Raw genomic sequence first — 57,032 nt, 5'->3', positions numbered from 1 at the left:
TGGAACCCGAGCACCGCGCCCGCCCCGGCGACCGCGAGGTAGAAGCCGTAGTCGGCGATGATCTTCCCGTCGAGCGCGTCGGCCCACCAACGCGCGAGACTGCCCGGCTCCGTGCTGTCGACGGTCACCGCTTCCATACTCAAAGTCATGACCGTCACGGTAGCGAGCCCCTCCGACATTTTCCGTGACGGCACGTGCGCGCCCCGCGCACACGCGGAAAACGCGAGGACCCGGCCCCGTCAGACGGGTCCGGGTCCTCGCGGAACGCGCGGCGTGCGGCGGCTAGTTGCGCGCCGCCGAGGCCAGGGCGGCCTGGACGAGCCGGCGACGCTCGCGCAGCTTGCCCAGGGCCTCTTCGAGGATGGCCTGGCCGTCGGCGTCGGAGCGGCGCTCCTTCACGTAGGCGAGGTGGGTCTTGTACGGCTCGTTCTTCGGCGCGGCCGGCGGGTTCGCGGAGTCGGTGCCCGCGGGAAGGCCGCAGCGCGGGCAGTCCCAGGTCTCGGGAACCTGGCAGTCGCTGGCGAAGCTGGGCCGGGTCTCGTGCTTGTTGGCGCAGTAGAAGCTGACGATGACGCGCGGGGCGGCCTCGCCGCGCTCCGCCTCGCCCATCGGGCCGGCGCCGACCCTGCTACCGCGAATGGCACTGCCACTAGCCACGGACACTCCTCAAAGTGAATCATGCGCGCCGGGAGCGAGTGCCCCCGGCGCGTTTCGAAGGTTGTATGCAGCCGCTGCTGCGCTCAGTCAGAGGCCCTTGGCCTTGAACAGGAATCCGAGTACCACGATGGCGGCGAGCCAGATCACTCCGGTGCCGATCGTGAGACGGTCCAGATTGCGCTCGACGACCGATGACCCGCCGAGCGAGGAGGAGATCCCACCGCCGAACATGTCCGACAGCCCTCCGCCCTTGCCCTTGTGCAGCAGCACGAGCACCACCATGAGCAGGCTCGTGATGATCAGCACGATCGAGGTTGCAAGAATCACGGTTAGCGCCTTCTGAGCCGCCCCGCGGCCGCGGGGCTCGTTTGAATGTATAGGACGTCCGGCAGGGACGTTCGGTTTGCCTGCCGGTATGAAGGGTACGACGAACGCGCCGGTGGTTCAGCAGAACCCACCCCACGGGCGTCGAAGTTTGGCGTCAGCTCACCGCCGGAAGGTCCCGGTATCGGCAGATCTTGACGAATTCGTCCGCATCCAACGCCGCGCCGCCGACGAGTCCGCCGTCCACATCGGGCTGCGCCATGATCCCCGCCACGTTCGAGGACTTCATCGAACCACCGTAAAGCACCCGGACCGACTCGGCCACGTCGGTGTCGTAGAGCTTGGCAAGACGCCCGCGGATCGCCCCGCAGACCTCCTGCGCGTCCTCGGGGGTGGCGACCTCGCCGGTCCCGATCGCCCAGACCGGCTCGTACGCGATCACGATCGTCTTGGCCTGTTCGGCCGTCAGGCCGTCGAGCGCGCCGTCGACCTGCGCGAGCGTGTAGGGCACCTGCTCGCCCGCCTTGCGGACGTCCAGGCCCTCGCCGACGCAGACGATCGGGGTGAGCCCGTTCTTCAGCGCGGCCTTGGTCTTGGCGTTGACCAGGGCGTCGTCCTCGCCGTGGTACTGGCGGCGCTCGGAGTGCCCGATCGTGGCGAAGGTGCAGCCGAGCTTGGCCAGCATCGACGCGGCGATCTCGCCGGTGTAGGCGCCCTTGTCGTGCGCGGACACGTCCTGGGAGCCGTAGACGATCTTCAGCTTGTCGGCGTCGATGAGGGTCTGCACCGAGCGCAGGTCGGTGAACGGCGGCAGGACGGCGACCTCGACGGCCTCGAAGTCCTTGTCCTTGAGGCCGAACGCGAGCTTCTGCACCAGCGCGATCGCCTCGAGGTGGTTGTTGTGCATCTTCCAGTTGCCGGCCATGAGGGGCTTGCGGGGCATGGGGATCAGTCCTCCAGAGCTTCGAGGCCGGGCAGGGACTTGCCTTCGAGGTACTCGAGGCTCGCGCCGCCGCCGGTGGAGATGTGGGAGAAGGCGTTCTCGTCGAAGCCAAGGGTGCGCACGGCCGCGGCGGAGTCGCCGCCGCCGACGACGGTGAACGCGTCGGAGTCGATGAGGCCCTGCGCGACGGCGCGGGTGCCGTGCGAGTACGGCTCGAGCTCGAACACGCCCATCGGGCCGTTCCAGAAGACCGTCTTGGCGTCGGCGAGGCGCGCGGCGAACAGCTTGCCGGACTCGGGGCCGATGTCGAGGCCGAGGCGGTCGGCGGGGATCGCGTCGGCGACGACGACGTCGTGGTCGGCGTCGGCGGAGAACGCGGTCGCGGCGACGATGTCGACGGGAAGGACGAACTCGACGCCCTTGTCCTTGGCGCGCGCGAGGTAGTCCAGGACGGTCGGGATCTGGTCCTCTTCGAGCAGCGACTTGCCGACCTCGTGGCCCTGGGCCTTGAGGAACGTGAAGACCATGCCGCCGCCGACGAGGATGCGGTCGGCGGTCTCCAGCAGGTTGTCGATGACGCCGAGCTTGTCGGAGACCTTCGAGCCGCCGAGCACGACGGCATACGGGCGTGCCACGTCCTCGGTGAGCTTCTTCAGCACGCCGACCTCGGTGGCGATGAGGCCGCCCGCGGCGTGCGGGAGACGCTTGGGCACGTCGTAGACCGAGGCGTGCTTGCGGTGCACCGCGCCGAACGCGTCGTCGACGTAGACGTCGGCGAGGGCGGCGAGTCTGTCGGCGAACGCGCCGCGCTCGGCATCGTCCTTGCTGGTCTCGGCCGCGTTGAACCGCAGGTTCTCCAGCAGCGCGACCTCGCCGTCGCCGAGCGCCGCGACGACGGCCTTGGCGGACTCGCCGACGGTGTCGGAGGCGAACGCCACGCCCTGGCCGAGCAGTTCGGCGAGCCGCCCGGCGACCGGGGCGAGGGAGAACTCGGGCTTCGGCTCGCCCTTGGGACGGCCCAGGTGGGCGACGACGACGACGCGCGCGCCTTTGTCCACAAGCTGCCGGATCGTGGGCAGGCTCGCCCTGATCCGCCCGTCATCGGTGATCTTCCCGTCCTGCAACGGAACGTTGAGGTCCGTGCGGACCAGCACCTTCTTACCGCGTACGTCGAGCTCATCGACGGTCTTCATGCAAACCCCTCACACCCGGAGCGAACACCCGTGACCTCACCAAACAAACAGCGGGACCTTCCACAGCACCCGTGAAAAGCCCCGCCCGCGATCGGGCGCCCTGGCGCCTGCTCGGAGGCCCCCAGGGCCGGAGAGCAGGCGCCAGGATCTCAAAGCGCCCGATCACGTCGCGCCGGAGGCGCGACCTACAAGCCCGCGCCGACCAGCTTGACGAGGTCGACGAGGCGGTTGGAGTAGCCCCACTCGTTGTCGTACCAGCCGACGACCTTGACCTGGTTGCCGATGACCTTGGTCAGGCCGGAGTCGAAGATGCAGGAGGACGGGTCGGTCACGATGTCGGAGGAGACGATCGGGTCCTCGGTGTAGGTGAGGTAGCCCTTGAGCGGGCCCTCTGCGGCGGCCTTGAACGCGGCGTTGACCTCGTCCACGGTGGTCTCGCGCGCCAGCTCGACGGTGAGGTCGGTGGCCGAGCCGGTGGGGATCGGGACGCGCAGCGCGTAGCCGTCGAGCTTGCCCTGGAGCTCGGGCAGGACAAGGCCGATCGCCTTGGCCGCGCCGGTGGAGGTCGGGACGATGTTCAGCGCGGCGGCGCGGGCGCGGCGCAGGTCGCTGTGCGGGGCGTCCTGGAGGTTCTGGTCCTGGGTGTAGGCGTGGATCGTGGTCATCAGGCCCTTTTCGATCCCGAACGTGTCGTTCAGGACCTTGGCCAGCGGCGCGAGGCAGTTGGTGGTGCAGGAGGCGTTGGAGATGACCGTGTGCTTGGCCGGGTCGTAAAGGTTGTCGTTCGCGCCCAGGACGACGGTGATGTCCTCGTTCTTGGCGGGCGCGGAGATGATGACCTTCTTCGCGCCGTTGTCGGCGTGCACCTTGGCCTTGTTGGCGTCGGTGAAGAAGCCGGTGGACTCCACGACGATGTCGACGCCGACCTCGCCCCAGGGCAGGTTGGCGGGGTCGCGGTCGGCGAACACCTTGATCGCCTTGCCGCCGACGATGATCTCGCCCGCGCCGGCCTTCACTTCCTCGGGGAAACGGCCGAGGATGCTGTCGTACTTGAGCAGGTGGGCCAGGGTCGCGGTGTCGGTCAGGTCGTTCACGGCGACGATGTCGATGTCGGCGCCGCTCGCCTTGACGGCGCGGTAGAAGTTGCGGCCGATCCGGCCAAAGCCGTTGATGCCTACTCGGATGGTCACGACTCTCCTCATGCGTTGCGTCTTCAACCAGGACCGGGGTTACTTCCGCCCTGTTTCCACGCCGACCCTACCGAACGGGACGGGTGTGGCCCGTCACTGGTACGGGCTGAACGGCGGGGTGAACGCACCTCCCCGGAGCTGGGGAGACGCACTCACCCTCGCCTTGATCCCGGAGGTCTAGACCGAATTGGTATAGATGTCTGGTTTAGACCAGCGGCGTGAGCAGGCGGCCCACATTCCGACGCCGTCCGGGCCCGGCGGAGCGGGTCAGGGGACCAGCATGTCCGGCGTGAGATTCGCCTCTGTTCCGGGAAGTCCGAGATCGGCCGCCCGTTTGTCGGCCATCGCCAGCAGCCGCCGGATGCGTCCGGCGATCGCGTCCTTGGTCAGCGGCGGCGAGGCAAGCTGGCCCAGCTCCTCGAGGGACGCCTGCTTGTGTTCCAGCCTGAGCCGACCCGCGGCGATCAGGTGGTCGGGGGCGTCCTCGCCGAGGATCTCCATCGCCCTCGCGACCCTCGCCCCGGCCGCCACCGCCGCGCGTGCCGAGCGGCGCAGGTTGGCGTCGTCGAAGTTGGCGAGGCGGTTGGCGGTCGCGCGCACCTCGCGGCGCATCCGCCGCTCCTCCCAGGCCAGCACGCTGTCGTGCGCGCCGAGCCTGGTGAGCAGCGCGGAGATCGCGTCGCCGTCGCGGACCACGACGCGGTCGACGCCGCGCACCTCGCGGGTCTTGGCGTTGTTGATCCGCAGCCTGCGCGCCGCCCCCTGCAGCGCGAGCGCGGCCTCCGGGCCCGGGCAGGTGATCTCCATCGACATGGAGCGGCCCGGCTCCGTCAGCGAGCCGTGCGCGAGGAACGCGCCGCGCCAGGCCGACTCGGCGTCACACGCCGGCCCGGCCACCACGTGCCTGGGCAGGCCGCGCACCGGACGGCCGTTGTTGTCGATCAGCCCCGTCTGCCGGGCCAGCGACTCCCCGTCCCTGATCACCCGCACCACGTACCTGTTGCCCTTGCGCAGACCGCTCGGCGCGAGCACGATCACGTCCGAGGTGTGGCCGAAGACCTCGGCGATGTCCTTGCGCAGTCGGCGCGCGGCGGCCCCGGTGTCGAGCTCCGCCTCGATCACGATCCTGCCGCTCACCAGGTGCAACCCGCCCGCGAAGCGCAGGATCGTGGAGACCTCGGCCTTCCGGCAGCAGGGTTTCATGATGGGCAGCCGGCTCAGTTCGTCCTTCACCACGCCGGTCATCGCCATGCGCTACCTCTTCTCCCCCCGCCAGCTCAAAGACGGCTGACCCCGCGCGTCGGAATGTCCGCACCAGTCTCCCGGATTCCCGCGCGATCATGCGCCACTAGCGAAGATCTGTACGAAAGCTTGGGCCAGCAAGGCGGGATCGTGCCGCGGGGAGCCGTCCTGCATCGCCACCTCGGCGAGTTGCAGCTCTCCCCCGAGCCGCTGGACGGCCTTGCCCAGCGCCTCGGCGTCCTCGACCACGCCCGCGTCGGCGAGGACGACGTCGACCCGCAGGTCGGGGGCGTGCGCGTGCAGCACGTCGAGGTGGGCCTGCTGGGAGAAGTCGTCGGTCTCGCCGGGCTGCGGCGCGAGGTTCAGCGCGACGACGCGGCGGGCGCGGGTCTCGACCAGCGCGCGGCGCAGCTCGGGCACCTGCAGGTGCGGCAGGACGCTGGTGAACCACGAGCCGGGCCCGAACACCACCCAGTCGGCCTCGTAGACGGCTTCGACCGCCTCCGGGCTCGCCGGGGGGTCCTCCGGGACCAGCGAGACGCTCTGCACCTTGCCCGAGGTGCTCGCGCACTCGACCTGCCCGCGCACCCGCGTCACCTCGAGCGGACGCGACGGGTCCACGCCCAGCACGTCGGCGACGATGTCGAGCGGGACCGTGGACATGGGCAGCACCCTGCCCTGCGCGCCCAGCAGCCGCCCGACCCAGTCGAGCCCCTCGACGGTGTCGCCCAGCAGCTCCCACAACGCCACTATCAGCAGGTTGCCTACGGCGTGCTCGTGCAGATCGCCTTGACTGCGGAACCTGTGCTGGACCACCTCGCTCCACGTGCGGCCCCACTGGTCGTCGCCGCACAGCGCGGCCAGCGCCATGCGCAGGTCGCCCGGCGGGATGACGCCGAGCTCGCGGCGGAGCCTGCCGGAGGAGCCGCCGTCGTCGGCGACGGTGACGACGGCGGTCAGCCGGTCGGTGACCCTGCGCAGCGCGGACAGGGACGCGTAAAGACCGTGGCCGCCCCCGAGGGCGACCACACCGGGGTTCGTCACTTACTCCCTGCCGAGGTCTCGGTGGCTCACCTGGACGTCCACTCCCTCGTCTCTGAGTCTCTGGCCGAACTGCTCGGCCATCGCCACGCTGCGGTGCTTGCCGCCCGTGCAGCCCACCGCCAGCGTGACGTAGTGCTTGCCTTCGCGCTCATAACCCTCGATGAGCAGGCGCAGCACGTCGGTGTAGGAGTCGAGGAACTCCTTGGCGCCGCGCTGGCCGAGCACGTAGTCGCGCACCGGCTCGTCGCGGCCGTTCTGCGGGCGCAGCTCGGGAATCCAGTGCGGGTTCGGCAGGAAGCGGCAGTCGACGACGAGGTCGGCGTCGACCGGCAGGCCGTACTTGTAGCCGAACGACACGACGGTGGCGCGCAGGCTCGATTCACCGCCGGTGTCGCCGAACGCGTCGACCACCTTGGCGCGCAGCTGGTGCACGTTGAGGTCGGAGGTGTCGATCACCAGGTCGGCGGCGGCGCGGATCTCCAGCAGCTGGGCGCGCTCGCGCGCGATGCCGTCGGGGATGCGGCCGTCGGCCTGCAGCGGGTGCGGGCGGCGGACGCTCTCGAACCTGCGGACGAGCGCGTCGTCGTTGGCCTCGAGGAACACCACGCGGGGACGGACCCCGCGCGCCTCGAGCTCGCCGATCGCCGAGTGCAGGTCGGAGGTGAACGCGCGGCTGCGCACGTCGACCACGACGGCGATGCGCGGGACGGCGTCCTGGACGCGTCCGCCGAGGTCGGCCATGGTCGCCAGCAGGCCGGGCGGGAGGTTGTCGACCACGAACCAGTCGAGGTCCTCCAGCGCCTTGGCGGCCGTGCTGCGGCCCGCGCCCGACATGCCGGTGACGATCACGATGTCGGGGACGTGCTGTGTCATGTGGTGGTTCCCCCCTGGAGTGCCGCCGCGATGGACTCTGCAGTTCTCAACCCGATGCCGGGGACCTCCGCGATCTGCTCCGGCGTCGCGTTCTTCAGCCGCTGCACCGACCCGAAGTGCTTCAGCAGCGCGGTGCGGCGGGCCGGGCCGAGGCCGGGGACGCCGTCGAGCTCGCTCGCGGTCATCGCCTTGGACCGCTTGGCCCGGTGGAAGGAGATCGCGAACCTGTGCGCCTCGTCGCGGACGCGTTGCAGCAGGTACAGGCCCTCGCTGGTGCGCGGCAGGATCACCGGGTCGGGGTCGGACGGTAGCCAGACCTCCTCGAGGCGCTTGGCCAGGCCGCAGACCGCTATGTCGTCGATGCCGAGTTCGTCTAGGGCGCGTTGGGCGGCGGCGACCTGCGGCGGGCCGCCGTCGATCACCAGCAGGTTCGGCGGGTAGGCGAACTTGCGGGGACGGCCGGTCTCGGGGTCGAGGGGGCGGCGCGCGCCCTCGTCGTCGTCGCCGAAGCCGTAGGACGACAGCAGGCCCTCGGCGTCCTCGCCCGCGATGCCCTCGGGCGACAGCTCCCCCGCCTTCTGGCTCTCGGCGAGGTAGCGCTTGAAGCGGCGGGTGATGACCTCGTGGATCGAGCGGACGTCGTCCTGGCCCTGCACTGTCTTGATGGTGAAGCGGCGGTACTCGGACTTGCGCGGCAGGCCGTCCTCGAACACGACCATCGAGGCGACGACGTTGGTGCCCTGGAGGTTGGAGACGTCGAAGCACTCGATGCGCAGCGGGGCCTGGGTGAGCTCGAGGGCGTCCTGGATCTCCTGGAGGGCGCGGCTGCGCGCGGTGAGGTCGCCCGCGCGGCGCGTCTTGTGCTGCTTCAGCGCCTCGTGCGCGTTGCGCGCGACGGTGCCGAGCAGCTCCTTCTTGTCGCCGCGCTTGGGCACCCGGACGCGCACCTGGCTGCCGCGCGCCTCGCTCAGCAGCTCGTTCATCGCCGCTTCGTCCGGCGGGGCCTCGGGCACCAGGACCTCGCGCGGCACCGAGTCGCCGTCGCCGTAAGCCTGGATGAGGAAGTCCTCGACGAGCTCGCCGGTCGTGCGCTCCTCGACAAGGTCGACGACCCAGCCGCGCTGGCCCCGGATGCGGCCGCCGCGCACGTAGAAGACCTGGACCGCGGCCTCCAGCTGGTCGCGGGCGAAGGCGATCACGTCGCAGTCGGTGCTGTCGGACAGCACGACGGCCTGCTTCTCCAGCGCCCGCTCGAGCGCGCGGATGTCGTCGCGGCGGCGGGCGGCGGTCTCGAACTCCTCGTCCTCGGCGGCGGAGTACATCTCGCGTTCCAGCCGCTTGATGAACCTGCCGGTGTCGCCCGCCATGAACGCGCAGAAGTCCTCGGCGAGCTCGCGGTGCTCGGCCTCGTCCACCCTGCCGACGCAGGGGGCCGAGCACTTGCCGATGTAGCCGAGCAGACAGGGACGGCCGATCTGGCCGTGCCGCTTGAACACCCCCGCGCTGCACGTGCGCACCGGGAAGACGCGCAGCAGCAGGTCGACGGTCTCGCGGATCGCCCACGCGTGCGAGTACGGGCCGAAGTAGCGGACGCCCTTGCGCTTGGCCCCCCGCATCACCATGACGCGCGGGTAATCCTCGTTCATGGTGACCGCGAGGTACGGATAGGACTTGTCGTCCCGGTAGCGGACGTTGAAGCGCGGGTCGTACTCCTTGATCCAGGAGTACTCCAGCTGCAGCGCCTCGACCTCGGTGGACACCACTGTCCAGTTCACCGACGCGGCGGTGGTGACCATGCTCTGGGTGCGCGGATGCAGCCCCGCGTGGTCGGCGAAGTAGGAGTTCAGCCGCTGCCGCAGGTTCTTGGCCTTGCCCACGTAGACGACCCGGCCGTGCTCGTCACGGAACCGGTAGACCCCCGGCGACTCGGGGATCGCACCGGGGGCGGGCCTGTACGACGCGGGATCTGCCACGGTGTTCAGGTTAGCGGGCGGGACTGACGTTTCGGGGCCCCTGTGAAAGGACCGGTCAAACGACGACCACGGCTCCGTTCTTGACCTCCACGGGGTATTCGCGGAGTTTGGCCTTGGCCGGGGGCTTCAGGACCTCGCCGGTGGCGGCGTCGAACTCGCTGCCGTGGCAGGGGCAGGAGACCTTGCCGTCGCGGGGGGCGGTGACGCCGCAGCCCTGGTGGGTGCAGACCGAGCTGAACGCCTTGAACACGCCCTCCGACGGCTGCACCACGAAGATCTTGTGCTCGCCGATGATCTTGCCCCCGCCGACGGGCACGTCGGCGGCCTTGACGAGTTCCTTGCCGACGAGGTTCTGCGGCGTCTGGCGGCCCTGGCCCGCCCCGCAGGCGGTGACGCTCGCGAGCCCGGCCGCGCCGAAGGTGCCGAGCGCGGCCCGGCGACTCAGATTCTGGGACATGCAGACCATCATGGGCCCTGTCCGCGGGTGGTCGTGCCCACCCCCCGCCCAGGGCGGGGCACGCGATCGCGCCGCAGGTCAGGCCGTCTTCTGCGGCTCCTTCTCCCGCGCCGCCCCGGCCTCGGGGCGCGGCCTGACGGTGTAGCTCAGGGAGACGACGGCGTCGATCGCCAGGACGAGGGTCCACAGGCCGGCCAACTGGGTGAGGGAGCCGGTGCGGGCGGGGTCGTCGACGTACCAGACGGCGGTCGTGAGGAGCGCGGAGCCGACCGCCCAGGCGATCACGTGACGGCCGAACTGGCGGCGCTCGTGGGCGGCGTGCGCCCTCCCGCGTTTGGGCTTGGGGGCGGGAGCGGGCGCGCCGTCCCAGCGGTGCGCGGCCCTGGCGTCCAGCGCGCGGATGATCTGGTGGCCGAACCCGACCGAGACGCCGAGGTAGATCGCCGCGAGGCCGTGCGCGAGGGACGCCTGGCCGCCGTCCCTGAGGTCGAGTGCCGTCGCGGTGAGCAGCGCGAGGTCCACGAGCGGCGTGCTGAGCAGCAGCGCGCCGCCCAGGCGCGGCATCCGCAGGCCGTAGCGGACGAGCAGGCCGAGCCCGAGCAGCACCCAGAAGGCGATCTCGGCCCCGACGATCAGCGCGACAAGCATGGTCTCCCCTTTTTTTCACACAGTCGTGTTGGAACAGGACGATACAACACGACTGTGCTATAAAAAAGCTGTGCCGAAGGTCGTGGACCATCAGGCGCGCCGCAGGCAGCTCAGCGAGGCGCTGTGGCGCGTCGTCTCCCGTGACGGCGTCGAGGCGGTGTCCGTCCGCAACGTCGCCGCCGAGGCGGGCTGCTCACCGGGGGCGCTGCGGCACTACTTCCCCGAGCAGTCCGATCTCGTCGCCTCGGCGCTCGCCCTGGTCAGCGACAGGTTCGCCGCACGCATCGCCGCCCTCGACATCCCCGGGCCCCCGGTCGAGGTCATCCAGGCGTACTGCGAGCAGATGATCCCCCTCGACGAGGAACGCCGCATCGAGGCCGAGGTCTGGTTCGGCTTCGTCACCCGCGCCCGCCACGACCCGTCACTCGACGCGCTCACCCGCCGCGTCCACCAGGACCTGCGCGCCTTCCTGGCCCAGCTGCTCCCCTACATCAACGCGGCCCCCACCGAGGTTGACCGCCTGCACGCCCTCATCGACGGCTTCACCGTCCACCTGCTCCTGTATCCCGACCACCTGTCGCCCGACACCGTCCGCGCCGAGCTCCGCACCCACCTGAGGTCGATAGCGAACCCCTAGAGCAGATGGGCGCTGCGGAGGTCGAGGCGGCGGAGGACCTGGTCCACGGCTTCGGGGTCCACGCCGGGTTCGGTGCGGGCGAGGAGGACTTCGGCGCGGGACGCCTCCAGCATCTGGGACTCCACCCGGCGGCGGATCTCGCGGTGCATCTTGCGCTGTTCGAAGCCGTCCTGAAGGTCCTCGGGGACCACGTCGCACAGTTCGGCGACGAGCTGGCGCTGGGCGTAGCGGAGCCGTTGGACGACCTCGGTAGGCAGGTCCTCTTCCGCGTCGAGCTGCCTGAGGCGGCGCAGCGCGGCACGCGAGGCCCGGTAGGCGACGTCCTGGACGGCCTGTTCCTCCGCGTCGTGCTCCTTCTGGACGCCCAGCACCCGCACGACCCACGGCATGACGAGGCCGGGCACGATGAGCGTCACGAGGATCGCCGTGAACGCGACGAAGAGGAGTTCGGCGCGGTGCGGGGTCGTCGCGGGAAGGGCGAGGGCCAGGGCGAGGGTGGCGAGGCCGCGGAAGCCGCAGAAGGCGAGGATGAAGTCGTCGCGCCAGCTTGAGGCGACGTCCAGCTCGTAGCCTTCGCGGTACCCGTAGGTGCCGAACCTGCGCATGAAGGGCCCGACGGACATCATCCAGGCGAAGCGGAGTCCGATGACGACCGCGCAGACGATCCCGGCGTGCAGCGCGTAAGAGCCGAGCCTGTCCGTGCCGGGCCACACCTCGCGCAGTTCGAGCCCGATGAGCCCGAAGGCGAGCCCGGTGATCAGCATCTCCAGGGTGTCCCAGAAGGCGGTGGAGGTCAGCCGGTCGCTGACGCCCGCCTCGTCCGCCCCGGTCTGCCCGATGTACAGGCTGACGGCCAGCACCGCGAGGACGCCCGAGGCGTGGGACGCGTCGGCCAGCAGGTAGGTGGCGAACGGGAAGATCAACGTAAGCGCGCTACGGGCGGTCACGTTGTCCAGCCGGTTCTGCATCCGGGTGGCGACCCATCCGAGGCCGAGCCCGATCCCGATCGCCGCGACGACCTCCCACACGAACAGCAGGATCGCCGAAGGCAGCGAGTAGTGGCCGGTGTTGATCGCGGTGATCGCGACGCCGAACACCACGAACGCGGTGGCGTCGTTGCACAGGCCCTCGGTCTGCAGCACGGTGATCAGCCTGCGCGGCAGGTCGAGCGGCCCCGCGACGGCCTCGGCCGCGACGGGGTCGGGCGGCGCGACCGCCGCGCCGAGCGCGACCGCGGCCGCGACGCTGACGCCGCCGATCGCCCAGTACGTCGTGGCGGCCGTGGCCGCGACGGTGAGGAGCACGAGGACGCCGGCGAGCCAGAAGATCGTCCTGCGCCGGGAGATCAGCATCCCCCACGACGTGCGCTGCGCGGTCGCGTAGATCAGCGGCGGTAGGAACAGCGGGAGGATCAGTTCCGGAGGGATGTGGAGCGCGGGCAGCGGCGTGAAGGCCAGCAGCAGCCCGAGGACGCTCACCAGCACCGGATACGGCCGTCTTATCCGTTCGCCGAGCGCGACGGCCATGACCGTCGCCAGCATGAACAGCACGATCACCGCGAACATCGCCACCCCGTCGTCCACCCGCGCCATTGTGCCGCCGAGCGGGCCTGCCGGGCGTGAGGAACATGCGCGTTCGCTGGCGGGCGCGGTTCGAACACGTGTACGGTGACGCTTGGCGCACAGCTCGCGGGGACGAAAATGTCACTGCCCGTGGTTAGCCTGAAACGGGCCTTTGTTCGGCGCCCGCACCACCTGATGATCTGGGGAAACACACCGTGCATGATCGACTTGTCATCTCCGGCGCGCGCGAGCACAACCTCAAGGACGTCTCGCTCGATCTGCCGCGCGACTCCATGATCGTGTTCACGGGCCTGTCCGGTTCGGGCAAGTCGAGTCTCGCGTTCGACACGATCTTCGCCGAGGGCCAGCGGCGCTACGTGGAGTCGCTGTCGGCGTACGCGCGCCAGTTCCTCGGCCAGATGGACAAGCCGAACGTCGACTTCATCGAGGGCCTGTCCCCGGCGGTGTCGATCGACCAGAAGTCGACGTCCAAGAACCCGAGGTCGACGGTCGGCACGATCACCGAGGTCTACGACTACCTGCGGCTGCTGTACGCGCGGATCGGCAAGCCGCACTGTCCCGAGTGCGGCCGTCCGATCGCGCGCCAGAGCCCGCAGCAGATCGTCGACCGGGTGCTGGAACTCGCCGAGGGCACCAGGTTCCAGGTGCTCGCGCCGGTGATCAGGGGCCGCAAGGGCGAGTACCTCGAGCTGTTCCGCGAGCTGCAGACCAAGGGTTTCTCCCGGGCGCTTGTCGACGGCATGGTCGTCCGGCTTGACGACCCGCCGAAGCTGAAGAAGCAGGAGAAGCACGACATCTCCGTCATCGTGGACAGGCTGTCGGTCAAGGAGTCGGCCCGCCGCAGGCTCGCCGACTCCGTCGAGACCGGCCTGGGCCTGGCGGGCGGCACCCTCGTGCTCGACTTCGTTGACCTGCCCGAGGACGACCCGGGCCGTCAGCGCATGTACTCCGAGCACCTGTACTGCCCGTACGACGACCTGTCTTTCGAGGAGCTGGAGCCGCGCTCCTTCTCCTTCAACTCGCCCTACGGCGCGTGCCCGGACTGCGCGGGCCTGGGCACCCGCATGGAGGTCGACCCCGAGCTGATCGTCCCCGACGAGGACAAGTCACTCGAAGAGGGCGCGCTGTCCCCCTGGTCGGCCGGGCACGCGAGCGAGTACTTCCTACGCCTGCTCAAGGGCCTCGGCGACGCCCTGGGCTTCGCGCTTGACGAGCCGTGGAAGCAGATCCCGGCCAAGGCCCGCAAGGCGATCCTGTTCGGGCACTCCACCCAGGTCCACGTCTCCTACAGCAACCGCTACGGCCGCAAGCGCTCCTACTACACCGAGTACGAGGGCGTCATCCCGTGGGTGCAGCGGCGGCACGCCGAGGCCGAGAGCGACGTCAGCCGCGAGCGGTTCGAGGGCTACATGCGGGAGATCCCGTGCCCGTCGTGCGCGGGCGCGCGGCTCAAGCCGCTGATCCTCGCCGTCAAGGTCGCGGGCCGCTCGATCGCCGAGATCGCCGCGCTGCCGATCTCCGACGCCGCGGCGTTCCTGCGCGCGATGGAGCTCGACGGACGCGACCGCCAGATCGCCGAGCAGGTGCTTAAGGAGGTCAACTCGCGCCTTGGCTTCCTGCTGGACGTCGGCCTCGACTACCTGAGCCTCGACCGGCCGTCGGCGACGCTCGCGGGCGGCGAGGCACAGCGCATCCGCCTTGCCACCCAGATCGGCTCCGGCCTGGTCGGCGTGCTGTACGTGCTCGACGAGCCGTCGATCGGCCTGCACCAGCGCGACAACGCACGGCTGCTTGAGACCCTGCTGCGGCTGCGCGACATCGGCAACACGCTCATCGTGGTCGAACACGACGAGGACACCATCCAGGCCGCCGACTGGGTGGTCGACATCGGGCCGGGCGCGGGCGAGCACGGCGGCAACGTCGTGGTGTCCGGGACGGTCGAGGACCTGCTGAAGTCCGAGGACTCCCTGACCGGCCAGTACGTGTCGGGAAGGCGGGCGATCGAGGTCCCCGCCGTGCGGCGGCCGCGTACCAAGGGGCGTGACGTCACCGTCAAGGGCGCGACGGCCAACAACCTCAAGAACGTCGACGTGGCGTTCCCGCTCGGGGTCTTCACCGCGGTCACCGGCGTCTCCGGCTCTGGCAAGTCGACCCTGGTCAACGACATCCTGTACAACGCGCTGGCCAAGGAGCTGCACCACGCCAAGACCGTGCCCGGCAGGCACAAGCGCATCACCGGCCTCGACCAGCTCGACAAGGTCGTGCACGTCGACCAGTCGCCGATCGGGCGCACCCCGCGCTCCAACCCGGCGACCTACACCGGCGTGTTCGACCACATCCGCAAGCTGTTCGCCTCCACCACCGAGGCGAAGGTGCGCGGCTACCAGCCCGGCAGGTTCTCCTTCAACATCAAGGGCGGCCGCTGCGAGAACTGCTCGGGCGACGGCACCATCAAGATCGAGATGAACTTCCTGCCGGACGTCTACGTGCCGTGCGAGGTGTGCCACGGGGCCCGGTACAACCGGGAGACCCTCGAGGTCCACTACAAGGGCAAGACCATCGCCGACGTGCTCGACATGCCCATCGACGAGGCAGTGACGTTCTTCGAGCCGATCACCGCGATCCACCGGCACATGAAGACGCTCAACGACGTCGGCCTCGGCTACGTCAGGCTGGGGCAGCCCGCGCCGACGCTGTCGGGCGGCGAGGCCCAGCGCGTCAAGCTGGCGGCCGAGCTCCAGCGGCGGTCCACCGGGCGCACGATCTACGTGCTTGACGAGCCCACCACCGGCCTGCACTTCGAGGACATCCGCAAGCTGCTCGCGGTGCTGAACGGCCTTGTCGACAAGGGCAACTCGGTGCTGGTGATCGAGCACAACCTCGACGTCATCAAGACCGCCGACTGGATCATCGACATGGGCCCCGAGGGCGGCTCGCGCGGCGGCACGGTGGTGGCCACCGGCACGCCGGAGGACGTCGCGGCGGTTGAGGCGAGCTACACCGGGCAGTACCTGGCGAAGATCCTCGGTTGACGGCCGGGCCGCCGCGTGTGGCCCGCGCAGCCCGTCCCGGGCGGATCCACGGGGGAGTCCGCCCGCCGGTGCGGCGTGTCCCGCTTCCGGGGAGGGACGCGAGGAGCGCCTGATGGACCTGTCCCGACGCCGCCGTGCGTTGACCGTCGCCGTGGCCCTGCTGCTGACCGCGCCTTCCGCGGCGTGCGCGCAGGCCGCCGATCCGGTGGCGGGGGCGTCAGAGTCGGTGCGGGTGGACGAGGTCAAGGCGCATCTGAAGGCGCTCGCGCGGATCGCCGAGGCCAACGGCGGCACCCGCGCGGCGGGCACGCCGGGGTACGCCGCCGCGCGCGACTACCTCGTGGCGCGGCTGCGCGAGGCGGGGTACACGCCGCAGGTGCAGGAGTTCAGCGTCCCGTACTTCCGTGAGGACAAACCGGCCGAGCTGACGCGGCTGCGTCCGTCGGAGCGGTCCTATACGCCGACGGGCACCGACGCGGGGGCCGAGGGCGACTTCACGACGATGACGTACTCGGGCTCCGGCGACGTGACCGCGCGGATCGGCGCGGTCGACGCCGATGCGCCCGCCGACGGCGCGGCGAGCACGTCGGGGTGCGAGCCCGGCGATTTTGCGGGGTTCGTCCGGGGGGAGATCGCGCTGATGCGGCGCGGGACCTGCCCGTTCCAGACGAAGGCGGAGAACGCGCAGAAGGCCGGGGCGGCGGCCGTGGTGATCTTCAACGACGGCGGGGAGGAGCGCACCGAGGCCGTCGCGGGGACGCTCGGCAAGCCCGGTGAGATCACGGTTCCGGTGCTCGGGGCTTCGGCGGCGGTCGGCGCGGAGCTGGCGCGGCCCGGCACGACCGCGCGGATCGTCACCGCGACGACGAGCGACCGCCGCACCACGTGGAACGTGCTCGCCGAGACCGCGCGCGGCGACGCCGACCGGGTCGTCATGGTCGGCGCGCACTTCGACAGCGTGCCCGAGGGGCCGGGCATCAACGACAACGCCTCGGGCGCGGCGGCGCTGCTCGAGGTCGCCAGGCACGCCGAGGGCCTGTCCGTGCGCAACCGTGTGCGGTTCGCGTGGTGGGGCGCGGAGGAACTCGGCCTGCTCGGCTCCGCGCACTACGTCGACGCGCTGGGCGCGGACGAGCTGGCGAAGGTCAGGCTCTACCTCAACCACGACATGATCGCCTCCCCGAACTTCGTGTACGGCATCTACGACGGCGACGACTCCGACCGCACCGGCGAAGGCCCCGGCCCGGAGGGGTCGGCGCGCATCGAGCAGGTGTACGCCGACTACTTCGACGCCGCAGGGGTCCCGCACCAGGGCTCGGACTTCTCCGGCCGCTCCGACTACGGCCCCTTCATCGCCAAGGGCATCCCCGCCGGCGGCCTGTTCACCGGCGCGGAGGGCCGCAAGACCAAGGCCGAGGCGGCCCTGTTCGGCGGCACCGCGGGCCGCCCCTACGACGCCTGCTACCACCGCGCCTGCGACACCCTCGACAACATCAACGACGAGGCCCTCGCCGTCAACCTCCGCGCCATGGCCCACGCCACCCTCACCTTCGCCAACGCCCCCTCCCTCCCCACCCCCGTCCGCCCCACCCCCACAACCCCCTAACCCCCAAGCCCGCCCGCACATGACGCGGGCGGGGTGCGGGGGGCTTGGGCTCTAAGAAGAGGGTTGCGGGGAGGGAGCCTTCGAGGGAGAGAAGTTCTTCCTTGGTGGTGCGGCCGCCGCCGAAGCCGCCCAGGCCGTCGCCGCCGACGACGCGGTGGCAGGGCACGACGACCGGGAGCGGGTTCGCGGCCATCGCGACGCCGACGGCGCGTGCCGCGTCCGGCGATCCCGCGCGGGCCGCGAGCGCCCCGTACGTGATCACCTGGCCGTAGCCCACCGACGTGTACAGCTCGCGCAGCACATGCCGTGAGAAGCCGGTGACCAGCCGCCAGTCCAGCGGAAGGGTGAACGCGTTGAGGTCTCCCGCGAAGTAGGCCGACAGCTGCGCGCACGCCTCACGCGCGCCGCCGCGCACCGGGGTTCGGCCGAGGCGGTCGCCGAGCGCGGCCGCCTCGCTTTCTGGCTCGTGGGCGTGGAAGCGCACGGCGACGAGGCCCGTCTCGGTCTCCGCGAACAGCAGCGGCCCGATCGGGGTCTGGAGCAGGGACCACCCGAATGACTGCATGCCCCCAACCTAGGACTGCCCACTGACAGTCTCCGGCGGTCCTCGGACATCACGCTGGACATCCACCCGGGACATCCACCCGGGACATCGCCCCGGAAACCTCCACGACACCGCTTGGTGTCGGCCTGGTGTCGGGCGTGTCACGGCAGTACGCCAAGATATGGGGCATGCATGACTGGCGCGCGGTCCTCGCGGAGATCGTCATCTCCCAAGAGCGGCTGAACCTGACCATCGACGGACTAGACGACGCGGCCTTGCGTGCCCCGTCCCCCCTTGAGGGCTGGACGCGCGGGCACGTGGCCCACCACATCGCGCGCAACGCCGACTCGTGCTCCCGGCTCCTCGCCTGGGCGGCCACCGGCGTGCCCGTTCCGCAGTACCCGGGCCGCGCGGCGCGCGACGCGGAGATCGAGGCGGGCGCGGGCCTGCCGCACAAGGCGCTGGCCGCCGACGTGCGCGAGAGCGCCGCCCGGTTCGCCGCGCTCGCCGAGGCGCTGCCCGAGGACCGCTGGGACGCGCGGGTCGAGGCGCTCGGCGACTGGGGACACCCGGCCTGGTACCTGCTGTACCGCAGGTGGCGCGAGGTCGAGGTGCACCACGTTGACCTGGGCGCGAGCTACACCTTCGCCGACTGGCCCGAGTCCTACCTGCGCTGGGAGCTCACCGAGTCGCTGCCGGGGCTGCGCGACGCCGTCCCCTATTCGCGGATCGCCGCGACCGACCCCGACGTCGTCGTGGAGTTCGGCGGGTCCGGGCCCGAGCTGCGCGCCCCGGCCGTCGAGCTGCTCGGCTGGTTGTCCGGCAGGAGCGACACGTCCTACGCCGAGGTGCCGCCCTGGCCGTACCCGGCCGCCACCGATTGGAGCGAGGCATGAGCTACACCGGAGACGTCGCCGTCGGCGGCCCCGCCGACGTCCGTGAGCTGCTGCCCGGCCTGACCGTGGCGAAGCTCGCCGTCGGCCCGTACGACAACAACGCCTACCTGCTGCGCGACGCCGCCTCCGGCGAGCAGTTGCTCATCGACGCCGCCGCCGAGGCCGACCGGCTCCTTGAGCTGATCGGCGACCGGCCGCTGCACCGGATCGTCACCACCCACCGCCACCAGGACCACTGGCAGGCGCTCGCCGAGGTCGCCCGCGCGACCAGCGCCGCGATCACCGCGCACCCGCACGACGCCGAGCCGCTGCCGGTTCCGGTGACCGAGCCGGTCGAGCACGGCGACACGATCACGCTGGGCGAGCACGTCCTTGAGGTCGTGCACCTGCGCGGGCACACGCCCGGCTCGATCGCGCTGCTGCTCCGCACGCCCACGCGGCCGCACCTGTTCACCGGGGACAGCCTGTTCCCCGGCGGCGTCGGCAACACCTGGGGTGACGCGAAGCTGTTCGAGCGGCTGCTCGGCGACGTCACCGAGCGGGTCTTCGACGTGCTGCCGGACGAGACGTGGTTCTACCCGGGCCACGGCAAGGACTCCACGCTGGGCCGTGAGCGCCCGTCGCTGCCGCACTGGCGCGAACGCGGCTGGTGACCGAACACGCGGGGAACGGCGGGCAGGTTCCGGGAGTTGAACGTGTGTGCGGCATGATGGGGTTTCGTCACAGTCAAAACCGGGATCGAGGCGTATGCCGGAGGAACGGCGGGAACTTGTGTTCCCGCGGGGATCGCTGATCCTGGTGGCCGGGCTGCCCGGCGCGGGCAAGAGCACGCTGCTGCGACGGCTGTACGGCCTCACCGACGACGAGCGCGCGCCCGTCGAGGCCGAGGGCGCGCTGGTGATCGACTCGCGGCAGGCGCGCAACACCTGCGGCCCCTACCTGCGGCTGCTGCCGAGCCGGGCGCGTATCCCGTTCGTGTACGCGCTGCACGTGTGGCGGATCGCGCGCGGGGTGCTCGCGGGCAGGGCGGTCATCGCGCACACCCGGGGCACCTGGCCGCTGCTGACGCGCGCGTTCGGACGGCTCGCGGCGCGGGCCGGGCACGAGATGCACGTGATCCTGCTTGACGTGCCGCCGGAGATCGCCCTTGAGGGGCAGCGCAAGCGGGGCAGGACCGTCATGCCGATCACGTTCGCGCGGCATGCGCGGCGCTGGCGCGAGCTCGTGGAGCGGGCGCGGCGCGGGCCGCTGCCGTCGTCGGCGTCGGCGGTGGTGCTCGACCGGGCGCAGGCCGACCGGCTCGAGCACATCCGCTTCCGCTGAGGCTCCCGGGTGATGGTTGACTTGCCCGGTGAGTGAGAACACCGGAACCCGCGCCGTCACGCTGCGCGGGCTGCGCCCCGGCGACCTCGGCTGGGTGACCTGGCGGCACGCCGTCTCCTACCACGCCGCCCTGGGCTGGGACTTCTCCTATGAGGCGCTGGTCGCGAAGATCGCCGCTTCCTACGGGGAGGAGCATGATCCCGCTCGGGAGAACGCCTGGATCGCCGAGCTCGACGGGGAGCCCGTCGGGAGCATCTTCTGTGTGAAGGCCGACCGGCCGGGCGACGTCGCGCAGCTGCGGCTGCTCCTGCTCGAGGAGAAGGCGCGCGGGCTCGGCATCGGGCAACTGCTCGTGGACGCCTGCCTCGACTTCGCGCGCAAGGCCGGATACCGGGAGATGGTCCTGTGGACCGTCGCGGGGCTCGCGGCGTCGCGGCACCTGTACGTCAAGGCGGGGTTCGAGATCGAGTCGGAGCGGCCCGAGCGGCTGTTCGGCGACGACGTCGTCGCCCAGTGGTGGCATCTCGATTTGTGAGAATCTCAGATGGAACCGGTCCCACACCCTGTGTACACGGACCGGTTTTCTTGTTTTCCACTGACAAGATCACGCCTGTCCGTGCTCCTTTTCCAACAATTAAGAAAAACATGTAACCGCTGTCACAATCCGGCCAAGAAGGACGTCGGCCGATCCGTTGACCGCGCCCCTGAGGCTCTTTACGTTCGCTGTGACATCACGAACAGAAAAGGAGATGTCAAATGGCGAGCATCCTCAAGGGGGCCGGACTTGTCGGCGCGGCCGCGCTGGCCGCGGCGGCGCTGTCCAGCCCGGCGCACGCGGCGACGACCGTCGTCGACTGGGACACCCAGCAGCCCTACACCGGCCCGGTCACCGCCGAGCTCACCGGCAACCTGGTGATCTCCGGCGGCGGCACCACCACGTGTTCGGACTCCACCCTTGACGGCGAGGTGCTGTCGGCGAGCACGCTGAGCATCGACGACGCCGTCGTCGACACCTGCTCCGGCACCGCGTCCTCGATCACCCCGCAGGGTCTGAGCTGGGGCGGCACCATCGCGTCCGTGACGGGGGGCGCCAACATCACGATCACCGGCTTCTCCATGCGGGCGACCGTGTTCGGCGTCAACTGCACCTACGGCACGACCATCACCATCCCGGCCACCAACCCGTCGGGCGCCGGCCAGGCGACGATCAGCCTGTCGGGCAAGACGATCCCGAAGACCGCGGGCATCTTCCTGTGCCCGTCGTCGGCGACGATCACCACCGGCGTCTACGAGCTGACCGGCGCGGGCGGCGTCCGCCTGGGCGTCAACCCCTAGACCGCGTCGCGGGCCGAAAGTCCGGGCCCGTCTCCGCCCATTCGAGCTGGGCGGAGACGGGCCCGTTCTTTGTTTTCTGACCGCCTTCGCAGTCAGAATTGACCGACGAATTCTGGCGCAATAATCATCTTTTCCGAACGGATTTCGCGCACATCATCACCGGACGGCGAGACCACGACCACTGCGCGTGAACTCAACGGCCTTTGACCACGCGGAGAAGTCTTTTGGCAGCGGCCCGCACGCGCGGCCGGGCGAGCCGTGACGCTTCAGTCCCGGAAGACGACCCCACTCCCCCGCGTCGGACCGCATCCCCCCGGACGCGTTCGATCTCGTCCGCCTCCCGAGCCCCTCCGGCGCTGAGCACAAGCCCCCGAGCGGCGAAAGTTATCACTTACTAGCAACCACTCCGCGATAAGTACTCACTTATGTTACAAGTATGACAAACATGTAATCTTCGTCATAAACCGGCCATTTTCCCTGGTCGGGCTGCTGTTGACCCGCCCGGGCCGGTTTTTTACCTTCGCCGTGACGTCACTCACAGAAAAGGAGATGTCAATGGCGAAGACGATCGTCAAGGGAGCGGGGATCCTCGGGGCCGCCGCGCTGGCGGCGGCCGCGCTGTCCAGCCCCGCGCACGCGGCGACCACCGTGGTGGACTGGAGCTCCGGGACCGCCTACTCCGGCGCGGCGCAGGCGTCCCTGCTGTCGCCGCTGACGGTGTCGGCGGGCATCGCGGGGACGACCACGTGCACGTCGGTCGTGCTGAGCGGCACTGTCGCGTCGGCGGGGGCGCTCAGCATGACCGGGGCGTCGATCGGCGGCTGCTCGGGCATCGCCTCGGGCATCACGCCGCAGAACCTGCCGTGGGCCGGCTCGGTGACGTACGGCGGCGCGGCTCCCGCGACCGGCACCATCAGCCTCAGCGGGTTCTCCATCAGGGCGACCGTGCTCGGTGTGAACTGCACCTACGGCATCGCCGGCACGATGTCGGCCCCCGGCTACAACCCCGACAACGCGAGCCGGCCGAACCCCGCCGCGCAGGCCCAGGTCGACCTGACCGGCAAGGTCCTGCCCAAGACCGCGGGCAGCTTCCTGTGCCCGGGCAACGCCACGATCACCAGCGGCGTCTTCGCGCTGAACGGCGACGCGGGCGGCGGCAGCATGACCAGGGTCCTCGGCGTCACGCCGTAGCCCCGCACCACACCGCACCGCACCGCACCGAGGGTCCTTCTCCGCCCATTCGAGCTGGGCGGAGCGGGGCCCTCCCCCTTGGGGCGCTGGACGGGCCTCCGCTCATTCGAGCTGAGCGGAGACCCGCACATCAAGCCTAGACCGTCCATATCGGACGGCCCCACCGCCTACCTGTGCGCCCTGACGAGGTCGTCCACCTCCGCGCGCAACGCGAGGAAGGCAGGATCGCGTTTCAGCGGCAGCTCGCGGTCGTCCGGCAGCGTGACGGCGAGGTCCGCGGCGATCCGGCCAGGGTGGCTGGCGAGGACCGTGACGCGCTGGGCGAGGAACACCGCCTCCTCGACGTCGTGCGTCACCATGACGACAGTCGTGCCGGTGTCGTGCCAGACGCGGCGCAGGAACACCTGCATGTCGTCCTTGGTCTGGCAGTCCAGCGCCCCGAACGGCTCGTCGAGCAGCAGCACCGAGGGCTCGCACGCGAGCGCGCGCGCGATCGCCACCCTCTGCCGCTGTCCGCCCGACAGCTCCTTGGGCAGCCGCCTTTCCAGCCCTTCCAGGCCGACCTCCCTGAGGTACCAGGAGACGCGTTCACGCCGCTCGGCCTTGCCGATCGGCAGCAGCTCGAGCCCGAACCCGACGTTCTGCGCGACCGTGCGCCACGGGTGCAGCGCGCCGGTCTGGAACACCAGGCCGCGTTCGGGCCCCGGCCCGCGCACGGGCACGCCGTCGAGGGTGATGGTCCCCTCCGACGGCAGGTCGAGCCCCGCGATCAGCGACAGCAGCGTCGACTTGCCCGATCCGCTCGCGCCGACGACGCACACGAACTCGCCGCCGGAGATCTTGAGGCCGATCCCGTCGAGCGCGCGGTGCCCGCCGTAGACGCGGCCGACGCCGTCGAGGACGAGGGTCACGGCTGCCACCTCCCCACCCTGTCGCGCAGCAGCCGCAGCGCGACGTCGATCGCCAGCCCGATCAGCCCGATGACGATGAGGACGGCGAAGATCTTGTCGCTCTGCAGGAACCGTCCTGACCTGGCGATCCGGTAGCCGAGGCCGGACTCGGCGGCGATGAGCTCGGCGACGACCACGAGGTTCCACGCGACCGCGAAGTTGACGCGGATCGCGTCGAGCGCCCCGGGCAGTGCCCACGGCACGACGACCTTGCGCAGGATTTCGCCCTGCCGCGCCCCCAGCGTCGCCGAGACCTGGCGCAGCTCGGCCGGGACAGTCTTGACGGCGTCGGCGGTCATCAGCGTGTTGAAGAAGACGACGCCGATGACCAGCAGCGCGATCTTGGAGCTCTCGCCGATGCCGAGCCAGATGACCAGCAGCGGGATGAACGCGCTGGCGGGCAGGTAGCGCAGCATGCCGATGAGGGGTTCGAGCGCCGCGTGCGCGGCCGGGAACGCGCCCATGAGCAGCCCGAGCGGCACCGAGATCGCGACCGCGATCCCGAACCCCCACAGGATGCGCCCGGTGCTCGCCCACAGGTCGTCCCACAGCTGGCCGCCGGCCGCCATCTCCCACCCGGCCGACCATGTGGCGGCGGGCGTCGGCAGGAACTCCGGCTGCACCGCGCCCGACGCGCTGGCCAGCCACCAGACCGCGAGCGGGACGGCCAAGGCGAGGGCGCGCAGCGTCCAGCGCGCCCTCACCGGGACCGACGCGCCGAGCCGCAGCAGCTTCGGCAGTGACCGCGCCGGACGCCGCCTGGGCAGCGGCGTCCGCTTGCGGCTTTCCTCGAGGACCGCGGTCATCTCACTTCAACCCGTCCAGGAACTTGGGCTCGAACAGACCGTCGAGCGGCGGCTCGACGTCGGCGAGTCCGCTCGCGACGAGGAAGTCGGCGATGAGCCCGGCCTGGTGGGCGAGGTTCGTCGGCTCCGAGCCGGGGCCGAACGCCGCCTTGTTCTGCTCGAGGGTGAAGATGGTGGTTCCGGCGTCGTAGCTCGCGTAGTCGGCCTCGCTGACCCCGGCGCGCTCTGCCATGATCGCGATCGCCTCCTTCGGGTTGGCCTTGATCCACGCGACCGTGTCGAACCATGTCTGGACCAGGGCCTGGACGTCGTCGGGCCGGTCGGCGACGAGGTCGCGGGCGACCACGAGGTGGTCGGGGATCGCGCCGGGGAAGTCGGCGGAGGTGGCGATCGCCTTGCTGCCCTCGCGCTTCAGCGCCGTCGTGGTGAAGGGGGCGAACGCGCCGACGGCGTCGACCCTGCCCGCCGCGAACGCCGCGGCCGCCGCGTCGGTGGTGAGGGGGCTGAAGGTGATGTCGTCCTGGGTGAGCCCCGCCTTCTGCAGGGCGAGCAGCAGCAGGTAGTGGTCGACGGTGCCCTGCTCGGCCGCGACGGTCTTGCCCTTGAGGTCGGCGAGGGTGGCGATGCCGTCGGCGGCGATGATCTGGTCGTTTCCGGTGGAGTTGTCGTTGACCAGGACGATCGTCTGCTTCGCCCCGCCCGCGACCGAGGCGAGGGTGTCGTTGAGCGTCTGGCTGTTGGCGTCGATCGCGCCCGTCGCCAGGGCCTGGAGCGAGTCGGTGTAGCTGTCGAAGTACTTGAGCTCGACCTCGACGCCGTTCTTGGCGAAGAGCCCCTGCTTGTCGGCGACCTGCCAGGGGAACCAGCCGGGCCACGCGGAGAAGCCGAGGGTGATCGGGGCGGCGGCGTCGTCGCCGGAGGGGTCGGCTGCGCCGCACCCCGCGGTGAGGACGGCGGCCAGGACGAGTGCGGTCAGCGTTCTGAGGGGGGTGCGGCGCATGGGTTTCAGGCTCTCTTCTTCTGCGGGAGGTGGCCGGAGCGCACGAGGCAGCCGAGGGTGTCGCAGATGACCCGGGTCGCGATCAGCGAGGTGATCTCGGCGTTGTCGTACGGGGGCGAGCACTCGACGACCTCGATGCCGGCGAGCGGCGCGGAGTCGGCGATGATCTGGATGAACTTGAGGACCTCGCGCGGCAGGAACCCGCCGGGCTCCGGCCAGCCCGTCCCGGGGACGAACGCCGCGTCGAGGCAGTCGACGTCGAAGGACAGCCAGACGGCCTCGGCGTTCCGCCACGCGACCTCGAGGGCCTTCTCGGCGGCCGCCTCGATGCCCATCTCGACGCAGTCGGTGACCGTCATGATGGTCGTACCGCGCTCACGGCCGACCTTGACGCCCGGGCGCGGGGCCTGCCAGCCGCCGATCCCGATCTGGACGAGGTTCTCCGCTGGCACGTTCGGGATGTCGGTCGCGTGGAACCACGGGGTGGTGTGCATCCGCTCGTCCAGGTCGGTCTCCTGGGTGTCGACGTGCCGGTCGAAGTGGATGATGCCGAGGTTGCCTTGCAGGTGTTCGGCGACGCCGCGCACGGTCGGGTAGCCGATGGAGTGGTCGCCGCCCAGCACGACGGGGAACGCGCCGGACGCGTACACGTGCGAGACGGCCTTGGAGATCTGGTCGAAGGTCTTCTCGATGTTGCCGGGGATGGTGAACACGTCGCCGAGGTCGCACATGGTGATCGACTCGCGCAGGTCGACGCCGAGTTCGAAGCTGTATGGGCCGTACAGGGCGGAGATCTTGCGGATGCCCTGGGGGCCGAACCGCGTCCCGGAGCGGTAGGTGGTGCCGCCGTCGAAGGGTGCGCCGAGGATCGCGACGTCGTACTCGCCGCAACGTCTGACGTCCTCGACGTAGGGGGCCTTGAGGAAGGTGTTGATCCCGGCGAAGTGCGGGAGCTCGCCGCGCGAGAACGTCGGGATCGTCCGGTCGACGATGGAGTCCGCGCCCTGGAGGCCGAGTTCGAGGCCCCTGCGGATCTCCTCCTCGTGCCGGGTTGTCGGCAGGACCTCTTCGGCGGCCACCGCGAACTTGGCTTCAGGGCCGTAGTCGTCGTGCAGCTTGCCCGGGTCGAACTCGGGCGGAAGATGGCGGTGGTTCCAGTGCATGGCTGCCTCACAGCAGGCTCGTCCCGGCGCTCAGCCGGGAGTTCGGCTGGCCTCCCGGGCTTTTGTCCCGCCGTGGAACGGCCTGCGGCCGCCTGCGTCTCTCGGACCAGTCCGGCCTGGCGGCCGCGGAACCCTAGACGCGCCTCGCTGTCAGCGAGTCCCCCACAGGACACCGCGCGGGCGTTTCGCGGCAGTTAATCGCCAGTTCCTTTTTGGTGAAGGGCCATGCATACTTCGCTGCTCGATATATAGAGTGCCGAAGTATGAGAAGAGCGCCCCTGAGCGAGCCGACGTACCACGTCCTGGCCGCACTCCAGGACGGGCCACTGCACGGCTACGCCATCATCAAACGCGCCGAGTCCGACTCCGGCGGCCGCGTCCGCCTCGCCGTCGGCACCCTCTACGGCGCCCTCGACCGCCTCGCGGAGCGCGGGCTCATCGCCCTCGACCACGAGGAGACCGTCAACGGCCGCCCCCGCCGCTACTTCCGCCTCACCGACGACGGCCTCACCACCCTCCAGGCCGAAGCCGCCCGCCTGGAAGCCGCCGCTCACCTGGTCACCCGCCGCCCCCGCCCCACCCCTTTTCCGAACCCCGCCTGACCCTGAGGACACCCCCCACATGCCCATATCCCCTGCCTACCGACGCCTCCTCCTCTGCTACCCCCGCGCCTACCGCGCCCAACACGGCCCAGAACTCCTGGCGACCCTCGAAGAAACCGGCGACGGCTTCTCCCCCCGCGAGGCCCTCGCCCTCGCCGCAGGCGGCCTACGCACCCGCTTCGCCCCCCGCCCCGGCGCATCCCCCTTGCTGGACGGCCTCCACCTCGGCCTGCTCATCTTCGTCCTCTCCCAGGCGGTGTACCTCTCCCGCCTTTTCCTCTCATCGCCCGCCGTCCTCGCCTACGCGACGTTCGCCGCGGCCGTCGTCTGCGTCGTGGCCCTCCTGCGCGGCCGCGCCCTCACCGCCCTGGTGACCGCCGTGCTCGCCGGCGCGGGCGAGGCCACTCTTATCCTCATCGAGAACGGCCCCTTCGACTCCCGGCTGATCCCCTGGAGCACCGCCCACTGGGGGGCGATCGTCCTCTTCGCCGCCCTGCTCGTCGCCACCGCGAGCCAGGACGCGCGTCCGCGCGCCTGGTCGTGGGCCCTGCTCGCGTTGCCCGCCGTCCCGCTCGCGATCAGCACGGCCGCCTACTTCATGCCCGACTTCGGCTCCTGGTCCGTGGTGAACTTCCTCCTGAGGGACTTCGCCCTCCTGCCCATCCTGCTCGCGCTGGGCCTGCTCACCCGCTCCCTCCTGTGGCCCCTCGCCGCCACCGTCCACTTCGCCCTCTTCGCCACCTCCGACCTCCTCTTCTCCCACGGCAAAGCTCTCCTCCTCCTGGGCCAAACCGAAATCCCCCTCCTCCCCCTCCTCCTGTCCGCCACCGCCATCGCCTCCGTCGCCGCCCTCACCACCCACCTCCGCCCGGCCCGCTGACCCCCCGAAAAGGACCCCCCATGGACCTGTACCGGTCTTTGCTGCGCGCCTATCCCCCCGCCTACCGCGACGCCCACGGCCCGGAAATCCTCGCCACCCTCGCCGACCGAACCGACGGCTTCTCCGTCAGGGAAGGCGCGGCGCTGGTGCGCGCGGGCCTGCGCGCCCGGCTCAGCGCCGCGTCGCCGGGCAACCCCTGGGCCGACGGCCTCCACCTCGGCCTCACCCTGTTCACCCTCGGCAACCTCATCGCCCACCCGCACTACCTCAGCGAGGCGTTCGCACAGCCGCTGGCGGCGCTGGCGGCGGTCGGCTTCGCGGTCGCGCTGCTGCGGGGCTGGACGGCGACGGCGGCCGTCGTCTTTCTGGGGCTCATCTACGCGCTGCCCACGGACGTCCCGCTGTTCCGGTTCCTCGGCGACGAGCGAGGGGTGCCGCACGTGGTGTGCGCTGCGCTCCTCGTGCTCGCGGGCTGGCGCGCCTTCGGCGTCCGGGTGACTCCGAAGCCGTGGGGGCTGCTGTGGATCCCGGGTGCCACGCTCGTCCTCGTGGTCGTCGTGGACGCCGCGTTCTTCCTCCCGGCCTACAGCAGCGCGGTTCCGGGCGTGCTTCCGGAGGCCGTCGTGCTCGTCGGGGTGCTCGGGGCCGCGCTGCTGGCACGCGATCCGCGCTGGTCGCTCGCGGTGCTGGTCGTGGTCCTGCTTGACCTCGTGCCGTTCCTCGCCTACCTCGACGGGTCCGGGCCGCTCGGGCGCGCGTATGCGGTGGGGTGCGCGGTGCTCGGGGTGGTCGCGGCGGGGTGCACCGTCGCTTATCGGAAGGGGGATGTGGCGTTGTAGGGGGCTTTTAGCAGGTTGGGGTGGTGATCGTCCAGCGGGGTAAGGTCGGCGTCACCTTGGGGTGAGGGGGTTGTGGTCCTCTGGGCTGATTGACCGGACGGTCAAGAAGAGGATTCTCGGAGGTGGACGAGGAAGTCCGGACCCACCCCTGGAGGTCGAGGTTATGAAGTTCTCCTACGAGCCCGCTGTCGCGTTCGTGGCCGGGTTGGCCGCGTTGCTCGCGCCGGACCTGTGGGCCGACGGCGCGGGGCGCACGCCCCTGATCGTGCTCGGCGCGCTGCTTGCGCTGACCGGCCTGTTCGGCCTGCTCGGCCGGGCGGGGCCCAGCGAGTGGACCGCGACGGCGTTCGCGGTGCTGCTCTTCGTCGCGCCGTGGGCGTGGCAGTTCACGGGTGAGGCCGGTGCTGCCTGGACGGCATGGATCGCCGGGGCCGTCACCGTTATCGTCGGGCTGTACACCGCGTACTCCACGACGGACAGGGCGGCGACGACGGCCTGACCGACGAGACCACCGTGGTCCCCGGCGCACGCCGGGGACCACACGCATGCGACCAGGGGGCGGTCATGAGCGACTCACGCACTCGGATCCTCGACGCGGCCGAGGAGCTGTTCGCCGAGACCGGCTACGACGGCACCTCCACCGCGCGGATCGCCGAGGTCGCCGAGGTCCCCAAGGGCCTGGTCTTCCACTACTTCCCGCAGAAGATGGACGTCCTGCTCACCCTCGTGGACGAGCGCACGGCCATCGAGGACCTCACCGAGTTCGAGCATCCGGCGCAGGCGCCCGACTCCGACGCCGACCCCGCGGGCGCGCTCCGCCGCGTCGCGGCCCGCCTCCCGCTGCGCGCCTCCCCCAGGATGCGCCGGATCCTGTTCCGGGAGGCCGACACCCACCGCAGCGTCCGCGAGCGGCTCGGCCGCCTCAACCGCGAACTCGTCCGCCTGGCCAGCCGCGCGCTCGAGGCCGCGCTCCCCGGCTCGCGCGGCGACACCGCACGGCTGGAGATCGCCGCCGCGACCTTCGCGACGGTCCTGCTCTACCACGAGAACCTGTACCACCTGACGGGCGACCGCATCGACCCCGACGCCGTCGCCGACCTCCTCACCCAGGCCCTCACGTAGCCCCTGGGCCAGGTCAGGGCGTCGCAGCGACGATGTGCGACCGCAGCAGCGCCCGCACGACCGCACAGGACGCCGACGCATCCGCCGCGTCGTAGCCGAGCAGCGGAGTCGTGTCCTCAAGGCCGAGCGCATCGGCGATCCCGGAAGACAACTCCCCGTACGGCACCGCCAAGGCCGCCGACACACCCGTGTCCTCGCAGACGTCCAAAGCGGCACGGGCGCTTTGCGGGTCGTCCACGTCAAGGAGCACGATCGCCCCCAGCGCGTCGGCGAGCGCGGCGGGATGCGGCGTCGCGGCGGCCGTCGGCACGAGCTCGACGACCACCGCGCGGTTCAACGCGACGCCGTGCGCGGCGAAGGCGGCGCGGTCGGCGGCGCGGCCCCCGGTGACGACGATCCGCGCGGTGCGGACGCGCGGCGCGGGCGGGCTGAGCAGGGCGGCGGTCATGTCCGTGACGGTAGGCACCCGCAGTTACGAACGTGTTGCCCGACGGTGTGGCGGCCGTTCGGGTCGTATCACGCGGCGTCGGACGCGTTGTGAGGTCGTCAGGCGAGCAGTTCCACGAACTGGCCGAGCTGGGTGAGATTGCGGCACTCGTGCATCTCGATCACGTCGCCGTACGTGCTCGCGGCCGAGTCCCCGGTGTCCCAGTCGCGGGGCCGCTCGGGGTTCAGCCAGTAGGCGTGCCGCGCGGTCTCGGCCATCCGGCGCACGATCGGCAGCGACAGCGATCCGTAGTTGGAGCGCGCGTCGCCGAGGATCAGCAGCGACGTCCTGGACGTGATGACATCGCCGTATTTCTCGTCAAAGGTCTTGAACGCGTGCCCGTAGTTGCTGCGCCCGGTCAGCCAGACGAGGTCGGCCTCACGCGTCATCCGCTGCATCGCCTCGACCACGTCGGTTCCGGGTTCGAAGTACTTGGTGATCTCGTCGGTCGCGTCGATGAACGCGAACGCGCGGACCTTGGTGAACTGCTCGCGCAGCGCGAACGTGAGCAGCAGCGTGAAGTGCGCGAACGCCTGGCACGAGTCGCTGGCGTCGCACAGGATCACCAGCTCGGGCTTGTGCGGCCGCTTCGGCTTGTAGTGCGTGGTGAGCGGGACGCCGCCGGTCGCGAGGGAGGCCCTGACCGTCCTGCGGAAGTCGAGGCGGCCCCGGTCGCCGAGCCGGTTGCGCTGGGCGAGCCGGGACGCGAGCCGACGGGCCAGCGGGTGCACCTCGCGGCGCAGCTCGGCGAGGTCGGCGCGGGTGGCCCGGTTGAAGTCGAGCTGCTCCAGCGGCGGCTTCACCGTCGCCCTGCCGGTCCGCTCGACGCCGGTGTCCTCGGCGATCCGCCGCCGCACCTCGGTGCCGACCGACCGCTCGAACGCGCCGATGCGGTTGCGGAACATGCGCCGCGCGGCCGCCTCCTCGAGCCCGCCACGCTCGCTCAGGACGGCCTGGAGCAGCGACGCCATCAGCGTGTCGGCCGACATCGCGCGCAGCACCCCCGAGGAGAACCAGCTCTGCCCGTTGGGGCTGCGGCCGAACCGCGCGACGGCCATCCTGGCGAATCCCCGCATGCCCTCCTCGTCGCCGGACAGCAGCAGCTCGAACAGGTCGCCGCGCATCGCCTGGACCTCGGGGTCGAGCGCGGGCGGCTTCCCCGAGCGCGGCGCGGGATCGCTGTCGGCGTTGCCCTCGCCCGCGCCGAGCGCGGCCGGGAACCACAGGTCGAACAGCAGGTCGAACTGCGGCCTGTGGGTCGGCCGTTTGACGAGGGTCGCCGCGTAGGCCGTGCGCAGCCCTTCGCGGTCGATGAGGTCGAGGTGCCCCAGCGCGCGGACCGCGTCGAGTCCTTCGGCGACGGAGACCGGCAGTCCGGCCTCGCGCAGCGCGTGCACGAAGCCGGTGTGCCGGTCGAGCAGGCTCATCCCAGGTTCAGTTCCGTGACGGCGCGCCGCTGGTCGGCGACGTGCTTGAGGACGACCCCGAGCGTGTCCCTGACGGCCTTGGCGTCAAGGGTGTCGAGGCCGAGGGCCAGCAGGGTGCGCGCCCAGTCGATCGTCTCGGCGATGGACGGCGCCTTCTTCACCTCGAGGCCGCGCAGCGCCCCCACGGTCTTGACGATCTGCTCGGCGAGCCCCTCCTCGATGCCGGGGACCCGGGACAGGACGATGTCACGTTCCCGTTCCATCGGCGGATACTCAAGGTGCAGGTACAGGCACCGCCGCTTCAACGCCTCCGACAGCTCGCGCGCCGCGTTGGACGTCAGCACGACGAACGGCCGGTGCTTGGCGGTGATCGTCCCGAGTTCGGGGATGGTGACCTGGAAGTCGGAAAGGACCTCGAGGAGCAGTCCTTCGACCTCGACGTCGGCCTTGTCGGTCTCGTCGATGAGCAGGACGGTCGGGCCGTCCCGCCGGATCGCCGCGAGCAGGGGGCGTTCCAGCAGGAACTCGTCGGTGAAGATGTCGTCGTGGGTGGAGTCCCACCCCTGGTCGCCGGCCGCCTGGATGCGCAGGAGCTGCTTCTTGTAGTTCCACTCGTACAGCGCGCGTGCCTCGTCAAGGCCCTCGTAGCACTGGAGACGGATCAGCTCCGCGCCGGTGGAGGCGGCGACGGCCTTGGCCAGCTCGGTCTTGCCGACGCCCGCGGGCCCCTCGATGAGCAGGGGCTTGCCGAGCGCGTCCGCGAGGAACACGGTGGTGGCGATCTCGGGACCGGGCAGGTAGCCGACGCCCGCGAGGGCCGCGGCCGCCTGGTCCGGCGAGTCGAACAGGGTCATCATTCCTCGTCGTTCGCGGGATTGTCGGTGTCGGTCTTATCGGTCTTATCGGTCTTGGGGGTCTCCGGCTTGCCCGTCTTGGGCTTGTCGACCTTGGTGTAGACCTGGCTGTTGGCGGCGAACGTGAACGTCTTGCCGCCGTCCTTCAGCGCGATCTGCCAGTAGGTCGCGCCCGGGTCGGTGCCGTCCCACGACAGGCGGAAGGTGTTCTTTCCCGCGGGGATGACCGTGCCGTTCCACAGGGTCTTGCCGCCGGCGATGAGCATGCCGTCGCCCTTGGCGGTGAAGACGAAGTACTCCTGGACGGGCCCGTCGCCCTGCCAGGTGCCGACGAGCGGCTTGACCTGGCTGGGCTGCGGCTTCGGCGCGGGCTTGCCCTTCTCGGTCGGCTCGACCAGCGGCACCCCGGACTTCTCCGACAGACCGGGCACCGCCGACTCCGACGGCGCGGCCGCCGCGCTCGTCGCGGTCTCCGGCGGCGTCGCCTCGTCCTCGCTGCCGCCGCCGCAGGCGGAGACGGACAGGGCCAGGAGCGTCGCGAGGGTGAGGGCGAGCGGTTTCACGGAGTCCTCCGGAGGGTCAACGCGTGGGGGTCCATCGAGGCGAGAAGACGACGCAGTGTATCGGGCGGTAGAGGCCACGGACCGACCGTTCGCCCCTACCGCCCGAATTTGCGTTACTTGCCCGGCTCGGGGTCGCGCGGGAGGCCCAGCAGCCGCTCGCCGATGATGTTCAGCTGCACCTCGGTGGTGCCGCCGTAAATCGTCATCGCCCGGCTGAACAGCATCGCGCGCGCCACGATGCCCGTCGGGGCCAGCAGCTCCTCGAGGACGGCGAGCTCGCCCTGGCTCGCGTAGCAGTAGTCGGCCACGTCCTGGTTGAACTGGACGCCGAGCAGCTTGCGCACCGACGCCTCAGCGCCCGGGTTCACGCCCGACAGCTGCTTGAGCGTGGTCCGCAGGCCGAGCAGGTCGATCGACTGGCCCTGCGCGATGAGCCGTCCGACCTCGGCCTTGGCGATCGTGCCGAGTTCCTTGCCCTTGAACCAGTCGAGCAGCTCGGGGACGCCCATGCCCAGGCCGCCGCCGGTGGACAGCGACACGCGCTCGTTCGACAGGGTGTTGCGGGCGACCTGCCAGCCCTTGTCGACCTCGCCGACGACGCAGTCGTCCGGGACGAACACGTCGTCGAGGAAGACCTCGTTGAACAGCGCCTCGCCGGTCATCTCGCGCAGCGGACGGACGTCGACGCCCGGCGACTTCATGTTGACCAGGAAGTAGGTGATGCCGTCGTGCTTGGGCGCGTCGGGGTTGGTGCGGGCGATGCAGAAGCCCCACTCGGCGACGTGCGCGACCGACGTCCAGATCTTCTGGCCGGTCAGCTTGAAGCCGCCCTCGACCTTCTCGGCCTTCATCGACAGCGACGCGAGGTCAGAGCCCGCGCCCGGCTCGGAGAACAGCTGGCACCAGATCATCTGGCCGCGCAGCGTCGGGCGCAGGAAGCGCTCCTTCTGCTCCTCGGTGCCGTAGGCGACGAGCGACGGCACAAGCCACGCGCCGATCACCAGGTTCGGGGCCTTGACCTTGGCCGCGCGCAGCTCCTGCTGGATGAGGATCTGCTCGATCGGGTTCGCGCCGCGCCCCCACGGCTTGGGGAAGTGCGGGACGGTCCAGCCCTCGTCGCCCATCTTGGCGTTGAGCTCGTTGCGGTCGGAGATCGCGGCGAGCTCGGCGATCTCGGCGCGAATCCGCTCGCGCAGCGGCGCGGTGTCGTCGTCGAGTTCCAGTTCGACCGCGCGGCGGCCGCCCGCGAGCGCGAGGTCGGCGACCTCGGCGGCGGCCTCGGACGCCGATCCCGACAGCGCCTTCAGGGTGAGGGCGCGGCGCAGGTAGATGTGCGCGTCGTGCTCCCAGGTGAAGCCGATGCCGCCGAGGATCTGCACCGCGTCGCGGACGATCTGGGCGACCGCGCCCGGCGCGATGACCGCGGCGACCGACGCGGCGAAGTGCGCGTCAGGCGCGCCCTCGCCGACGGCGCGGGCGGCGTCCCAGACCGCGGCGCGCGCCTGCTCGAGGTTGATCAGCATCCGGGCGGCCTTGTGCTTGACGCCCTGGAACTGGCCGATCGGGCGGCCGAACTGCTCGCGGACCTTGGCGTACTCCGAGGCGGTGGTGACCGCCCACTGGCCGATGCCCGCGGCCTCCGCGCCGAACAGCACCGCGACGAGGTCGGCGACGGCCTGGTCGGTGACGCCGTCGAGGACCCGCTCGGAGCCGACCCGGACGCCGTCGGCCTCGACCTTGGCCGAGCGGCGGACGAGGTCGAGGCTCGGCCGTGCCGTCACCGTCAGCTGGGCGGACTCCACGACGACCCACTCGTCGCCGGCCTTCAGCACGATCAGGTCGGCGAGGCCCGCGCCAAGGACGGGCTCGACGGAGCCGCCGACGACGACGGCGTCGCCCTCACGGCCGCCGGTGAAGCCGTCGCCGAGCGCGACGGCCGCGGTGACGGAACCGTCGGCGAGGCCGGGCAGCAGCGAGTGCGCCTTGGCGTTGGACGACCCGGCGATGACGGCGCTGGCCAGCACCGTCGGCAGGAACGGGCCCGGCGCGGCGGCGCGGCCCAGCTCCTCGAGGACGACGGCGAGCTCGAGCAGGCCGAAGCCCTGGCCGCCGTGCTCCTCGGGCAGGTGCAGGCCGAGCAGGCCCTGCTCGGCGAGGTGCCGCCAGAACGCCGGACGGGTCTCCTCCTCGGCGTCGAGCGCGGCGCGCAGGACCGCCTGCGTCACATGGCGTTCGGCGAGCCCGCGTACCGACTCCGCCAGGTCCTCGTGCTCCTCGGTCAGCCCGATGGCCATTGCACACCTCTCGATTGGAAGTCAGGCCGCGTCTCCGCCCAGGGGTGCGGAGACCGGTTCGAGTTTTATTCTAGAACGCGATTCTTCTCCCGTCGGCAAGTGACTCTACTCATTACTCAACCCGGGAGGAACCCCCGGTAGTAGGCGGCGAGCTGGTCGACGGCGTCGTCGTCGGTCGGCAGGGCCGTGGCGCGTTGGGCGGCCGCCGCGCCGAGCCGCACGGCACGGCCCGGATCGGACATGACGCCCTTCAGCGCGGCGGCGAGCGCGGCCGCGTCACTGGGCGGGACGAGGACGGCCGCGTCGCCGACCAGGCCGGGGACGCCGCCCGTCGCGGTCGCGATCAGCGGCCGGCCCGCCCGCAGCGCCTCCTGCACGAACAGGGGCTGGCCCTCCCACAGGCTCGGCACCGCGACGATGTCGCAGGCCGCGAGGAGCTCGGCGACGTCGGTCCTGCGGCCCAGCAGCCGCACCGGGAGGTCGGCGGTGGCGATCCGCTCGCGCAGCTCGCCGTCGAGGGGGCCGTCCCCGGCGATCAGGAACAGCGGCGCGGACGTCCCGAGCCGCTGCACCGCGTCGAGCAGCACCGGAAGGCCCTTCTGCGGGGCGAGGCGCGCGACGGTGAGGACCACCTGGGCGTCGCCCGCGCCGAGCTCCTCACGCAGCCGCTCACGCGCGCCGGGCTCGGGCGCGTCGAGCGGCGGCGCGGGGACGATCGCGTGCCCCACCTCGCGCGCGCCCAGCGCCCGCATCCGCTCCTCGAGATCCGGCGAGACCCCCAGGACGCCCGTAGCGCCGCGCGCCACGATCCGCTCAAGCGCCGCGTAGGCGGCCCCCGCGAGCCCTCCAGAAGGAGCCTCGTTGTGCAAGGTCACCAGTACGGGCGGGCCCGCCTCAAGCCGCAGCCCGTCGAGCCTCCCCCGCGCGAGAACCGCCATGCCCCCCGCGCGCAGCCCGTGCGCGTGCACGACGTCGGCCCCCCGCAACAGCCCGCGCAGCCGCCGCACGGCCGCGAGATCCCCCGCGGGCCTCGGCCGGTCCGCGATGTCGACCTCCGCGAACCGCACCCCCTTGCGCGTGAACCCGTACGTGCGCTCGGTCTCCCCCGGCCCGCACACCACGACCCGCGCCCCGCGCGCGGCAAGCCCCTCGGACACCGCCCGCACATGCCGCCCGAGCCCTCCGGACGCCGTGGCCAGCACCAACGCCACCCGCATCCCCTGCACATCATCCATGCCCCCCACCTTGCCGCATCCCCACCCCCCGACACCCCACCCCACCCCGTTTCCCACCCCACACCCCCCACAGCCCACCCCCACCCCACCCCAAACCACACCCCACACCCCGCAGTCCCCCGCCCACAGAGCACAGCGCACACCGAGCCCCAGCCCACACACCGAACAGCCCCCGCCCACAGAGCACGGCGCACACCGAAACGCGGGCCGCACGCCGAACGGCCACCGCACGCAGGGGCACGGCGCGCGCCGAGAATCGGGCCGCACGCCGGAAGGCCACCGCACGCAGGGTGCGGCGCGCACCGAGACGCGGGCCACGCGCCGGAGGGGGTGGTGGGGGTGGGGGTCAGCGGCGGGCGAGGGTTTTCAGGTCCTGGCGGGCGCCGAGGGCGGCGGTCGCGGCGAAGAGGGCGAGGGTCAAAAGGCCGGCGGCTGTGGCGGTGAGGATCGTGTGGAGCTGGGTTCCGGTGCCGAGGGCGTGGGCGAGGAGGTAGCCCGCCACGCCGGAGACGCAGGCGGCCACCGCGCCCACCGCGAGGGTGCGGCCGAGCCCGGCGAAGGCGGCGCGGCCCCGGGCGCGCAGGAACGCGACGGACAGCAGGACCCCCGCGACGGTCATGCCGAGCGTGTTGCCGAGCGCGAATCCGGCGACGACCCAGCCCTCCGGCAGGGTGAACGCGAAGATCACGTCGGCGACGAGGACGACCGCCCACCCCGTCACCGTCGCCCAGGCCGACGCCCGACCCTTCCCGCACGCGTACAGCGCCCGCCCCAGATGCGCGACAAGCCCATAACCCACAAGCCCAGGAGCAAAACACACAAGCGCGCGCGCGAGCACCACCGCGCTTTCCGGCCTGGCGGAGTTGAGGAGGGCCGCGGCAGGCAGCGCGAGCGCGACGAGCCCCGCAGCGCCAAGACACGACGCGAGCACGACCGCACGGGTCGTGGAAGCCGCGGTCCTGTCGAACTCGACGGGGTCGTCCTCCCGAGCCGACAGCGCCTGGAACGCGCTCGTGGCGATCGGCACGGCGAGGATCGCCCAGGGCAGCAGGTACACCGCCCAGGCGAAGTTGTACTGGGTGAGCGCGGCCGCGGTCCCCTGGTTGGCCAGGACAAGGATCGCCGCCAGGGCGACCTGCTGCGCGATGACCGTAGCCAAGCCCGCAAGGGCGAGGCCGCGTACGCGCGCGCCCACCCCGGCGGGGAAGCGCAGTGTGGGCCGCAGCTTGAGCCGCAGCCCGAACCCCGCACTGCCCGCGACGACGACCAACGCCACAACCCCGAGCGTCGTGCCCACCGACAGGACGAGTTCGGCGGCCCGCGGCACCGAGGCGAGTTCCTTGGGGTCGTTCCCACCCATCGCCGGGACATAAGCCAGATAAGCCCCGATCACCACAAGGCTCGACACCAGCGGCGCCACCGCGGGCCAGGTGAACCTCCGGTGCGCCTGGAGCACGCCGTACAGGACCACGGCGAGCCCGTAGAAGACGATCTGCGGAGCGAAGACCACGAGCATGCGCGCGCCCATCGCGCGGTAGACCTCGGGGTCGCAGGTCTTGAGCCCGACGCTCAGCACGGTCATGATCGGCCCCGCCGCCACCGCGACGAGCAGCGCGAGCGGCACGAGCGCGACCATCACCCAGGTGAGCAGCGCCGACGTGGTCCGCCGCACGGTCTCGACGTCGCCGCGTTCGACGGGCGCGGCGAGCAACGGCACGACAAGGCTGGCCAGCGCCCCGCCCGCGACGATCTCGAACATGATGTTCGGGATCTGGTTGGCCGCGAGGTAGACGTCACTCAGACAGGACGAGGTCACCGTCTTGGAAAGCACCACGGTCCGCCCGAATCCGGCGATGCGGGCGAGGACCGTGAGGACGGCGATCAGGGCCGCGGCCCCGGCGATCCCGCCGAGCGCGCGCCTCACGACGCCGAGCGCCCCCGAGCCTCACCCTCGACCACAGCGGCCTCCCGCGACCCCCCGGCCCCGGCGCCCTCAGCCGCCTCCCACGAGCCGCCCCCGGCACCCTCAGCCGCCCCCGGCGCAACACCCCCGGCCGCCTCGGCCGCCTCGGCCGCCTCCTGCGAAACGCCCTCGGCACCCTCAGCCGCCTCCCGCGAGCCGCCCCCGGCACCCTCGGCCGCCTCGTGCGAGACGCCCACGGTCTCCTTGGCCGCGTCCTGCGCAACACCCCCGGCACCCTCGGCCGCCACCTGCGAGACGCCCACGGTCCCCTTGGCCGCGTCCTGCGCGACGCCCTCGGCCTCCTTGGCCGCCTCCTGCGAGACGCCCACGGCACCCTCGGCCGCCTCCCGCGCAACGCCCTCGGCGTCCGAAGCGCCGGACTCGCGCTCGGCCTCCGCGGTCTCCTGCGCAACGCCGCCGACGTCCGAAATGTCGCTGTCGTGGGAGGCGTCCTCGAATGTCGAGGTCGTCTCGGTGACCACGACGGTGCGCGCGGTGGCGCGGGCGATCTCCTCGCCGACGGTGACCGACTCGACGGTGACCGACGCGGTCTCGGTGACCGTCACCGTCCCCTCGGCCGAAACCGACGCCGACGCCGACGCCGAAGAGGCGGCCGGGGCCGGGTCGAGCGGGCGGCGGCCCAGCATGTCGAGCCAGTTCAACGCGGGCGTTTCGCGGATGACCTTCGTGAAGCTCACATATTCGCTCGCGCCGTTGAGCGCGACGAGTCCGCCGAGGACCGCGAGACGGGCGGGCAGCGGCAGGCGGGTCGCGCCGAGGCCGAGGAGCGCGCCGAACGAGTTCGCGCCCGCGTCGCCGAGCATCGCCCGCTCGCCCAGGTCCTCGGGCAGCAGCGCGAACGCCGCGCCCAGCGGGGCCGCGACGACGGCCGAGCCCGCGCCGAGCGCGAGCGGCGCGCCGGTCAGCACGCCGACCTTGATCGCCCGGCCGGGCCGCAGGTCGAACAGGTTCATCAGGTTGGCGCTCGCCGCGACGATCGCGCCGTTCAGCACGGTGTCCAGCGCGCGCCGCACCGGCGTCGACGCCGCCGACCCGGCGAGCGCGGCGGCGGTCAGCCCGCTCGCGCCGATCCCGAGGATCTTCACCGCGCCCGTGGTCACCTCGCCGCGCGCCAGCGCGCTCAGGTGCCCCTTGAACCCGCGCGACGACGCCGACCCGGCGAGGTCGTCATAGGCACCGAACGCCCCGGACCCCGCGCCCGCGACGAGCGCGGCGGCCCGCAGCCTGCCGGGCACCCCGGGCACCGCGAGCCCGGCCAGCGCGCTGCCGAGCGCGAACGCGGGACCTTCGAGCAGCGTCACCGGCTCACCCCGGTGGTTCGTGCGCCCCCACACCTCAGCGCCTTCACGCCCCCCGAAGCCGGGTGGCCTGCGGTTGAGCGCGACGTACGCGCCCCGTGCGGCGGCAGCGCCGAGGACCGCGCCGATCAGAAGTCTTCTCAAGGTCTTGCTCCGGTCTCCGAGGGAACGGGCGGAAGCGGGTCGGGCAGATAGCCACTGACCCCGGAACCCGTACCGTACTCGCCGGACTCCCCGTTCATCTCGACGTTCAGCGCCAGCACGCCGACGACCTGTCCCGACGCGGTGTCGGCGGCGTCGACCGACGACACGTGCTCGCCGGTCTCCGCCGAGCGCAGCGCCGACAGCAGCCCGCCCGTGCCCGCCGACGCGGTGTTGCCCGCGACGACGGCGCCCTGGCCCGCCTTGTCGAGCGCGCCCGCGAGCGCGACGAGCGCGTTGTTGTCGGTCTCGCCGCCGTCGCCCTCGAACGGGGTGCCTGGCGCGACCATCAGCGCGAGCGTCGCGCGCGCGGCGGGCTTGCCGCTGGTGCTGAGCAGCCCCGCCTGCTTGAACGCCTCGAGGACCGCGCCGGACGCGACGTCCTCGTGCCCGGCCTTCTCGCCGTCCTTGGTCACCAGGACGTGCGCGAGGAGCGCGCCCGCCTTGTCGTAGGCGTCGGCGTCGGACGGGTAGGTCAGGCCGACCGGCTTGAGCTGGTCGGCGAGCTGGTTGACCAGCTCGGCCTTGTCGTCGGCGAGGTAGGCGTCGGTGAGCGACACCCAGCCCGACACCGTCCCGCCCGCCGACTTGACCGCCGCGTCGAGCCCGGTGCGGGTCTGCTCGGCCGCGCCCGGCGCGAGCACGAACACCACAGCGGTGTCCTTCAGCCGCTCGGCCAGCACCACGGGCCCGACGACCTGGCCGAACTGGTCCTCGCCGGACAGCTGGTCCTCCTGGGCGGTGACCTGGGCGCGCAGCTCGTCGTTGTTCTTCTGGATGTACTGGAGGTTCTTGTCGACGATGACCTGCGACATCTCCTGGACGCCGCTGGTCGACCCCAGCAGGAGCCCCGTCGCCAGCGCGAGGAACACCGCGACGATCGAGACGAGGTGGTAACGGAAATCGATCACGTGAACAGTCCGGTCAGCCAGAAGAGGAAGGAGTGCCACCGCTCCACGAGCCCCGACATCACCAGCGGCCCGACCGGGGAGACGGCGAGCGCGGCGACCATCGTGACGAGGGCGGCGGCCACCAGGACGAGCAGCGCGGAGGAGGAGATCCGGCTGCGGTACAGCAGGCTCACGCCCTTGGCGTCGACGAGCTTGCTGCCCACCCGCAGGCGGGTGAGGAACGTGCTCGACATGCCGGCGCGGCCCTTGTCGAAGAACTCGACCATGTTCATGTGCGTGCCGACCGCGACGATGAGCTGCGCGCCCTTGTCGTCGGCGAGCAGCATCGCGCAGTCCTCGCTGGTCGCGGCCGCCGGGAACGTGACGGCGTCGGTCACACCGAGTTCCTCGACGCGCTTCAGCCCCGGCGCGCGGCCGTCACGGTAGGCGTGTACGACGATCTCCGCGCCGCTGGTCAGCGCCTCGTCCGACACCGAGTCCATGTCGCCGACGATCATGTCGGGCTTGTATCCGGCCTTCAGCAGCGCGTCCGCGCCGCCGTCGACGCCGATCAGGACCGGCTTGTACTCGCGGATGTAGGGCCGCAGCGTCGCGATGTCCTCGCGGTAGTGGTAGCCGCGCACGACGATCAGCGCGTGCCTGCCCTCGAACGACGTCACCACGTCCGGGACGCCGACGCCGTCGATCAGCAGGTCCTGCTCGCGCTTGACGTACTCCATCGTGTTCTCGACGAAGGACTCGAGCTGGACCGACAGGTTGCCCTTGGCCTCCTCGACGGCGGCCTCGACGCTCTCGGCGGTGTGCCTGATCCCCTTGGTGAGCAGCTCACCGTCCATCAGGACACGGCCGCCGTCGATGCTGACGGTCTCGCCCTCGTGCACCTTCTGGAAGATGTCAGGCCCGACGTCGTCGACGAGCGCGATCCCGGCCTCGATGAGGATCTCCGGCCCGAGGTTGGGGTAGCGCCCCGAGATGCTGGGTGCGACGTTCACCACAGCCGCCGCGCCCGCCGACACCAGCGACTCCGCGGCCACCCTGTCGAGGTCGACGTGGTCGATGACCGCGATCTCACCGGGCTGGAGCCGCTTGGCGAGGTCCTTGGTGCGCTTGTCGACCCGGGCGACGCCGACGATCCCGTCGGATTCGGGCGCGCCCCTGCGGCGCAGCCGAAGCAGGCGCGCGGGCACCGGCCACCGGCGCGTGCGCGTATCCGATCCGTCCCCCGGTCCGCTCATTGCCTTCTCATCCTGCCAGAGCCCGTGAGCGCCCGAGCCGGGCGCGCGGCGCTCAGGCGTGTCCGCTCTTGTCCTGTGCGGCGATGGCGAGCAGCTCCTCGGCGTGGGCTCTGCCCAGCTCGCTGTCGGCCATGCCGGCGAGCATCCGGGACAGCTCCCGAATCCTCGACTCGGTGTCCAAGGCTGTCACACCACTGCGGATCACCGTGCCGTCATCGGACTTTTCGACCAGCAGATGCTGGTCGGCGAACGCCGCGACCTGCGGCAGATGGGTGACCACGATCACCTGTGACGTGCGCGCCAGCTTCGCCAGCCGCCGTCCGATCTCGACCGCCGCCTTGCCGCCCACCCCCGCGTCGACCTCGTCGAACACGAACGTCGGGACGGGGTCGGACCCGGCGAACACGACCTCGATCGCCAGCATCACCCGCGACAGCTCACCGCCGGACGCGCCACGGTTCAGCGGCAGCGCGGGCGCGCCCGGATGCGAGGCGAGGCGCAGTTCCACCTCGTCCTGCCCGTGCGGCGCGAACGCCGCGGCCCGGCTGAGCGCGGCGACCACGCACGCGTGCGGCATCGCCAGCGCCGACAGCTCGGCGGTGACGGCCGCGCCGAACCTGTCGGCGGCCTCGGTGCGCACGTCGGTGACGGCGTCGGCGAGCTCCTGCAGGCTCGCGGCCAGCTCGGCCTCCTCGGCCTCAAGCTCGGCGATCCGCTCGTCGTCGCCCTCGAGCTCGGCGAGCCGCGCCGCCGCCTCACCCGACCAGGCGATGGCCTCGTCCACGCTGCCGCCGTACTTGCGGGAGATCATGGAAAGGTCCGCGCGACGGCCCTGCACCGCCGCAAGACGGCCGGGATCGGCCTCGACGGACTCGGCGTAGGCCGCGAGCTCACCGCCGATGTCGGCCACCAGATACCCGGCCTCGGCGAGCCTGTCGGCCAGGACGCCCAGCGCGGGATCGTGGTCGCGGACGGCCTCAAGCGCCGCGCGCGCGGTGCCGAGCAGGCTCGTGACGTCGGCGAGGGCATCGACCCGTGACGGGTCGCCGAGCAGGGCGTCATGCGCGGTGCTGGAGGCGGTGCGCAGCGCGTCGGCGTTGGCGAGCCGCTCGTCCTCGGCGGCGAGCTCCACGTCCTCGCCCGGCTGCGGCGCGATCTTCTCGATCTCCTCGAGGCCGAAGCGGAGCCTGTCGGCCTCGTCGGCGCGCTGGCGGGCCTGGGTCGTCAGCTCCTCAAGCAGGGCGCTCACCTTGCGGTGGCGGTGGTAGGCGTCGGCATACGCGCGCAGGGGGCCGACCAGGGCCTCACCCGCGTACCTGTCGAGCGCCGCGCGCTGGCGGCCCGGCTGCAGCAGACGCTGCTGGTCGGACTGGCCGTGCACCGCGACGAGGTCGTCGGCGAGGGTGAGCAGCGTGCTCACCGGCACCGAACGGCCGCCCAGATGCGCGCGCGAGCGGCCCTCGGCAGACACCGACCTGCTGACGATCAGCGCGCCCTCGTCGAGTTCGCCGCCCGCCTCCTCGACCCGGGTGGCGGCCCGCCCCTCGGGGTCGAGCGTGATGCGCCCCTCGACCGTCGCCTTGTCCGCGCCGGGACGCACCCGCTGCGGGTCGGCCCTCCCGCCGAACAGCAGGTTCAGGCTGGTGACCACCATGGTCTTGCCCGCACCCGTCTCCCCGGTGACGACGTTGAAGCCGGCGGACAGCTCAAGCACGGCCTCGTCGATGACGCCAAGGCCCTGGATCCGGACCTCTTCGACCCTCGGTCGCACTTCCGGGCTCGGTCTCAATTCCGGACACCTCATCCGCTCATGCCGCATCCGTCTCGGGGGACAGATTATCGCTCCTGTGTGCGAACGCGCCCCCGCCAGCCCGCCACCGGGAGCCCGAACTTGGTCACCAGCCTGTCGGTGAACGGCGTCAGATGCAGCCGCGCGAGCCGCACAGGCACGTCGCTGCGCCGCACCTCGACGCGCGATCCCGGCGGCAGATCGACGGTGCGGCGACCATCGCACCACAGGACCGCGCCCTCGTTCTCGTGCGTCACCTCCACCGCCACGGTCGACGCGGGCGAGACCACCAGCGGACGCGCGAACAGGGCGTGCGCGCTGATCGGCACGACGAGCATCGCCTCGACCTCCGGCCACACCACCGGGCCGCCCGCCGAGAAGGCATAGGCGGTCGAACCGGTCGGAGTGGCGCACACCACCCCGTCGCACCCCCAGTGGGACAGCGGACGGCCGTCGATCCCCACCACGAGCTGGAGCAGCTTCTCGCGCGCCAGCTTCTCCACCGACGCCTCGTTCAACGCCCACGTGCGGTGCTCGACGCCGCCCACCCGCACGGTGACGTCGATCGCCATCCGCTCCTCGACCTCGTACTCCCGGCTGACGGCACGGCTGGCCACCACCGCGAGATCGGCGCGCTCGGCTTCTGCGAGGAACCCCACATGCCCGAGGTTGACGCCCAGTACCGGCGTCCCCGTATGACGGGTCAGCTCCGCCGCGCGCAACAGCGTGCCGTCACCGCCCAGCACGATCACCAGCTCCGCCCCCGCCGTCGCCGACGGCTCTGCCGGGAACTCCTCGACGCCCGAGCAGCCGATGTCCTTGGCCTCGCCCTCGAGCACCCGCACGTTGACTCCAGCGTCGGCGAGCCTGCGGATCAGCAGCTGCGCGCTGGTCACCGCGCCGGGACGGCCGGTGTGCGCCATGATCAGTACCGAACGCGTCATGCGGGACCCTCCGCGACGGCCCTTGCCAGGTCGGCCTCGACGAGCGCGGGCGCACCCGCCTTCAACCACAGGAAGTACTCGACGTTCCCCGACGGCCCCGGCAGCGGGCTCGCCGCCACCCCCAGGACTCCGAGCCCAAGGCTCCCGGCGTACTCGGCCACTGTGCGCACCGCCTCCTTGCGCAGCTCCGGATCGCGCACAACACCGCCCGCTCCTACGCGGGACTTGCCGACCTCGAACTGCGGCTTCACCATCATCGCGTAGTCGGCGTCCGGCGTGACGCACGCCTTGATGGGCGCGAGCACCTTGGTCAGGGAGATGAACGACAGGTCGCCCACGACGAGGCTCGGCGGCTCGCCCACGTGCTCGGGCGTCATGTCGCGGATGTTCAGCCGCTCCACCACGCTCACCCGCTCGTCCGTACGCAGCGACCAAGCGATCTGCCCGTACCCGACGTCCACGGCGACCACATGGGAAGCGCCCGCCCTCAGCAGCACGTCGGTGAACCCGCCCGTGGACGCGCCCGCGTCAAGCGCCCTGCGCCCGGACACCACGAGGCCGGGGAACGCCGCGAGAGCGCCCGCCAGCTTGTGGCCGCCCCGCGAGACGTACTCCGGGCCCTCCTCCGTCTCCTCCACCACGACCGCAGCCGACGGCTCCACCTGCGTCGCCGCCTTCGTCGCGACCTGGCCCGCCACCTTCACCCGGCCCGCCGTGATGAGCTGCCCCGCGTGCTCACGCGACCTGGCCAGCTTGCGCCGCACCAGCTCGGCGTCGAGCCTGCGCCGGGTCACCGGGCTCACCGCGCCTCCCGCGCCTCGTCCGAGGCCGCCAGGATCTCCTGGAGCCCCGCGTGCACCCGCTCGAACACCGCGACGTGCCCGCCGACGGGCAGGCCGGCAAGACCGTCGAGCGCGGCCAGCACCGCCGTCACCGCCGCCTCACCCGGCTCGCCCGGCGCGCGCGACTCACCGTAAGGGGCCTCGCCCCGCATCTCCCCGCCCATCCCAGCGCCCATCCACTCAGGTCGGCAGGTCGGGCCGTGTGCGACCCGACCGTCTTCGGCGTGCCGCGGTTCGCGCGGACCACATGAGGAACGCTACCGTCCTGTGACGACACAGGCGTCGACGGAAGCGGGGAATCGTCAGTCATGGCCACGGAGCAGGAGTGCGTGGACGCGCTGGACGTGCTGGCCAGACGGCTCGGCGAGGTCGACCCCGCCAAGTGGGCCGAGCACGCGGTGAACCGCTCGGTGAGCTGCCACGTCAGCGACCTCGGCCTGTCGTACGCCACCCGCATCACCTCGACCGGCCTCGCCCCGTTCGAGCCGACCGGCGACCCGCGCGCGGCCCAGGTCAGGCTGACGATGAAGTCCGCCGACCTCCTCGAACTCGCCGCCGACAAGATCAGCCCCGCCAAGGCGTGGGCGACCGGGCGGCTCAAGATCGAGGCGAGCGTCCTCGACCTCATCAGGCTCCGCAAGATCCTCTGACCCGTACGCGTACCCGTTCCCGTGCCCGGCGCGTTCAGCGCAGGCCCAGGACTTCTAGCGCGCTGCTGACGGCCTCGGGGGATGCGGGCTCGGGCGTGCGGAAGGCGGCCGCCGCGAGCGCGCGCAGGCCGTGCCACTTGTCGCCCGCTCCGGAGAGGGTGATGGCTTCGCCGTCCCATGCGGCGGTCCATCCCGCGCACGTGTAGCGGCCCGCGTTCTCTTCGACGTCGGGGAAGTCGGCGAGGAGTCCGGTCAGATCCGGGGCCATGTACGTCGCCCGGTGACGGGGCTCGGCGGTGAGGGCCGTCAGCGGGTCGGTCACGCCGGTGAAGACGAGCAGGCTGTCCGCGCCGCCGTTGAACGCGCCCTCTATGTCGGTGTCCAGACGGTCGCCCACGACGAGCGGCCTTTCCGCCCCCGTACGCAGGATGCTTTCGCGGTGCAGGGAGATCTCCGGCTTGCCCGCGACGACGGGGGCCACCCCCGTCGCCGTCTGGATGACCCTGATGAGCGAGCCGTTGCCCGGCTTGTTCGGGCCGTAAGGAGCCGAGATCGTCAGATCCGCGTTGGAGGCGACGAACAGCGCCCCGTTCAGCACCGCCTGGACGCCCTGCGCGATCAGCCCGTAAGACAGGTCAGGGGTGAACCCCTGCACCACCGCCTCCGGCCCCTCCAACGCCGTGGACACCGGCCGCAACCCCCGCGCGTAGACGGCGTGACGCAACGCGGTACCGCCGACCACCAGCACCTTCGCCCCCGGCGACAGCCTCTCCGACAGCACCCGCGCGGCGGCCTGCGACGACGTCACCACGTCCGCGCCGTCCGTCGGGATGCCGAGGCCCGTCAGCAGAGCCGCCACCGCGCTCGGGGTACGCGATGCGTTGTTCGTCACATAAGCCAGCCGCATCCCCTGCGCCCTTGCCTTCGCCAGGGAGTCCGCGGCGTTCTCAATCGGGTGGTGACCTCGGTAGACGACGCCGTCAAGGTCGAGCAGGGCGACGTCGTAGGAGTCGATCAGCATGCGGGGTCATCTCCGGGAGTCGAGGGTGGCTCGGACATGCCGCAGCGCGGAGGCGTAGTCCTTGTTCTCCGGCCGCATCGCCGCGGCGAGCGCCAGGTGCTCGGCCGCGGCCTGGAACATGCCCATCCGGCTCAGCGAGAGGCCGAGACCGAACAGGGCGAAGTCCTCCGCCGGATTCTCCTCGATGATCGAACGGAAGCTGTCGGCGGCCTCCGCGTAGTGCCGCGCCCCGAACAGCGCGCGCCCCAGCGCCTCCCGGATGCTCGGAGAGTGCGGCTCGGCCTCGGCCGCGCGCGACAGCGGCAGCACGGCGGCGGCGGGACTGCCCGAAGCCAGCAGCTTCAGACCACGTGAGTAAAGGTCATAAACGTCCTCCCCAGAGCCCTCAGGAGACTGACGGGAATCTGCGGACTCTCCCGAACTTTGAACCAACGTGTGCACCTCCGATACGCGTCCCTCCGTACCATGCCCCAGCATGGACGGATTCGACCTTCATCAGGGCCTTGTCCTGGCCCCGATCCACGGTGTGCGGTACACCCCGCCCGAGGGCGGGAGCCTTGCGGCCGTCACCTGTCCACCGTACGACCTCATCGACGAGGACGACCTCGCCAGGCTCAGGGCCGCCGACTCCCACAACATCGTGCGGATCACGCTTCCCGACGGTGACTACGCGGGCGCGAACCGCCTCCTCAGACAGTGGCTTTCCTCGGGCATCCTGGCCGTCGACCCCTCGCCCGCCGTGTACGTCTACGAACGCGACGGCGAAGGCGGCCTGCAACGCGGCCTCATCGGCGCGGTCGGCCTCCGCGACGAGTCCGAGGGCGTGATCCTGCCGCACGAGGACGTCTATCCCGGACCCGTCAACGACAGGCTCGCCCTCATCGAGGCCACCCACGCCCACCTTGAGCCGATCTTCCTCACCTACGAGGGCGGCGGACCGGCCAGCGAGGTCGTCGACGAGACCGCCGACACCAGGGCGCCCGTCCTGGAGATCGTCTCCCCCGCCGGGACCCGGTACCGGCTCTGGCGCCTCGAGGAGACCACCCGGGTCGCCGCCGACCTGCGGCACCGCCGCGCGCTCATCGCCGACGGCCACCACCGCTACGCCGCCTATCGCGCGTACCAGGCGCGTCAGGAAGGGCACGGGCCGTGGGACTTCGGCCTCGCCCTGCTGGTGGACTCCCTGCGCTACCCACCGAAGCTCGGCGCGATCCACCGGGTCCTGCCGGGCCTCGACCCGCTGCAAGCCGCTGAGGCGGCCCGTGCGGCCTTCACCGTGCGCGACCTCGGCACTGATGCCGAACGGGCCTTCGCGGAGCTGGACAGGGCTTCTGACGGCTTCCTGCTGGCCGGCGGCGGCGGGTTCTGGCTGCTCACCGACCCCGACCCCGTCAGGCTCGAGGCCGCGCTACCGCCCGGCCGCTCAGCGCGCTGGAAGGCGCTCAACACCGCGGTCCTCGACGGCCTGCTCATCGGCGACCTGTGGAAGATCGACCCCGACGAGCACACCGTCCAGGTCGTCCACGACGACGCCGCCCACGCCGTCGCCAGGGCCGAGCGGACCGGGGGCGTCGCGGTGATACTCAAGCCGCTCACCGTGCCCGCGGTGATGGCCCTCGCCGCCGGGGGCGAGCGGGTGCCGCGCAAGTCGACCTCGTTCGGGCCGAAGCCGCGCACCGGACTCGTCATGCGGCTGCTGGATCCGCGGGACGACGCCTTTACATTGTAGATCATGAGCGCGTCGGGTTAGGTTGGGCCATGGCCAACCTGATCACCCCGCTCGGGAACGACGTCTACGAGATCGACACCCAGATGGCAGGGCACACCGGGATCACCGCCGGCTACCTGATCCTCGGCGACCGGCCCTGCCTCATCGAACCCGGCACCGCGGGCTCCGCCCCGATCGTCCGCGACGCGCTCGACGCCCTCGGCGTCGCCGCCGACGACCTCGCCTCCGTGGTCGTCACCCACATCCACCTCGACCACGCGGGCGGCGTCGGCGACATCGCCGAGATGTACCCGCAGGCCGAGGTCGTCGTGCACGAGAAGGGCGCAAGGCACCTCGCCTCACCCGAACGGCTCGTGCGCAGCGCCCGCATGGTCTTCGGCGACGCCTTCGACGTCCTGTTCGGCGGCCTCAAGCCCACCGAGGCGTCCCGCATCAGGGCCGTCGACGAGACCGGCGTCATCGACCTCGGCGGCGGACGCCGGCTGGAGAGCCACTACTCCCCAGGCCACGCCAAACACCACGTCGGCCTGCTCGACTCCCTCACCGGCGACCTGTACGTCGGAGACGCCGCGGGCATCTACATCCCCGAGACCGCCGAGATACGGCCCGCCACCCCGCCCCCGGACTTCGACCTCGACACCGCCCTCGGCTCTTTGGACCGCTTCCGCGCCCTCCAACCGACCCGGCTGCTGTTCGCGCACTACGGACCCGTCACCGACGTCCCGCTTACGCTCGACAGATCCGAGGAAGAGCTGAGGGTGTGGGTCGAGGCCGTCCAGCAGGCCAAGGACGCCGACCTCGACCTCGACCACGCCGTCGCCATGGTCGTCGAACGTACGGCCGGGCGTTACAAGGCGCTCGACGACCCCGCCCTGCGCGAGAAGCACGCAGTCCTCAACGACGCCCGCTCCAACGTCGCGGGCATCATGCACTCCCTCAGCTCCTGAACGGGCCGGTCACCTCGTAGGTCACCCCCGACGTGCCGAGGATGACCCCGGTGGAGCCGCGCTGAGACGAGAAGTACAGGCGCGAGCCGTCCGGGGAGAACGCCGGGCCGGTGACCTCCGAGGCGGCATGCCCCTCGATCTGCAGGAACGGCGCGACCACCCCCTCCGGGGTGATCACGTTGATCTGCATGTCGCCGCCGTCTTCGGCGACGTACAGGTCGCCGCCCTCGGAGCCCGTGATGTTGTCGACCCCTGTGAGCGGAGCCGTCCCGGACGTGACGAGGTCGTCGTCATAGGCGATCTCCAGCACCGACCGCTCGGCGTCGTAGGCCCACACCCGGTTGTCGCCCTTGGTCGTGAAGTAACAGACGCCGCGTGCGTAGTAGCAGCCTTCACCGCCCTTGAAGTGCATTGCCTCGGCGACCTGCTCACGCGTCGGCTTCAGCCACAGCTCCGGGTTCGGCACCTTCTTCCAGCCGACGGGGCCGGGGCCCGAACCCGTCAGGACTTCGAGGGTTCCCTTCGACAGGTCGCCCCACGTCTGCGGCTTGAACCGGTAGAAGCAGCCGTCTCCCTGGTCCTCCGTCAGGTACACGACCTTACGGTCGGGGTCGCACGCGGCGGCCTCGTGCTTGAACCTTCCCATCGCCGGATGCGCCTTGGCCTTGGCGACGCCCTTCGGATCCGTCTCGTACACGAGTCCGAAGTCGTACTCCTCGCACGACAGCCAAGTTCCCCAAGGCGTCGCACCCCCCGCGCAGTTGATCTGCGTCAGATTGAGGATGCGGTAGGCGTCGGAGATGCTTCCGTCGGCCGCGAACCGCACAGCCGACGCCCCGCCCACAAGCGGCACCTCCGAGTTGCTGACATAAATCCAGCCGTCCCCGTCAGGGAAGCAAGCCCCACCGTCCGGCGCAGCGTGCCACACATACCCCGTCCCGGAGACCGCCTGCATCGACCGAGCCACGACCCGACTCGTGAACCCCTCAGGCAGCCGCAGCCCATTGACGTCCGCGGCCTTCAACGCCCCATACGGCCCCACCCCCGGCTGCGCCGGCCCAGCGGCCCGCGCCGCCCCCTGCCACAACGCCCCACTGAACGCGACGGCGCCACCCCCCACCACGGCCCCGCGCAAAAACCCGCGCCGCCCCATCCAACCCACCATCACATTCCTCCACTCCTCGAAGTAACCACCACAAACCAGACCATCGCCCCCCACCCCCAAACCACAACACCCCCGTGAATATCCCCCCAACACCCACCCCCGTCAACCCCACCCCCACACCCCCTCAACCACCCCCACCCCACAAGCCACCCCCCAAGCGCCCCCAACACGGACGCACGACCACCCCCCGCGCGCACACGCCCAAGCCCCCCAAGCGCACTCCCCGACGCGGCCGTACAGTCGCCCGCCGCGCGCGCACGGGCCGTAGGCGTACCCCCCAACGCGAGCGTACGAAAGCCCTCTTCGCGGGCACGGGTCGAGCCACTCCCGAGCACGGCGCTCGACTTTCCGCACCCCGGGTCGGCCCCCGCAAGCCCACTCCCCAACGCGACGCCCAGCCGCCCACCACACCCGCACGGGCCGATACCCGAAGCGCACTCCCCGACGCGGCCATACGATCGCCCTCCTCACGAGCACGGACCAAGCCCCCGCAAGCGCACCCCCCGACACGGCATACACTCGCCCGCCACGCGCGCACGGGCCGAGGCCCTAAGCGCACTCCCCGACGCGTGCGTACGGCGACCCGCCGCGCGCACGGGCTGAGCCGCGCAAACGTACTCTCCAGCACGTGCGTACAGTCGCCCGTCGCGCGCGCACGGGTCGAGGCCCTAAGTGCGCGGTCCCTGACGTGGGCGTACGGTCGGCCTCCTCGCGCGGACGGGTCGAGCCGCCATGTCCTGGATGCCTGGCTTGGGCCGTCGTCTGCCGCGCGACATTGGTCGAGCATCGGCGGAGACGTGAAAGCCTGGCGCGCAGGTCATGCGTCTTCGATACCGGAGACGCTGGGCCCGCCTTTCGCGGCTTGGCTTCTCCGCACGGACGGGGCGAGCGCCCGGGGGAACGCGAAGGCCCGGCGCAGGTGCGCCGGGCTGCACAGGTCACAGGTCGTGCGTCGCTACCGGCGACGCCGGACATGCCTTCCGCCCCTTGGCCTCCGCGCGAACGGGGCGAGCGGCGGGTGGAAAGGCGAAGGCCCCGGGCAGGTGCGCCGGGGTGCACAGGTCGCGGGGCCTCACCACCGGCGATGCCCGACATGCCTTCGGCTCCTTGGGCTCCTCGCACGGACAGGGTGAGCGCCCGGTGGAAGGCGAAGGGCCCGCGGGGGTGTGCCGGGCCGCATAGGTTGTGGGGCCTTACCGCTGGCGACGCCGGATGTGCGTTCCGTTTCTTGGGCTCCGCGTGGGCACGGGCGGGTGTCGGGTGGAAAGGCGAAGGCCCGGCGTGGGTGCGCCGGGCCTTGCATGTGTGGTCGCTGGTCGGGGGTTCCGGCCGGGTCCTCAGCTGTTTGCCGTTGCCTTGGCCTCGGTTGGAGGCGTTTGGGGTTTGGCGTTGGATGCCTAGGCGTCGTTGGGGTCGGGGGACTTGGCGGCTTCGCCGTTGTCGACGGGCTCGGCTGCCTTGTCCGCGGCGCTGGTGGCGGCCTCGGAGGAGTCCTCGGCGCGGTCCGAAGGCTCGGGGGCCTCCTGGGGCTCGGGGGTCTCCTCGTCGTCCTCGTCCTCGGCCTCGGTCTCGGTCTCGGTCTCGGTCTCGTCGGCAGCGGACTCGGCGGAGGTTTCTGGGGCTTCGTCCGCTTCGTCGTCCTCGTCCTCGTCCTCGAACTCGTCGTCAAGGTCCGAGTCCTCGTCGTCCTCGTCGTCTTCGAAGTCGTCGTCCTCGTCGCCGAAGTCGTCGTCATCTTCGTCGTCGAGGTCGGTCAGGTCTTCGTCGGACTCGTCGACGTCGGACTCGTCGGTGCGGGTGGAGGAGGTGGGCGGGGCCTGGAAGGCAAGGGTGAGGGGTGAGCCGTCGGAGGTAGCGACGGGCTCCTCGGTTTCGCCGGTGTCGATGATGTGCAGGCCGTCGAGTTCGGCGTAGCGCTCGGCGGCGTCGGTCTCCTCGTCGCGGTCGGAGGCGGCGGCGCGCAGGAACCAGTCCTTGGCCTCCTCCGGCCGGTCCGCCGCGACGAGCGCGTCGGCGTAGGCGTAGAAGAGCCGCGCCGACCACGGCCGCAGCCTGCGGTCCTTCAGCTCGGGGATCTGCAGCGCGACGACGGCGGCGTCGAGCTCGCCGAGGTCGCGGCGCGCGCCGGACTCGACGATGTGCAGCTCGATCCGCTCCTCGCGCGGCAGCGACCCGGCCTCCTTCGACCTGGCGATCTCCAGCGCCCGCGCGGGACGGCCGAGGCCGCGCTCGCAGTCGGCGAGGATCGGCAGGTACAGGTCCTCGCGGCCCGGCAGCCGACGTGCCGCACGCAGCTCCGACAGCGCCTCGGACCACTCGCCCGCGTGGTAGGCGGCGAGGCCGCACGCCTCGCGGACCACGCCGACCCGGCTGGCCAGCCGACGCGCGGTCTTCGCGTGCCGGTAGGCGGTCTCCGGGTCCTCGTCAACGAGGGTCCCGGCCGCGACCAGGTGCCGCGCGACGAGCTTCGCCAGGTCCTTCGGCAGGGTGCGCAGCTCTTCGCGGGCGAGGTCGTCGAGTTCGTCGCCGGTGATCTCCTCGGGGATCACCGGGTCGTCGTAGGAGGTGCGGGTCGGGTCGCGGTCCTCGCGCGCGCCGTAGCCGCCGCGCGCCAGCCGCTCCTCGCGGCGCTCGCCGAACCGCTCCTCCGGGCTCCGGTCCCCCTCGGGCCTCGGCCCGCCGCGCCGCCCGTCTTTGCCGCTGTAGGGACGCCGCTCGTCCTTGCCGCCGTCGCGGTACCCGCCCTGCGGCCGGTCATCTCGACGGAACCCTCCGCCGCGCCCACCGGGCCGGTCCTCACGCGGACGGAACTCGCGCCGCTCACCATCACGCGAACCACGCTCGTCACCGCGACGGAACCCGCCGCCCTGGCGGTCGTCCTTACGGAACCCGCCCTGGCCGCCCCGGTCATCCCGTCGGCCGCCGCCCTGCGGACGGTCATCCCTCCGGAACCCGCCCTGCGGACGGTCCTCGCGCGGACGGAACTCACGCCGCTCACCATCACGCGGACCACGCTCGTCATCACGCCGGAACCCACCGCCTTGGCGGTCATCCTTACGGAACCCGCCCGGCCGGTCGTCCCTGCGGAACCCGCCACCTTGCGGACGATCATCGCGCCGGAACCCGCCGCCCTGCGGACGGTCGTCCCTGCGGAAACCCCCCTGCGGCCTGTCATCGCGAGGCCGGAAGCCACCGCCCTGCGGACGGTCGTCGCGCGGACGGAACTCACGCCGCTCACCATCACGCGGACCACGCTCGTCATCACGCCGGAACCCGCCACCCTGGCGGTCGTCCTTACGGAACCCACCGCCCTGCGAGTCGCGGCGCTCACCACGGTCGTCCTTGCGGAACCCGCCCTGGGGACGGTCGTCACGGCGCTCGCCGCGAGCGTCCCTGCGGAAGCCGCCCTGGCCGCCGCGATCGTCGCGCCGGAACCCGCCCTGCGGACGGTCGTCACGTCGACCGCCACCCGGACGGTCATCGCGCGGACGGAACTCGCGCCGCTCACCGCGGTCATCCTTGCGGAAGCCGCCCTGGCCGCCCCGGTCGTCCCGTCGGCCGCCGCCCTGCGGACGGTCGTCCCTCCGGAACCCGCCCTGCGGACGGTCCTCACGCGGACGGAACTCGCGGCGCTCACCATCGCGCGGGCCGCGCTCGTCGTCGCGACGGAACCCGCCGCCCTGTCCACGGAATCCGCCGCCCTGGCGGTCGTCCTTACGGAACCCGCCCTGGGGCCGGCCGCCGCCCGGACGGTCGTCACGGGGACGGAACTCGCGGCGCTCGCCGCGGTCGTCCTTGCGGAACCCGCCCTGCGGACGGTCGTCCCTGCGGAAGCCGCCCTCGCGCTGCCCGCCCTGGCGGTCGTCGTCACGGCGGAAACCGCCGCGCGGACGGTCGTCACGCCGGAAGCCGCCCTTGCCCTCATCACGCCGTTCGCCGTCGCGCTGGAACCCTCCGCGCGCTCCCTGACCCCTGTCGTCGCGGCGGAAGCCGCCCTCACGCTCGCCGAACTGCCGTCCCGCGGGCGGCTTGCCGCCCCGGCCCTGTCCGGGCCCGCCCTTACCCTGCCGCGGCGCGCCGGCCTTGCCGCCCGGCTTCGGCGTCTTACGAGAAGCGCCCGGCTTGCGACCGGACTGACCGCCCTTGCGGTCGCCGTTCGCACCCTGACCCTGACGTCCCTCGCGGTTGTCGCCGCGACCATCCTCTTCCTTCACCACTACATGGTAGACGGAACACGACACGCCCCAGACGCCGAACGCCGCACCCCGAAACCCCCGCGAAGGCAAACCCAAGCCGAAGACCCGGCCAAGAAGCCACTTTTCCCGGCTTTTTTCGACCCCGCCAAATCCTCTTTTATTCTCCTATTCTCCTGCCTCCCGTCTTCGCCCCCGAATAACCGACCGACGACGGTATCGCCCACCGCACACGGCAAAACCGGCCTAAACCTCGAAAACCAGTCCCGGCGCGGCATATTCCACGGGCCCGCCGAACCGCCGCGCGGCACGCTCGACCGCGGCGTCCGGCGCGATGGCACGCCCCACGTGCGTCACCACAAGCCGCCCCGCGCCCGCGGCGTGAGCCGTCTCACCCGCCTCCTCCGGCGTGTGGTGCACCGCGACCTCCCCCTCGGGCGGCGGAACGTCACTGTCCGCCTCACACAGCAGCACGTCGCACCCCTGGGCGAACCCCGTCAGCGCAGCGCACGGCGCGGAGTCCCCCGAGTAGACCAGCGACCGCCCCTCCCCCTCCACCCGCAGCGCGAACGCCTCCATACCGTGCGAGACGGCCCCGCTCGTCAGGGTCAGCCCGCCCACCTCCGCGACGAGCCCATCCCGAAGCTCCGTGACGGCGAACGCCGACTCCACGGGACTCCGCACAGCCCCGTTCGTCAGAAACCCCGCGAGCCGGTCAGCGATCCCCACAGGCCCATACAGCGGCAACGGCTCATCCCGCCGGACATCGGCGTACAGCAGCCCGTAGTAGGCCGTCAGCAGATCCGCACAGTGATCAGCATGCAGATGCGAAACCCAGACCGCATCCAGTTCCCCAAGCCCCACATGCCCGAGCAACGCCCCCAACGTCCCCGTCCCCGCATCCACCCACACCCGCACCCCACCACCCCGCACCAAATACCCCGAGCACGGATTCCCGACCCCCGGATACGGCGTAGCACTCCCCAACACCACAACATTCATAGCTTTCCTTTGCCGCGCCTCCGGCGCGGCGGTGATTGGGCGCCGGGAAGTCGCCGTCTTCCCTCCGGACTTGCTCGCCTGGCGGCTCACAAGTCCTCCGGTCCAGACGGCGACGCGCCCAATCACTCTATAGTTTTCCGCTCGACGGCCGTGGCCCCGGCTGAGGTGGAATCCCCGGAAATGCAGAAAGGCCCCGAGGTTATCCTCG

The 57,032-nt window shown here is 71.4% G+C and carries 54 protein-coding genes and 1 riboswitch (1 of these 55 running past the window's edge); of the genes, 17 read left to right on the top strand and 37 right to left on the bottom strand.

Translation table 11 applies throughout. From position 1 onward, the window contains the following. From R9X44_RS34525 to R9X44_RS34470, 12 genes are all read right to left on the bottom strand, one after another. Nucleotides 1-149, bottom strand: partial view of a VOC family protein gene (locus tag R9X44_RS34525; RefSeq protein ID WP_319818591.1) — the 5' end (the start) only. Its footprint begins 202 nt before the window's first position; 149 of the gene's 351 nt are visible here — the first part of the coding sequence; it begins with the start codon at nt 147-149; its stop codon lies beyond the left edge, outside the window. A 133-nt stretch (nt 150-282) separates the two neighbouring features. Beyond that, complete coding sequence (locus R9X44_RS34520; RefSeq protein WP_319818590.1) at nt 283-657, bottom strand: RNA polymerase-binding protein RbpA; 375 nt, start codon at nt 655-657, stop codon at nt 283-285. An 87-nt stretch (nt 658-744) separates the two neighbouring features. Continuing rightward, entirely contained in the window at nt 745-984 is a 240-nt protein-coding gene (gene secG, locus R9X44_RS34515; RefSeq protein WP_319818589.1) for a preprotein translocase subunit SecG, read from the bottom strand. 154 nt (nt 985-1,138) lie between these two features. Further along, the gene (gene tpiA / locus R9X44_RS34510) at nt 1,139-1,924 is read right to left on the bottom strand and encodes a triose-phosphate isomerase (protein WP_319818588.1); all 786 of its coding nucleotides are present in this window, start codon (nt 1,922-1,924) and stop codon (nt 1,139-1,141) included. 5 nt (nt 1,925-1,929) lie between these two features. Next, nucleotides 1,930-3,117 carry a phosphoglycerate kinase gene (locus R9X44_RS34505; RefSeq protein WP_319818587.1) on the bottom strand — a complete coding sequence of 396 codons (1,188 nt, stop codon included), beginning with the start codon at nt 3,115-3,117 and terminating at the stop codon, nt 1,930-1,932. 185 nt (nt 3,118-3,302) lie between these two features. After that, nucleotides 3,303-4,307, bottom strand: coding sequence for a type I glyceraldehyde-3-phosphate dehydrogenase (gene gap, locus R9X44_RS34500; RefSeq protein WP_319818586.1), 1,005 nt, complete (start codon nt 4,305-4,307; stop codon nt 3,303-3,305). Between the two features lie 267 nt (nt 4,308-4,574). Further along, nucleotides 4,575-5,558, bottom strand: a complete 984-nt coding sequence (whiA, locus tag R9X44_RS34495) for a DNA-binding protein WhiA (protein WP_319818585.1) — start codon at nt 5,556-5,558, stop codon at nt 4,575-4,577. Between the two features lie 87 nt (nt 5,559-5,645). Then, nucleotides 5,646-6,578, bottom strand: coding sequence for a uridine diphosphate-N-acetylglucosamine-binding protein YvcK (locus R9X44_RS34490; protein WP_319818605.1), 933 nt, complete (start codon nt 6,576-6,578; stop codon nt 5,646-5,648). Between the two features lie 15 nt (nt 6,579-6,593). Further along, nucleotides 6,594-7,466, bottom strand: a complete 873-nt coding sequence (gene rapZ, locus R9X44_RS34485) for an RNase adapter RapZ (protein WP_319818584.1) — start codon at nt 7,464-7,466, stop codon at nt 6,594-6,596. Further along, nucleotides 7,463-9,439 (bottom strand): excinuclease ABC subunit UvrC, encoded by a 1,977-nt coding sequence (uvrC, locus tag R9X44_RS34480; RefSeq protein WP_319818583.1) that lies wholly within the window; start codon nt 9,437-9,439, stop codon nt 7,463-7,465. The genes rapZ and uvrC overlap by 4 nt, the downstream gene beginning before the upstream one ends. Nucleotides 9,440-9,494: 55 nt before the next feature. Continuing rightward, entirely contained in the window at nt 9,495-9,896 is a 402-nt protein-coding gene (locus R9X44_RS34475; protein WP_319818582.1) for a Rieske (2Fe-2S) protein, read from the bottom strand. Nucleotides 9,897-9,974: 78 nt separating this feature from the next. After that, entirely contained in the window at nt 9,975-10,544 is a 570-nt protein-coding gene (locus R9X44_RS34470; RefSeq protein WP_319818581.1) for a hypothetical protein, read from the bottom strand. A 70-nt stretch (nt 10,545-10,614) separates the two neighbouring features. Between R9X44_RS34470 and R9X44_RS34465 the strand changes: the two genes are divergently transcribed. Then, nucleotides 10,615-11,181: a TetR/AcrR family transcriptional regulator gene (locus tag R9X44_RS34465; RefSeq protein WP_319818580.1), complete on the top strand. Its 567-nt coding sequence runs from the start codon at nt 10,615-10,617 to the stop codon at nt 11,179-11,181. Here the strand turns inward: R9X44_RS34465 and R9X44_RS34460 are convergent. Further along, nucleotides 11,178-12,764: a cation:proton antiporter gene (locus R9X44_RS34460; protein ID WP_319818579.1), complete on the bottom strand. Its 1,587-nt coding sequence runs from the start codon at nt 12,762-12,764 to the stop codon at nt 11,178-11,180. The two genes, R9X44_RS34465 and R9X44_RS34460, sit on opposite strands and share 4 nt — an antisense overlap. Before the next feature lie 194 nt (nt 12,765-12,958). Between R9X44_RS34460 and uvrA the strand changes: the two genes are divergently transcribed. Then, complete coding sequence (uvrA, locus tag R9X44_RS34455) at nt 12,959-15,796, top strand: excinuclease ABC subunit UvrA (RefSeq protein WP_319818578.1); 2,838 nt, start codon at nt 12,959-12,961, stop codon at nt 15,794-15,796. A gap of 112 nt (nt 15,797-15,908) precedes the next feature. Beyond that, nucleotides 15,909-17,402: a M28 family metallopeptidase gene (locus R9X44_RS34450; protein ID WP_319818577.1), complete on the top strand. Its 1,494-nt coding sequence runs from the start codon at nt 15,909-15,911 to the stop codon at nt 17,400-17,402. Here the strand turns inward: R9X44_RS34450 and R9X44_RS34445 are convergent. Beyond that, nucleotides 17,341-17,967, bottom strand: a complete 627-nt coding sequence (locus R9X44_RS34445) for a methylated-DNA--[protein]-cysteine S-methyltransferase (protein WP_319818576.1) — start codon at nt 17,965-17,967, stop codon at nt 17,341-17,343. The genes R9X44_RS34450 and R9X44_RS34445 overlap by 62 nt on opposite strands. 167 nt (nt 17,968-18,134) lie before the next feature. On the opposite strand from R9X44_RS34445, the gene R9X44_RS34440 reads away from it, so the two are divergent. The 6 genes from R9X44_RS34440 to R9X44_RS34415 all read left to right on the top strand — a co-directional run bounded on the left by R9X44_RS34440 (nt 18,135) and on the right by R9X44_RS34415 (nt 22,691). Further along, complete coding sequence (locus R9X44_RS34440; protein ID WP_319818575.1) at nt 18,135-18,842, top strand: maleylpyruvate isomerase family mycothiol-dependent enzyme; 708 nt, start codon at nt 18,135-18,137, stop codon at nt 18,840-18,842. Continuing rightward, nucleotides 18,839-19,495, top strand: coding sequence for an MBL fold metallo-hydrolase (locus tag R9X44_RS34435; RefSeq protein ID WP_319818574.1), 657 nt, complete (start codon nt 18,839-18,841; stop codon nt 19,493-19,495). Before R9X44_RS34440 ends, R9X44_RS34435 begins: the two co-directional genes overlap by 4 nt. A gap of 94 nt (nt 19,496-19,589) precedes the next feature. Further along, nucleotides 19,590-20,165 (top strand): AAA family ATPase, encoded by a 576-nt coding sequence (locus R9X44_RS34430; RefSeq protein WP_319818573.1) that lies wholly within the window; start codon nt 19,590-19,592, stop codon nt 20,163-20,165. 28 nt (nt 20,166-20,193) lie between these two features. After that, nucleotides 20,194-20,700: a GNAT family N-acetyltransferase gene (locus tag R9X44_RS34425; protein ID WP_319818572.1), complete on the top strand. Its 507-nt coding sequence runs from the start codon at nt 20,194-20,196 to the stop codon at nt 20,698-20,700. 221 nt (nt 20,701-20,921) lie between these two features. Beyond that, nucleotides 20,922-21,500 carry a hypothetical protein gene (locus R9X44_RS34420; RefSeq protein ID WP_319818571.1) on the top strand — a complete coding sequence of 193 codons (579 nt, stop codon included), beginning with the start codon at nt 20,922-20,924 and terminating at the stop codon, nt 21,498-21,500. Nucleotides 21,501-22,055: 555 nt separating this feature from the next. After that, nucleotides 22,056-22,691, top strand: coding sequence for a hypothetical protein (locus R9X44_RS34415; protein ID WP_319818570.1), 636 nt, complete (start codon nt 22,056-22,058; stop codon nt 22,689-22,691). A 167-nt stretch (nt 22,692-22,858) separates the two neighbouring features. On the opposite strand, the gene R9X44_RS34410 is transcribed toward R9X44_RS34415, so the two are convergent. From R9X44_RS34410 to R9X44_RS34395, 4 genes are read right to left on the bottom strand one after another with little or no spacing between them, the layout of a single operon-like run. Continuing rightward, nucleotides 22,859-23,611, bottom strand: coding sequence for an ABC transporter ATP-binding protein (locus tag R9X44_RS34410; RefSeq protein WP_319818569.1), 753 nt, complete (start codon nt 23,609-23,611; stop codon nt 22,859-22,861). Further along, nucleotides 23,599-24,447, bottom strand: coding sequence for an ABC transporter permease (locus R9X44_RS34405; RefSeq protein WP_319818568.1), 849 nt, complete (start codon nt 24,445-24,447; stop codon nt 23,599-23,601). Before R9X44_RS34405 ends, R9X44_RS34410 begins: the two co-directional genes overlap by 13 nt. A 1-nt stretch (nt 24,448) precedes the next feature. Next, complete coding sequence (locus R9X44_RS34400; protein WP_319818567.1) at nt 24,449-25,447, bottom strand: ABC transporter substrate-binding protein; 999 nt, start codon at nt 25,445-25,447, stop codon at nt 24,449-24,451. Nucleotides 25,448-25,452: 5 nt separating this feature from the next. Beyond that, complete coding sequence (locus R9X44_RS34395; protein ID WP_319818566.1) at nt 25,453-26,610, bottom strand: agmatinase family protein; 1,158 nt, start codon at nt 26,608-26,610, stop codon at nt 25,453-25,455. 49 nt (nt 26,611-26,659) lie between these two features. Then, a riboswitch (guanidine-I (ykkC/yxkD leader) is annotated at nt 26,660-26,758 on the bottom strand. A gap of 115 nt (nt 26,759-26,873) precedes the next feature. Between R9X44_RS34395 and R9X44_RS34390 the strand changes: the two genes are divergently transcribed. From R9X44_RS34390 to R9X44_RS34370, 5 genes are all read left to right on the top strand, one after another. Continuing rightward, nucleotides 26,874-27,212: a PadR family transcriptional regulator gene (locus R9X44_RS34390; protein WP_319818565.1), complete on the top strand. Its 339-nt coding sequence runs from the start codon at nt 26,874-26,876 to the stop codon at nt 27,210-27,212. 19 nt (nt 27,213-27,231) lie between these two features. Continuing rightward, nucleotides 27,232-28,092, top strand: a complete 861-nt coding sequence (locus R9X44_RS34385) for a hypothetical protein (RefSeq protein ID WP_319818564.1) — start codon at nt 27,232-27,234, stop codon at nt 28,090-28,092. 20 nt (nt 28,093-28,112) lie between these two features. Next, nucleotides 28,113-28,931: a hypothetical protein gene (locus R9X44_RS34380; protein ID WP_319818563.1), complete on the top strand. Its 819-nt coding sequence runs from the start codon at nt 28,113-28,115 to the stop codon at nt 28,929-28,931. A gap of 163 nt (nt 28,932-29,094) precedes the next feature. After that, on the top strand, nt 29,095-29,430 hold the full coding sequence (locus tag R9X44_RS34375; protein WP_319818562.1) for an SPW repeat protein: 336 nt from the start codon (nt 29,095-29,097) through the stop codon (nt 29,428-29,430). A gap of 65 nt (nt 29,431-29,495) precedes the next feature. Further along, nucleotides 29,496-30,053 (top strand): helix-turn-helix domain-containing protein, encoded by a 558-nt coding sequence (locus R9X44_RS34370; RefSeq protein WP_319818561.1) that lies wholly within the window; start codon nt 29,496-29,498, stop codon nt 30,051-30,053. A 13-nt stretch (nt 30,054-30,066) separates the two neighbouring features. Here the strand turns inward: R9X44_RS34370 and R9X44_RS34365 are convergent, their stop codons facing one another. The 14 genes from R9X44_RS34365 to R9X44_RS34300 form a co-directional block, all read right to left on the bottom strand. Next, entirely contained in the window at nt 30,067-30,501 is a 435-nt protein-coding gene (locus tag R9X44_RS34365) for a hypothetical protein (RefSeq protein WP_319818560.1), read from the bottom strand. A 98-nt stretch (nt 30,502-30,599) separates the two neighbouring features. Beyond that, the gene (locus tag R9X44_RS34360; protein ID WP_319818559.1) at nt 30,600-31,967 is read right to left on the bottom strand and encodes a vWA domain-containing protein; all 1,368 of its coding nucleotides are present in this window, start codon (nt 31,965-31,967) and stop codon (nt 30,600-30,602) included. After that, entirely contained in the window at nt 31,964-32,824 is an 861-nt protein-coding gene (locus R9X44_RS34355) for a MoxR family ATPase (protein ID WP_319818558.1), read from the bottom strand. The genes R9X44_RS34360 and R9X44_RS34355 overlap by 4 nt, the downstream gene beginning before the upstream one ends. After that, nucleotides 32,821-33,384, bottom strand: a complete 564-nt coding sequence (locus R9X44_RS34350) for a hypothetical protein (RefSeq protein WP_319818557.1) — start codon at nt 33,382-33,384, stop codon at nt 32,821-32,823. The genes R9X44_RS34355 and R9X44_RS34350 overlap by 4 nt, the downstream gene beginning before the upstream one ends. 113 nt (nt 33,385-33,497) lie before the next feature. Beyond that, the gene (locus R9X44_RS34345; RefSeq protein WP_319818556.1) at nt 33,498-35,678 is read right to left on the bottom strand and encodes an acyl-CoA dehydrogenase; all 2,181 of its coding nucleotides are present in this window, start codon (nt 35,676-35,678) and stop codon (nt 33,498-33,500) included. A gap of 116 nt (nt 35,679-35,794) precedes the next feature. Beyond that, entirely contained in the window at nt 35,795-36,913 is a 1,119-nt protein-coding gene (locus R9X44_RS34340) for a glycosyltransferase family 4 protein (RefSeq protein ID WP_319818555.1), read from the bottom strand. A gap of 346 nt (nt 36,914-37,259) precedes the next feature. Beyond that, a complete protein-coding gene (gene murJ / locus R9X44_RS34335; RefSeq protein WP_319818554.1) occupies nt 37,260-38,837 on the bottom strand; it encodes a murein biosynthesis integral membrane protein MurJ in 1,578 nt (525 codons plus the stop codon). After that, complete coding sequence (locus tag R9X44_RS34330) at nt 38,834-40,339, bottom strand: hypothetical protein (protein WP_319818553.1); 1,506 nt, start codon at nt 40,337-40,339, stop codon at nt 38,834-38,836. Before R9X44_RS34330 ends, murJ begins: the two co-directional genes overlap by 4 nt. Then, on the bottom strand, nt 40,336-41,307 hold the full coding sequence (locus tag R9X44_RS34325; RefSeq protein ID WP_319818552.1) for a copper transporter: 972 nt from the start codon (nt 41,305-41,307) through the stop codon (nt 40,336-40,338). Before R9X44_RS34325 ends, R9X44_RS34330 begins: the two co-directional genes overlap by 4 nt. Continuing rightward, the gene (gene steA, locus R9X44_RS34320) at nt 41,304-42,542 is read right to left on the bottom strand and encodes a putative cytokinetic ring protein SteA (RefSeq protein ID WP_319818551.1); all 1,239 of its coding nucleotides are present in this window, start codon (nt 42,540-42,542) and stop codon (nt 41,304-41,306) included. Before steA ends, R9X44_RS34325 begins: the two co-directional genes overlap by 4 nt. A gap of 52 nt (nt 42,543-42,594) precedes the next feature. Then, the gene (recN, locus tag R9X44_RS34315; RefSeq protein ID WP_319818550.1) at nt 42,595-44,313 is read right to left on the bottom strand and encodes a DNA repair protein RecN; all 1,719 of its coding nucleotides are present in this window, start codon (nt 44,311-44,313) and stop codon (nt 42,595-42,597) included. Nucleotides 44,314-44,378: 65 nt separating this feature from the next. After that, nucleotides 44,379-45,275, bottom strand: a complete 897-nt coding sequence (locus R9X44_RS34310) for an NAD kinase (protein WP_319818549.1) — start codon at nt 45,273-45,275, stop codon at nt 44,379-44,381. Then, a complete protein-coding gene (locus tag R9X44_RS34305) occupies nt 45,272-46,069 on the bottom strand; it encodes a TlyA family RNA methyltransferase (protein ID WP_319818604.1) in 798 nt (265 codons plus the stop codon). Before R9X44_RS34305 ends, R9X44_RS34310 begins: the two co-directional genes overlap by 4 nt. A gap of 5 nt (nt 46,070-46,074) precedes the next feature. Beyond that, entirely contained in the window at nt 46,075-46,293 is a 219-nt protein-coding gene (locus R9X44_RS34300) for a hypothetical protein (protein ID WP_319818548.1), read from the bottom strand. Between the two features lie 132 nt (nt 46,294-46,425). Here R9X44_RS34300 and R9X44_RS34295 point away from each other — a divergent pair, with 132 nt between their 5' ends. Then, nucleotides 46,426-46,767 (top strand): SCP2 sterol-binding domain-containing protein, encoded by a 342-nt coding sequence (locus R9X44_RS34295; RefSeq protein ID WP_319818547.1) that lies wholly within the window; start codon nt 46,426-46,428, stop codon nt 46,765-46,767. Between the two features lie 34 nt (nt 46,768-46,801). Here the strand turns inward: R9X44_RS34295 and R9X44_RS34290 are convergent, their stop codons facing one another. Then, entirely contained in the window at nt 46,802-47,788 is a 987-nt protein-coding gene (locus R9X44_RS34290) for an HAD-IIA family hydrolase (protein ID WP_319818546.1), read from the bottom strand. Nucleotides 47,789-47,794: 6 nt separating this feature from the next. Continuing rightward, nucleotides 47,795-48,133 carry a tetratricopeptide repeat protein gene (locus tag R9X44_RS34285; protein ID WP_413775006.1) on the bottom strand — a complete coding sequence of 113 codons (339 nt, stop codon included), beginning with the start codon at nt 48,131-48,133 and terminating at the stop codon, nt 47,795-47,797. A 130-nt stretch (nt 48,134-48,263) separates the two neighbouring features. Between R9X44_RS34285 and R9X44_RS34280 the strand changes: the two genes are divergently transcribed. Together R9X44_RS34280 and R9X44_RS34275 are read left to right on the top strand one after the other, a co-directional pair. Further along, a complete protein-coding gene (locus R9X44_RS34280) occupies nt 48,264-49,517 on the top strand; it encodes a DUF1015 domain-containing protein (protein ID WP_319818545.1) in 1,254 nt (417 codons plus the stop codon). 29 nt (nt 49,518-49,546) lie between these two features. Next, entirely contained in the window at nt 49,547-50,464 is a 918-nt protein-coding gene (locus R9X44_RS34275) for an MBL fold metallo-hydrolase (RefSeq protein ID WP_319818544.1), read from the top strand. On the opposite strand, the gene R9X44_RS34270 is transcribed toward R9X44_RS34275, so the two are convergent. The 3 genes from R9X44_RS34270 to R9X44_RS34260 all read right to left on the bottom strand — a co-directional run. Then, complete coding sequence (locus R9X44_RS34270) at nt 50,454-51,308, bottom strand: alkaline phosphatase PhoX (RefSeq protein ID WP_319818543.1); 855 nt, start codon at nt 51,306-51,308, stop codon at nt 50,454-50,456. The two genes, R9X44_RS34275 and R9X44_RS34270, sit on opposite strands and share 11 nt — an antisense overlap. Nucleotides 51,309-53,026: 1,718 nt before the next feature. Further along, on the bottom strand, nt 53,027-55,843 hold the full coding sequence (locus R9X44_RS34265; protein ID WP_319818542.1) for a hypothetical protein: 2,817 nt from the start codon (nt 55,841-55,843) through the stop codon (nt 53,027-53,029). 225 nt (nt 55,844-56,068) lie between these two features. Then, a partial coding sequence (locus R9X44_RS34260) for an MBL fold metallo-hydrolase (RefSeq protein ID WP_319818541.1) occupies nt 56,069-57,032 on the bottom strand: 964 nt, incomplete at its 5' end.

Source organism: Actinocorallia sp. A-T 12471, assembly GCF_033875155.1.
Lineage (GTDB): Bacteria > Actinomycetota > Actinomycetes > Streptosporangiales > Streptosporangiaceae > Actinocorallia.
The sequence above is the reverse complement of the archived record's forward strand: the minus strand, read 5'-3'. Positions and strand labels throughout refer to the sequence as shown.

Bases quoted from the DNA above. Each gene is read 5' to 3' on its own strand.
- tpiA (WP_319818588.1), bottom strand. From the start codon at position 1,924: ATGCCCCGCAAGCCCCTCATGGCCGGCAACTGGAAGATGCACAACAAC.
- R9X44_RS34505 (WP_319818587.1), bottom strand. From the start codon at position 3,117: ATGAAGACCGTCGATGAGCTCGACGTACGCGGTAAGAAGGTGCTGGTC.
- whiA (WP_319818585.1), bottom strand. From the start codon at position 5,558: ATGGCGATGACCGGCGTGGTGAAGGACGAACTGAGCCGGCTGCCCATC.
- rapZ (WP_319818584.1), bottom strand. From the start codon at position 7,466: ATGACACAGCACGTCCCCGACATCGTGATCGTCACCGGCATGTCGGGC.
- R9X44_RS34475 (WP_319818582.1), bottom strand. From the start codon at position 9,896: ATGTCCCAGAATCTGAGTCGCCGGGCCGCGCTCGGCACCTTCGGCGCG.
- R9X44_RS34470 (WP_319818581.1), bottom strand. From the start codon at position 10,544: ATGCTTGTCGCGCTGATCGTCGGGGCCGAGATCGCCTTCTGGGTGCTG.
- R9X44_RS34450 (WP_319818577.1), top strand. From the start codon at position 15,909: ATGGACCTGTCCCGACGCCGCCGTGCGTTGACCGTCGCCGTGGCCCTG.
- R9X44_RS34445 (WP_319818576.1), bottom strand. From the start codon at position 17,967: ATGCAGTCATTCGGGTGGTCCCTGCTCCAGACCCCGATCGGGCCGCTG.
- R9X44_RS34440 (WP_319818575.1), top strand. From the start codon at position 18,135: ATGCATGACTGGCGCGCGGTCCTCGCGGAGATCGTCATCTCCCAAGAG.
- R9X44_RS34435 (WP_319818574.1), top strand. From the start codon at position 18,839: ATGAGCTACACCGGAGACGTCGCCGTCGGCGGCCCCGCCGACGTCCGT.
- R9X44_RS34430 (WP_319818573.1), top strand. From the start codon at position 19,590: ATGCCGGAGGAACGGCGGGAACTTGTGTTCCCGCGGGGATCGCTGATC.
- R9X44_RS34420 (WP_319818571.1), top strand. From the start codon at position 20,922: ATGGCGAGCATCCTCAAGGGGGCCGGACTTGTCGGCGCGGCCGCGCTG.
- R9X44_RS34415 (WP_319818570.1), top strand. From the start codon at position 22,056: ATGGCGAAGACGATCGTCAAGGGAGCGGGGATCCTCGGGGCCGCCGCG.
- R9X44_RS34405 (WP_319818568.1), bottom strand. From the start codon at position 24,447: ATGACCGCGGTCCTCGAGGAAAGCCGCAAGCGGACGCCGCTGCCCAGG.
- R9X44_RS34400 (WP_319818567.1), bottom strand. From the start codon at position 25,447: ATGCGCCGCACCCCCCTCAGAACGCTGACCGCACTCGTCCTGGCCGCC.
- R9X44_RS34395 (WP_319818566.1), bottom strand. From the start codon at position 26,610: ATGCACTGGAACCACCGCCATCTTCCGCCCGAGTTCGACCCGGGCAAG.
- R9X44_RS34390 (WP_319818565.1), top strand. From the start codon at position 26,874: ATGAGAAGAGCGCCCCTGAGCGAGCCGACGTACCACGTCCTGGCCGCA.
- R9X44_RS34385 (WP_319818564.1), top strand. From the start codon at position 27,232: ATGCCCATATCCCCTGCCTACCGACGCCTCCTCCTCTGCTACCCCCGC.
- R9X44_RS34380 (WP_319818563.1), top strand. From the start codon at position 28,113: ATGGACCTGTACCGGTCTTTGCTGCGCGCCTATCCCCCCGCCTACCGC.
- R9X44_RS34375 (WP_319818562.1), top strand. From the start codon at position 29,095: ATGAAGTTCTCCTACGAGCCCGCTGTCGCGTTCGTGGCCGGGTTGGCC.
- R9X44_RS34370 (WP_319818561.1), top strand. From the start codon at position 29,496: ATGAGCGACTCACGCACTCGGATCCTCGACGCGGCCGAGGAGCTGTTC.
- R9X44_RS34365 (WP_319818560.1), bottom strand. From the start codon at position 30,501: ATGACCGCCGCCCTGCTCAGCCCGCCCGCGCCGCGCGTCCGCACCGCG.
- R9X44_RS34360 (WP_319818559.1), bottom strand. From the start codon at position 31,967: ATGAGCCTGCTCGACCGGCACACCGGCTTCGTGCACGCGCTGCGCGAG.
- R9X44_RS34355 (WP_319818558.1), bottom strand. From the start codon at position 32,824: ATGATGACCCTGTTCGACTCGCCGGACCAGGCGGCCGCGGCCCTCGCG.
- R9X44_RS34345 (WP_319818556.1), bottom strand. From the start codon at position 35,678: ATGGCCATCGGGCTGACCGAGGAGCACGAGGACCTGGCGGAGTCGGTA.
- R9X44_RS34340 (WP_319818555.1), bottom strand. From the start codon at position 36,913: ATGGATGATGTGCAGGGGATGCGGGTGGCGTTGGTGCTGGCCACGGCG.
- steA (WP_319818551.1), bottom strand. From the start codon at position 42,542: ATGAGCGGACCGGGGGACGGATCGGATACGCGCACGCGCCGGTGGCCG.
- R9X44_RS34310 (WP_319818549.1), bottom strand. From the start codon at position 45,275: ATGACGCGTTCGGTACTGATCATGGCGCACACCGGCCGTCCCGGCGCG.
- R9X44_RS34300 (WP_319818548.1), bottom strand. From the start codon at position 46,293: ATGGGCGCTGGGATGGGCGGGGAGATGCGGGGCGAGGCCCCTTACGGT.
- R9X44_RS34295 (WP_319818547.1), top strand. From the start codon at position 46,426: ATGGCCACGGAGCAGGAGTGCGTGGACGCGCTGGACGTGCTGGCCAGA.
- R9X44_RS34290 (WP_319818546.1), bottom strand. From the start codon at position 47,788: ATGCTGATCGACTCCTACGACGTCGCCCTGCTCGACCTTGACGGCGTC.
- R9X44_RS34280 (WP_319818545.1), top strand. From the start codon at position 48,264: ATGGACGGATTCGACCTTCATCAGGGCCTTGTCCTGGCCCCGATCCAC.
- R9X44_RS34275 (WP_319818544.1), top strand. From the start codon at position 49,547: ATGGCCAACCTGATCACCCCGCTCGGGAACGACGTCTACGAGATCGAC.